Annotated in this window: 39 protein-coding genes, 3 tRNA genes and 1 pseudogene; 27 read left to right on the top strand and 16 right to left on the bottom strand. The window is 65.2% G+C overall.

Translation table 11 applies throughout. From position 1 onward, the window contains the following. Positions 1–1,179, bottom strand: a 1,179-nt coding sequence (locus tag FJ222_02180) for an alpha-L-fucosidase (GenBank protein MBM4163241.1), incomplete at its 3' end; no start/stop codon positions are given. A 152-nt stretch (positions 1,180–1,331) separates the two neighbouring features. On the opposite strand from FJ222_02180, the gene FJ222_02185 reads away from it, so the two are divergent. Genes FJ222_02185 through FJ222_02195 form a run of 3 tightly spaced genes read left to right on the top strand, consistent with a single transcriptional unit; the run spans position 1,332 to position 5,033 of the window. Continuing rightward, on the top strand, positions 1,332–2,243 hold the full coding sequence (locus tag FJ222_02185; GenBank protein ID MBM4163242.1) for a type II secretion system F family protein: 912 nt from the start codon (positions 1,332–1,334) through the stop codon (positions 2,241–2,243). A gap of 24 nt (positions 2,244–2,267) precedes the next feature. Further along, complete coding sequence (locus tag FJ222_02190; GenBank protein ID MBM4163243.1) at positions 2,268–3,593, top strand: FHA domain-containing protein; 1,326 nt, start codon at positions 2,268–2,270, stop codon at positions 3,591–3,593. 18 nt (positions 3,594–3,611) lie between these two features. Then, positions 3,612–5,033, top strand: coding sequence for a PEGA domain-containing protein (locus tag FJ222_02195; protein MBM4163244.1), 1,422 nt, complete (start codon positions 3,612–3,614; stop codon positions 5,031–5,033). A gap of 116 nt (positions 5,034–5,149) precedes the next feature. On the opposite strand, the gene FJ222_02200 is transcribed toward FJ222_02195, so the two are convergent. After that, entirely contained in the window at positions 5,150–6,013 is an 864-nt protein-coding gene (locus tag FJ222_02200; protein ID MBM4163245.1) for a bifunctional methionine sulfoxide reductase B/A protein, read from the bottom strand. Between the two features lie 266 nt (positions 6,014–6,279). On the opposite strand from FJ222_02200, the gene FJ222_02205 reads away from it, so the two are divergent. The 4 genes from FJ222_02205 to lpxB all read left to right on the top strand — a co-directional run bounded on the left by FJ222_02205 (position 6,280) and on the right by lpxB (position 8,504). Then, positions 6,280–6,353 (top strand) — tRNA-Gly (locus FJ222_02205). 19 nt (positions 6,354–6,372) lie between these two features. Next, positions 6,373–6,460, top strand: a tRNA-Ser gene (locus FJ222_02210). Positions 6,461–6,477: 17 nt separating this feature from the next. After that, positions 6,478–7,332, top strand: coding sequence for an LpxI family protein (locus FJ222_02215; GenBank protein MBM4163246.1), 855 nt, complete (start codon positions 6,478–6,480; stop codon positions 7,330–7,332). Beyond that, positions 7,329–8,504 (top strand): lipid-A-disaccharide synthase, encoded by a 1,176-nt coding sequence (gene lpxB / locus FJ222_02220; protein MBM4163247.1) that lies wholly within the window; start codon positions 7,329–7,331, stop codon positions 8,502–8,504. Before FJ222_02215 ends, lpxB begins: the two co-directional genes overlap by 4 nt. A 276-nt stretch (positions 8,505–8,780) precedes the next feature. Here the strand turns inward: lpxB and FJ222_02225 are convergent, their stop codons facing one another. Beyond that, positions 8,781–10,358, bottom strand: a complete 1,578-nt coding sequence (locus FJ222_02225) for an ACT domain-containing protein (GenBank protein ID MBM4163248.1) — start codon at positions 10,356–10,358, stop codon at positions 8,781–8,783. 144 nt (positions 10,359–10,502) lie between these two features. Between FJ222_02225 and FJ222_02230 the strand changes: the two genes are divergently transcribed. From FJ222_02230 to FJ222_02265, 8 genes are all read left to right on the top strand, one after another. Next, positions 10,503–11,516: a hypothetical protein gene (locus FJ222_02230; protein ID MBM4163249.1), complete on the top strand. Its 1,014-nt coding sequence runs from the start codon at positions 10,503–10,505 to the stop codon at positions 11,514–11,516. Continuing rightward, positions 11,513–12,022: a hypothetical protein gene (locus FJ222_02235; GenBank protein MBM4163250.1), complete on the top strand. Its 510-nt coding sequence runs from the start codon at positions 11,513–11,515 to the stop codon at positions 12,020–12,022. Before FJ222_02230 ends, FJ222_02235 begins: the two co-directional genes overlap by 4 nt. A gap of 96 nt (positions 12,023–12,118) precedes the next feature. Further along, complete coding sequence (argJ, locus tag FJ222_02240; GenBank protein MBM4163251.1) at positions 12,119–13,333, top strand: bifunctional glutamate N-acetyltransferase/amino-acid acetyltransferase ArgJ; 1,215 nt, start codon at positions 12,119–12,121, stop codon at positions 13,331–13,333. A 34-nt stretch (positions 13,334–13,367) separates the two neighbouring features. Continuing rightward, positions 13,368–14,246, top strand: a complete 879-nt coding sequence (argB, locus tag FJ222_02245; protein MBM4163252.1) for an acetylglutamate kinase — start codon at positions 13,368–13,370, stop codon at positions 14,244–14,246. Then, complete coding sequence (locus tag FJ222_02250; GenBank protein MBM4163253.1) at positions 14,239–15,435, top strand: aspartate aminotransferase family protein; 1,197 nt, start codon at positions 14,239–14,241, stop codon at positions 15,433–15,435. Before argB ends, FJ222_02250 begins: the two co-directional genes overlap by 8 nt. Before the next feature lie 15 nt (positions 15,436–15,450). Then, positions 15,451–16,692: an argininosuccinate synthase gene (argG, locus tag FJ222_02255; protein ID MBM4163254.1), complete on the top strand. Its 1,242-nt coding sequence runs from the start codon at positions 15,451–15,453 to the stop codon at positions 16,690–16,692. A 24-nt stretch (positions 16,693–16,716) separates the two neighbouring features. After that, on the top strand, positions 16,717–17,358 hold the full coding sequence (locus FJ222_02260) for a sigma-70 family RNA polymerase sigma factor (protein MBM4163255.1): 642 nt from the start codon (positions 16,717–16,719) through the stop codon (positions 17,356–17,358). After that, on the top strand, positions 17,340–18,563 hold the full coding sequence (locus FJ222_02265; GenBank protein ID MBM4163256.1) for a hypothetical protein: 1,224 nt from the start codon (positions 17,340–17,342) through the stop codon (positions 18,561–18,563). Before FJ222_02260 ends, FJ222_02265 begins: the two co-directional genes overlap by 19 nt. 2 nt (positions 18,564–18,565) lie before the next feature. Here the strand turns inward: FJ222_02265 and FJ222_02270 are convergent, their stop codons facing one another. Continuing rightward, positions 18,566–19,639, bottom strand: coding sequence for a radical SAM protein (locus FJ222_02270; GenBank protein MBM4163257.1), 1,074 nt, complete (start codon positions 19,637–19,639; stop codon positions 18,566–18,568). 295 nt (positions 19,640–19,934) lie between these two features. Between FJ222_02270 and mutS the strand changes: the two genes are divergently transcribed. Beyond that, on the top strand, positions 19,935–22,442 hold the full coding sequence (gene mutS, locus FJ222_02275; protein MBM4163258.1) for a DNA mismatch repair protein MutS: 2,508 nt from the start codon (positions 19,935–19,937) through the stop codon (positions 22,440–22,442). Here the strand turns inward: mutS and FJ222_02280 are convergent. The 4 genes from FJ222_02280 to FJ222_02295 all read right to left on the bottom strand — a co-directional run bounded on the left by FJ222_02280 (position 22,439) and on the right by FJ222_02295 (position 26,818). Further along, positions 22,439–23,419, bottom strand: a complete 981-nt coding sequence (locus FJ222_02280; protein ID MBM4163259.1) for a KpsF/GutQ family sugar-phosphate isomerase — start codon at positions 23,417–23,419, stop codon at positions 22,439–22,441. The two genes, mutS and FJ222_02280, sit on opposite strands and share 4 nt — an antisense overlap. Positions 23,420–23,500: 81 nt before the next feature. Then, complete coding sequence (locus tag FJ222_02285; protein ID MBM4163260.1) at positions 23,501–24,295, bottom strand: M24 family metallopeptidase; 795 nt, start codon at positions 24,293–24,295, stop codon at positions 23,501–23,503. Positions 24,296–24,638: 343 nt separating this feature from the next. After that, positions 24,639–25,340 (bottom strand): hypothetical protein, encoded by a 702-nt coding sequence (locus FJ222_02290; GenBank protein ID MBM4163261.1) that lies wholly within the window; start codon positions 25,338–25,340, stop codon positions 24,639–24,641. After that, positions 25,340–26,818 (bottom strand): amidophosphoribosyltransferase, encoded by a 1,479-nt coding sequence (locus FJ222_02295; GenBank protein MBM4163262.1) that lies wholly within the window; start codon positions 26,816–26,818, stop codon positions 25,340–25,342. The genes FJ222_02290 and FJ222_02295 overlap by 1 nt, the downstream gene beginning before the upstream one ends. A gap of 192 nt (positions 26,819–27,010) precedes the next feature. On the opposite strand from FJ222_02295, the pseudogene FJ222_02300 reads away from it, so the two are divergent. The 6 genes and pseudogenes from FJ222_02300 (at position 27,011) to tgt (ending at position 34,446) form a co-directional block, all read left to right on the top strand. Next, positions 27,011–28,165 (top strand): annotated as a pseudogene (locus tag FJ222_02300) (homoserine O-acetyltransferase). Positions 28,166–28,878: 713 nt separating this feature from the next. Then, on the top strand, positions 28,879–29,805 hold the full coding sequence (locus FJ222_02305) for a serine acetyltransferase (GenBank protein MBM4163263.1): 927 nt from the start codon (positions 28,879–28,881) through the stop codon (positions 29,803–29,805). 23 nt (positions 29,806–29,828) lie between these two features. Further along, positions 29,829–30,488, top strand: a complete 660-nt coding sequence (locus tag FJ222_02310; GenBank protein MBM4163264.1) for a hypothetical protein — start codon at positions 29,829–29,831, stop codon at positions 30,486–30,488. Then, positions 30,485–31,207: a hypothetical protein gene (locus FJ222_02315; GenBank protein ID MBM4163265.1), complete on the top strand. Its 723-nt coding sequence runs from the start codon at positions 30,485–30,487 to the stop codon at positions 31,205–31,207. The genes FJ222_02310 and FJ222_02315 overlap by 4 nt, the downstream gene beginning before the upstream one ends. Next, positions 31,191–32,390, top strand: a complete 1,200-nt coding sequence (nspC, locus tag FJ222_02320) for a carboxynorspermidine decarboxylase (protein ID MBM4163266.1) — start codon at positions 31,191–31,193, stop codon at positions 32,388–32,390. Before FJ222_02315 ends, nspC begins: the two co-directional genes overlap by 17 nt. Positions 32,391–32,418: 28 nt before the next feature. After that, the gene (gene tgt, locus FJ222_02325; protein ID MBM4163267.1) at positions 32,419–34,446 is read left to right on the top strand and encodes a tRNA guanosine(34) transglycosylase Tgt; all 2,028 of its coding nucleotides are present in this window, start codon (positions 32,419–32,421) and stop codon (positions 34,444–34,446) included. A 367-nt stretch (positions 34,447–34,813) separates the two neighbouring features. Here the strand turns inward: tgt and FJ222_02330 are convergent. Next, a tRNA-Pro gene (locus tag FJ222_02330) sits at positions 34,814–34,890 on the bottom strand. Between the two features lie 100 nt (positions 34,891–34,990). Between FJ222_02330 and FJ222_02335 the strand changes: the two genes are divergently transcribed. Genes FJ222_02335 through FJ222_02345 form a run of 3 tightly spaced genes read left to right on the top strand, consistent with a single transcriptional unit; the run spans position 34,991 to position 37,918 of the window. Next, positions 34,991–35,983 (top strand): class I mannose-6-phosphate isomerase, encoded by a 993-nt coding sequence (locus tag FJ222_02335; protein ID MBM4163268.1) that lies wholly within the window; start codon positions 34,991–34,993, stop codon positions 35,981–35,983. Further along, a complete protein-coding gene (locus FJ222_02340) occupies positions 35,980–36,768 on the top strand; it encodes a hypothetical protein (protein ID MBM4163269.1) in 789 nt (262 codons plus the stop codon). The genes FJ222_02335 and FJ222_02340 overlap by 4 nt, the downstream gene beginning before the upstream one ends. After that, positions 36,665–37,918: a glycosyltransferase family 4 protein gene (locus FJ222_02345; GenBank protein ID MBM4163270.1), complete on the top strand. Its 1,254-nt coding sequence runs from the start codon at positions 36,665–36,667 to the stop codon at positions 37,916–37,918. The genes FJ222_02340 and FJ222_02345 overlap by 104 nt, the downstream gene beginning before the upstream one ends. On the opposite strand, the gene FJ222_02350 is transcribed toward FJ222_02345, so the two are convergent. The 5 genes from FJ222_02350 to FJ222_02370 all read right to left on the bottom strand — a co-directional run bounded on the left by FJ222_02350 (position 37,915) and on the right by FJ222_02370 (position 47,088). Further along, positions 37,915–38,646, bottom strand: a complete 732-nt coding sequence (locus tag FJ222_02350) for an SDR family oxidoreductase (protein MBM4163271.1) — start codon at positions 38,644–38,646, stop codon at positions 37,915–37,917. The genes FJ222_02345 and FJ222_02350 overlap by 4 nt on opposite strands. A 28-nt stretch (positions 38,647–38,674) precedes the next feature. Further along, positions 38,675–39,160, bottom strand: a complete 486-nt coding sequence (locus tag FJ222_02355; protein MBM4163272.1) for a hypothetical protein — start codon at positions 39,158–39,160, stop codon at positions 38,675–38,677. Further along, positions 39,157–44,919, bottom strand: a complete 5,763-nt coding sequence (locus FJ222_02360; protein MBM4163273.1) for a hypothetical protein — start codon at positions 44,917–44,919, stop codon at positions 39,157–39,159. Before FJ222_02360 ends, FJ222_02355 begins: the two co-directional genes overlap by 4 nt. 127 nt (positions 44,920–45,046) lie before the next feature. Further along, a complete protein-coding gene (locus tag FJ222_02365; GenBank protein ID MBM4163274.1) occupies positions 45,047–46,696 on the bottom strand; it encodes an alpha/beta fold hydrolase in 1,650 nt (549 codons plus the stop codon). Then, positions 46,693–47,088 carry a Neelaredoxin gene (locus FJ222_02370; GenBank protein MBM4163275.1) on the bottom strand — a complete coding sequence of 132 codons (396 nt, stop codon included), beginning with the start codon at positions 47,086–47,088 and terminating at the stop codon, positions 46,693–46,695. The genes FJ222_02365 and FJ222_02370 overlap by 4 nt, the downstream gene beginning before the upstream one ends. Positions 47,089–47,284: 196 nt before the next feature. On the opposite strand from FJ222_02370, the gene speA reads away from it, so the two are divergent. Both speA and FJ222_02380 read left to right on the top strand, forming a co-directional pair. After that, a complete protein-coding gene (gene speA, locus FJ222_02375; GenBank protein ID MBM4163276.1) occupies positions 47,285–49,210 on the top strand; it encodes a biosynthetic arginine decarboxylase in 1,926 nt (641 codons plus the stop codon). Positions 49,211–49,320: 110 nt separating this feature from the next. Beyond that, positions 49,321–50,661, top strand: a complete 1,341-nt coding sequence (locus FJ222_02380; GenBank protein ID MBM4163277.1) for a CCA tRNA nucleotidyltransferase — start codon at positions 49,321–49,323, stop codon at positions 50,659–50,661. Positions 50,662–50,664: 3 nt separating this feature from the next. On the opposite strand, the gene FJ222_02385 is transcribed toward FJ222_02380, so the two are convergent. Beyond that, the gene (locus FJ222_02385; GenBank protein ID MBM4163278.1) at positions 50,665–51,657 is read right to left on the bottom strand and encodes a tetratricopeptide repeat protein; all 993 of its coding nucleotides are present in this window, start codon (positions 51,655–51,657) and stop codon (positions 50,665–50,667) included. A gap of 60 nt (positions 51,658–51,717) precedes the next feature. Further along, positions 51,718–52,386 (bottom strand): metalloregulator ArsR/SmtB family transcription factor, encoded by a 669-nt coding sequence (locus FJ222_02390; GenBank protein MBM4163279.1) that lies wholly within the window; start codon positions 52,384–52,386, stop codon positions 51,718–51,720. Positions 52,387–53,006 lie beyond the last annotated feature (620 nt).

A 53,006-nucleotide genomic window follows, 5' to 3' on the forward strand; every position in this document is an offset into this window, starting at 1 on the left:
GTCGCACTCGATGCGAATCACGGGGCACAGCCAGGTCCGGAGCGCGCGCGGCAGTCCCGTCAGCTCCACCACATCGTCCTCCTGCCTGACCTCCAGGGCCTGTCCGGTCGACACCACCACGGCCCGCCGGACCGGGGTCATAAATCCGTTGAGAATGAGCCGCTGATTGCGGTCCCAGAAGCGGATCGCCACATACACATTGCGCCCCCGTCGGGTCAGACGACCGTAGGGCAAATAGTCTCTCGTCACCACGGCACCGGCGCCATAGATTGCCTCTCCGTTGGTTTTGAGCCATTTGCCGACCACCGACATGCGCAGTAGGAACGAGAGGGGAAGCACGCCGCTGCTCCTGGGGTTCAGCGCGAGCAGGAGGTTGCCGCCCCCGCTCGCGGCGGTCACCAGATGGTCGACCAGGACATCGGATGCGCACCAGGGTTCGCCACAGGCGCAGGCTTGATGATGAGCGGTCGGCGTCTGGACGGAGGCCCAGAGGCTGGATACGGGGGGACGATCCCCGGGATCGATGACCGTGAAATCGCCCGTGAATGCGCCCGGTCCACACCGGTTATTGATGATGATCGCGGGTTGAAGCTGACGGGCGAGCGCAACAATCCCGGCGATTCCCCAGTCCTCCTGAGCATACGGTCCAGCGTCGTCGAGCCATAACAGGTCAATCGGCCCGTAGTTCGTCAGCAGCTCGCGAAGCTGGTCCCGTGCGCAAGCGCGGATAGCCTGCCATCCGGCCGGGTCGCCGGCCGGGCCGCGCCAGAACGCCGGCAACCGCCAGTCGGCCAAGCTGTAGGCCACGCCCACCCGCAGCCCGGCATCCCGGAACGCCTTCACGTAGTCGCCAAACAGATCGCGCTTGGGCGTCTGGGCGCCGGCCGCATAGTGGGTGGTCGCCGTCTGCCACAGGCAGTAGCCATCCGGATTGCGCGCCGTCAACACGCTGAAGCGCAACCCCGCCTCGCGCGCCGCCGCAGCCCAGGCCTCGGGGTCGTATTTTTTCGGATTCCACCGACACGCCGCCCGGGCATACGCCTGCTGGTCCATGTGCTCGCGCCGCAGCGCCTGCATGCCGCGGCCGTAAACAGACGCCGGCCCCCATTGAATGAACAATCCAAAGCGGGATTCGTCAAACCACCGCCACACGGGCGGCACAGGTGTCTTTTCGTTCATGCCCCCATGATACCCGAGATCGTCCGGGGTCGCAACAGCAAGAAAGCAAGAGCGGAACGCAAATCATCCGCTTTTGGTGTTTGACCCCTCAAGCGGTTCTGTTACAATGCTGGCGTCTTGTGACCGTTGTGACATCCGGGTATTTTTTACCTATGACCGCTCTTCTCCAGTTCGCCGCGATTCTCGGCTGGGCCGGCTGCGCTGCCGGCCTGGTCTGGTATACGCTGAACGCCGCCCGTCAAATCACGTACGCGACTCTGGCCGATGGTCGGCGGCAGCGCCGCGTCATCCCGCTGGTGTTCCGACTGCTCCTGCCGCTCGCCCCCAATGTGGAGCCCTTTTTCGCCAGGCCCGCCTTCGCTTCGGCTCGGGTCACGCTGGGGGGAAAGCTCACCGCCGCAGGGTATGAGGGGGTGATCACACCGACCGAGTTTCTGGCCCTCAAACTGCTGGTTCCGGTCGTCTTCGGTTCGGCGTGGTTCATGCTGCTGCGTCTGGCGATCGGCATCTTCCCCGAAATCGCAGCCAACGCCCCGCTCATGACTGTGGGCGGCTGCCTCCTGTTCTACCTCTATCCCCTGCTCTGGCTGAGAAGCGTCCTGGCCGCCCGCCACCGATCGATCCAACGGGCGCTGCCGTTCGTGCTGGACCTTCTGACCCTCGCCGTCGAGGCCGGACTCGACTTCATGACCGCCCTGCAGCGCAACTGCGAACGCCGTGCCCTGGACCCTCTGAACGAGGAGCTGATCTATGTCATTCGCGAAATTCAGCTCGGGGCGCCGCGCCGCGTCGCCCTGCGCAACCTCTCCGCCCGCGTGGGGCTCAGCGACCTACGTTCGGTCACGTATGCCCTCATTCAGGCCGACGAGTTGGGGGTCAGCATCGGCGCCATCCTCCGCATCCAGTCGGATCAGATGCGCCAGCGGCGGTTCGAGCGGGCCGAACGCCTCGCCAACGAGGCCCCCGTCAAGATGCTCGGCCCGCTGATGCTCTTTATCTTTCCCGCTGTCTTCATTATCCTGCTCGGCCCCACCCTCACGCAGGTTAGCGGGCAGCTTTTCTGACCCCCGTAACACCGCTGTGATGCCATGACACACCCCCACCCACAGACCTTCGCGCTGACCGTCGAAGCCGGGCCCTGCAAGGTCGGGGAAATGTTCATGCTGCCCGTCGGCCGCGCGCAAACGCTCGGCCGAGCGTCCGATAATCCCATCGCCATTCCCGATCCCCTCCTCTCCCGCAACCACTGCCGCTTCGAGCGGATCGGCGACGCATTGTGGGTGATCGATCTCGACAGCGCCAACCAGACGCTGGTCAATGGGCTGCCGGTTGCGCGCAAGCAACTTCTTCCGGGCGACGCCATCACCGTCGGCGACACCCGCCTCCGCATCACGGCGGAGGGGCCCGCCGTCGCGCCGGTCGCGCCGGTCACCACCGTTGCCGCGCCGATCATTGATCTCGGCCTGAACACCGATTCCTCCGGCGCCGCGGCGCGCCACAACCTCCGGCCGATCCTCTATATCGTCGCCGCCATCGTCGTCCTGCTCCTCGGTGCAACCCTGATCATGACATCCCCCGACACGGGCTCTCAGCCAGCCAACCTCCCGCCCCCCCCGCGAGACGAAACCCTGCAAATCATCTACGAGAAGATTGAGGCGACACCCGAATCCATTTTTCGCTACGAACTCACCCTGTCGCCGGATCGCGTCCTCGCTGTCCGCATCGACGATCTTTCGCAAAATCGCTCCATCCGGAAGGATAAAACGATCGCCCCCGATCTGATTCAGGACTGGGTGCGCACGATTGTATCGAGCGGATTCCTTTCCCTCGACCCCTCCTATCTCGCCGCCAGCATCAACCGGGGCGAGAGCGAGTCGCGGGATCTGACCGTCATCATCGGCCGCCGCGTCCACCGCGTGCGGGTGTCCAACCGCAAGGACCCCGAGGCGTTTGCGAGCCTGCGCGACAAGCTGGAGACGTTCGGCTTGAGCGAGTTGGGCTTCTGGGCGCTCCAATATTCCGCAGACAAGCTCACGGAACTGGGCCGCGATGCGCTGCTCGTCGCGCAGAAGCGGATGAACGAGCGCGATCTGAGCTACGGCAACATCGCCGCGGCCATCAACAGTTTCCGAGAGGCCGAGGTCTGTCTGGAGACCGTCGATCCGAAACCGGCCTTTTTTCCGGAGATCCTCAGCGGCAAAGAGGAGGCCATCGCCGAGCTGAACCGCCGCCACAAGGAGTACCGGTTTCTCGCCGACCGCGCCATCAATCTCGAGAACTGGGAGGCCGCCCGCGCCCAGCTTCGCGTCATCTGCGAACTCATTCCTGACCGGTCGGACGACCGCCACCGCGAGGCCTCCAGCAAGTTGCTCGACGTTGAGAAGCGCCTTCAGGCGCGTCGCAAGGACCGGTGAGGGGAGGCCTGACAAACTATGCGTTTGAAAAACCAGTCATCCGCTTCGGAAAGCGCCACGACGGGGCGATTGCCCCTGAACGATCCCGCGCATCGCAAGCCTTTCGGCCTGACCGTCCTCTGTGTCATGACCGCCCTGCTGGCCCTCGCCGGCAAGCGCGCCGAGCCGGTCGCCACGCCCGCCGCCGAATTGCAGATCATCTCCGTTCCCGATGGCGCCCGGGTGCTCATCAACCGCGTGGAGCGCGGTGCGACCCCGCTGACCGTCTCGGATCTCCCCCCGGGCGAGCATTTGGTGACCCTGATCAAGCGCGGCTATCGCGACCACTATGAAACGGTCGTGCTCGGCGCCAATGGCCGCCGCATGCTCGATGTCACCCTCGAACCGCGTGTCGCCATGCTCATCGCCCACAGCATCCCGCGTGGCGCAACCGTTTCCGCCGGCGGGGTCGACTTGGGTGTGACCCCGATCCTGATCAACTCCCTGGTCCCCGGCACGCACCGGATCCGTTTTAGCCTGCCGGGGTTTCAGCCGACTGAACGGGAGGTGATCGTGTCGGAACGCACGCCCGTGAAGGTCGCCGTCGAGCTGCGTTCCGACTCCGCCACACTCACCCTCGCGAGCGACCCGCCGGGCGCGGCGGTCGCGGTCAACGGCATCCCGCGTGGCACGACGCCCTGCGTCGTTGAGCGAATCCCCGAGGGCGAGGCCGTTGTCGACCTCAGCGCCGAGGGCTTCATCACGGTGAGCCAGACCGTCAAGCTCGCCGCAGGCGAGACTCAGACCTTGAACGTCACCCTGTCGCCGAAACCCGCCCGGCTGGTCGTAACCTCCCGGCCGCCGGGCGCCCGCGTGTACGTCAACAACGAGCGCCGCGGTGACACCCCCCTCACCCTCCCCGAACTCGCGCCCGGGACCTACCGCGTCCGCGTCGAACAGGATGGCTATGATCCCCTCGCCCGCACGCTCGAGCTCGTCCGCGCATCCGACACGATCGAGGAGTTCGGCCTCACCTCCAACACCGGTCTGATTCAACTGACCACAACGCCCGCCGACGTCGAAGTTTTCGTGGCCGGCAAGACCTTGGGCAAGACGAAAACGGGCCCGGACGAGACCACCAATCTGTCCAACCCCTTGCTCATCGGGGGACTCAGCGTCGGAACCCATGCGCTCAAGCTCGTCCGCAAAGGGTGGGCCGAAAAAACCATCGAGATCACCGTGAAACGCGGCGAAACGCTGACGCGCCACGTCGCGCTGGATCGGCTCTTTATCCCCGATTACGAGGTGATCACCGTCTCGGGAACCGTCTATCGCGGCGTCTTCGACGCCATCACCGAGCTGGGTGTGTGTATGGAAACCGCGCCCGGCGTGATGACCGTCATTCCGATCAAGGACATTCGCAAGCGCGGCAGCCTTCGGGATGACGCGCCCAAAGAGTGACGTTCACCTCTGAGGCTCTTGCAAAACCCCGTGTGGCATGGGCGTCCCGCCCATGAATCACGGGAAAGAGGTCCGTACCACTTTGGATGACAGGGGGGGTGCATGAGCCTCCTCTATCAAAACCGCCGGACCGGACGGTGGCAGTAAGGCGTCGTCCCCTTCTGAAAATAGTAGTCCTGATGGTAGGCCTCCGCAGGCCAGAACCGCGCGGCGGGCCGAATTTCGGTGACGACAGCAAAACGGTTTTCCCGCAACCGTGCGACCAGCGCCTCGGCGGTTTTCTTCTGCGCCTCGTTCCGATAAAACACCGCCGAGCGGTACTGCTCGCCGATGTCAGGCCCCTGCCGGTCGCGCTGCGTCGGGTCGTGGATTTCGAAGAAGAGCCGTGCAAGCGCCTCGTAATCGGTCTGGCGCGGATCATAGCAGACCTCAACCGCTTCGATGTGGCCCGTCCCTCCCGCGCAGACCTGCTGGTAGGTGGGATTCTCGACGGACCCACCCGTGTAGCCGCTCACCACACGAATCACGCCGGTGGCCTGTTGAAGATAATACTCAACGCCCCAGAAGCAGCCGCCCGCAAAAACCGCCCGCGCAAAACCGGCGGTCTCGATCGCCGCATCGCCCACAAAGGCCAGCGAGAGCGAATTGACGCAGTGGCGCGTGTTGCGCGGCGTCAGCCGCTCGCCGACGAAGACGTGGCCGAGATGGCCGTCGCACGTGGCGCAGACGATCTCGGTGCGTCGGCCATCCGCATCGGGCACCCGCCTCACCGCGCCCGGAACCTCGGCGTCAAACGCGGGCCAGCCGCACCCCGAGTCAAATTTGTCCGAGGAGCGGTAAAGCGCCGCGCCGCACCGGCGGCACGCATAGACGCCCGCCGCGTCATGGGTGTCAAACGCGCCGGAGAACGGCGGTTCCGTTCCCTTGCCGACGATCACGCGCGTCTCCTCGGCCGTCAACGTCCTCCACTCCGCTTCCATGAGGTCCGCTCCTTTCACCACGCCCGCCGCCGCGAGCCATACCGCCACGCCGCACAGGACACTCCGCGTGAATGGGTTGCGCATGGATCAATCCTCCGTCCCGCCCTGCTCTGAACCGATGACCGAGGCCTCGTCGCCAACAACAAACAAAACCTGTTGTCAATAGGATAAACGAGAAGCGGGGGGATTGCAACCGTATCCCATACTGCAGACTTGACGGTTCGGCGGCGATTCCGTATAACTAACACGCTTTCACCTCATTCGAAGCGGGTGTAGTTCAATGGTAGAACTCCAGCCTTCCAAGCTGGCCACGAGGGTTCGATTCCCTTCACCCGCTCCAACCCCGCGTCGACCGTTCCGGAGGGATGGCTGAGTGGTTTAAAGCATCGGTCTTGAAAACCGACGTGCCGCAAGGTACCGGGGGTTCGAATCCCTCTCCCTCCGCCAGATCCTGGAAGCTCGTTATGTCCGCCACCCTACCCGAACACCTCCTGATCATCGCGGGCCGGGGAACGTACCCCCTGCTGCTCGCCCGCAGCGCGCGGCAAGCCGGCGTCGCCCGCATCACGGTAGCCGCCGTGCGCGGCATGACCTGCCGGGAACTCCGCGCGTTTGCCGATGACTGCGCCGTGTTCGGCGTCGGCGAGGCCGGACGGATGCTCGACTGGGCCGAACGCGCCGGCATCCGCCACGCCGTGATGGCGGGCCAGATCACCCCGGCCGCCCTCTTCTGCACCCGCTTCGACGCCTTCTCCCGCGCCATCCTACGCTCGCTCACCGTCAAAAACGCGCACACGATCTTCGGCGCGCTCGCCGAACAGCTCACCGCCCGCACCATCACCGTCCTGCCCGCCTCGCAATTCATGGACGCCCACCTGCCGCAACCGGGCACGCTCACCCGGCGCGAACCCGACCCGCGCGAATGGAACGACATTCGCTTCGGCCTCGACGTCGGCATGCGGGTGTGCGACCTCGACATCGGCCAGACCGTGGTGGTGAAGGACGGGATGATCCTCGCCGTTGAGGCCTTTGAGGGGACCAACCGGACGATCCGCCGCGCCGGCACGCTCGGTGGTGCGGGTGCCGTCGTCGTCAAAGTCGCCAAGACCGGCCATGACATGCGCTTCGACATTCCCGTCATCGGCGCCGACACCCTCCCCATTCTCCGCAGGGCTCGCGTCTCCGCCCTCGCCCTCCAGGCCGGCCGCACGCTCTTGCTCGACCGCGAGGCCGTCATCCGCGCCGCTGATCGCCTCAACATCGCCATCGTCGCCGTGGACTCGGGACTGCCGGCGCTGCGCACGGGGGACGCCCCATGAACACGCCCCGCCGCATTCTGATCCTCGCCGGCGAGCCTTCGGGCGACCAGCACGCCGCCGCCCTGATGGCGGCGTTGCGAAACCGGATCGGCGCTTCCACCGAATTCCGCGGCTGCGGCGGCGACGCCATGCGCGCGGCCGGCGCCGTCCTGCTCTATCACACCGATCAGACCGCCGTGATGGGGTTGGTGGAGGTGCTCAAGCAGATCCGGTTTTTCCGCGGCATGATGCGGCGGATGCTGGCCGAGTTGGACGCCTGGAGGCCCGATCTGGTGCTGACCGTGGACTACCCCGGCTTCAACACCCGTTTCGCCGCCGCCGCGCATGCCCGGGGCTATCCCACCGTCCACATGATCTGCCCGCAGGTCTGGGCGTGGCACCAGTCGCGCATCCCGAAGCTCGCGCGGATTTTCGACCACCTGCTGGTCTTCCTCCCCTTCGAACCCGCCTGCTTCGCGGGGACGGCCCTTCCCGTCACCTTCGTCGGCCACCCGCTCGTGGATCGCGCGGCGGAGACCTTTGCCGAACCCGAAGCCCCGCTGCCGTGGGCCAACGCCGCGCACCGTCTCGCCCTCCTCCCCGGCAGCCGCCGCAACGAAATCGCGCGTATCTTTCCGACCATGCTCGCCGCCGCAGCCCGGCTGGACGCCGAATTGCCCGGCGGCTGCGCGTGCGTGGTGCCAACACCCAATCCCTCCATCCGCGCCTACGCCGAGCAGGTCGCCACGGCAGCCAAAGAGCGTCCGCCACGCCTGGCCTTTGTCGACGGCCAGGCCCGCCAGGTGCTTCGTCAGGCGCACGCCGCCATCGTCGCCTCGGGGACCGCCACTCTCGAGGCCTGCCTCATGCGCTGCCCGACCGTTCTGGCCTACCGCATGCACCCAGTCACCGCCTGGGTCTTCCGGCGGCTGGTCACCGGCACCCGGCATGCGGGGCTGGCCAACATCCTCGCCGAGCGATGCGGCCTCTCGCGGGAGGCCGTCATGCCGGAACTGCTGCAGGAGGCGTTCACGCCCGAACGGGCGATGGCGGCGGTCCGGCCGTATCTCACCGACCCGGCCGCCCGCACCCGCACCCTCGCCGCCTACGACGCGGTCAACCGCACCCTCGGCCCCGGCCGGGCCGCGGAGCGCGCCGCCGAGGTCATCTTCGGCATCCTGCAACACGCGTAGGCCCGGTCAGAGCGCAATGGCGCCGACTTCAGGCCATGTCGGCGTCAGCCTGGAGCCGGCCTGCCCTCAGGCCGGCAGGTGTATGGGATTGCCAACGGCCGGGGTGAGGGCACCCCGGCTCCAGGCCTGACGGCCTGCAACGAGCGCAGCCCCTGCACCGTTGGGTGTTGGGTTTTGGGCAACGGGTACGATTATTCTGACTCCTGAATTCTGACTACTGACTCCTGACTCCTCTCTTGCAAACACCCCAGAGGGGGTTTTGCAAGAGCCTCCCGGTCAGAGCGTGACGCATATCGCCGAATGGGCCTTGATTTCCCGACCGATCTCGGCGACCAGCTTCTCCTCAACGGGCTGGTAGAGCTTGAAGATGGCCAGCGAGCGGTTGGTCCGCGTGTCGTGCGGGTTGCGGATATCCTCGATGTTGAACCCGGCGTCGGCGAGCGTGCGGCTGATCGTCGCGATCACACCCGGGCGGTCGTCATAGAGGAAGAACAGCGTGGACCCGTGGGGGACGAAGTAAAGATGGTCGAACTCGTTGATCCGCGAGACCATCAGCACGCCCTCGGCAACCGTGCCTCGGACGCTGGTCCGCTTGAGCTGGTTGTCGGTCTGTTCGACGATCAGGTCAATGGTGATGGAATTGGCGAAGCCTTTTTGCGGTTCGATCGCGCGGTTGACGTAATCAATCCCCATCTCCTTGATGAACGCGGCGGCGGCCTTGTAGTCGTTGTAGCGGTCGAAGTCGGCCCAGATCCCGGAGAGGATCGGCACGAGCAGCCAGTTGGCATAGGGTTCGAGCTGCCCGTAGAAGCTCGTTTCGATCATGGTGATGGGCAGCGAGCGGCCGGAAAGCTCGCGGGTCACGCGCGAGAGGATGTAGGCCAGTTCGCAATAGGTCTTGTCGAGCCCCTCGGGAATGTCACGGTTGACGATGAAGGTCGCCACCCCTTTTTCGTCCAGATCAATCAGTTCCCGCGCGGCGCGCTCCGCAGCGACATAGTTTGCTTCGTGCGTGCTGGCGCCGAGGTGCGGCAGCATGATGTCGGCGATGTCGGCGATCGGCTTGGGGCCGGCCTCATCCTTGGGATAGACGTCGTTGAGCAGACGGAGCTTCTTCGCGGCCTTGATCTCGCGAAGGGCGGCCTCGTCAATGATCCCCGCGCGGGCGCAGTTGACCAGCGTCGCGCCGGTCTTCATGAGGGCGAGCAGGTTGCGGCCGATCAGATTTTTGGTCCCTTCGCCGCCCGGGATGTGAAGCGTAATGATGTCGGATTCGCGGAACAGCTCGTCGAGCGTCACCGGCTCGATCCCATAATCACGGACCCGGTCCCCCGGAACCAGAGGATCGAAACCCAGCAAGCGGCACTCGAAGCCCTTCAGGCGCTTGGCGACGAGCCGGCCGATGTTGCCCAGGCCGACAATACCGACCGTCTTACCGGTGAGCTCGCGTCCCATAAACGCCTTCTTCTCCCATTCGCCACGCCGGGTCGACGCATCGGCGGGGATGATGAACCGGGCGTCGGCGAGGATCATGGCGATCACCTCTTCGGCCACGGCGTTGGCATTCGCGCCGGGAGTGTTCATCACGTCCACGCCCCGCTTGCGGGCGTGTTTGGTGTCGATGGTGTCAAAACCGGCTCCCGCCCGCACGATCACCCGCAGATTGGGGAGCGTGTCAATTAATCCGGCCGTCACCTTCTCGCTGCGGACGATGAGTGCATAGGCGTCGGGATGGGCCTTGGCGAGGTCCTCGATGGGCGTCTTGGCGTCCTGCACCACCGCATAGCCGCCGTTGTTCTTGAGGATGTCGGTGGCCACCGAATCGAGCTTGGTCGGAATGAGTACCTTTTTCATGCTTCTATAGTCCCCTGGGTTTCTGCTATCCTAACCTGGTTTCGGATCGCGACCCCCCAGTGTCACGGGGAATGCCGCATCCAAGCGAGGGCTTAAATGTACCACTCTGCACAACCGATATCAAGTTATCGCGTGTCCGCGCGTGTGACGCGAACGCTGCTGGGCATTCTGGCGTTCGCGGCGGCCCAGCCTGCGGCGGCCCAGCGCAACCTGCCCGATGATCCGTTGCCGACGGCCACGGCCGAGGGTCCGGCCATCGACCGCAAGGAGCCGTCTTTTTTTGGCCGGCCGGTCGAGCGCACCCCGGCAGCCCAGTGGCAGCGTGTCGAGCGTCTGGAGGCGGCCAAGCAGCTCAAAGCCGCAAGCCGGGCGGCAAACGCGCTGGTCCGCACGTGGCACCATTCCCCCGAGGCGGCCCAGGCGCAGTTGGCCGTGGCCCGCCTCCACGAGGCCCGCAACAATCCCGCTGCCGCATTTGACGAATACCAATACCTGATCGACCATTTTTCCGGGCTGTTTCCCTTCCAACACGTCTTGGATCGGCAGTATCAGATTGCCAATCATCTGCTCAAGCCCCAAAAAACCTTCCTCGGACTGGCGATGAACACCATGGAAGACGTCCGCATCCGCTTCGAACAGATCGTGCGCAATGCGCCCAACTGGGAACGCGCGCCCGACGCCTTGCTCAAGTCCGCCTTGTGCCACGAGTTGGATGACGACCCCCTCGCGGCGGCCGAGGCCTACGCGCAGCTTCAGACGCGCTACCCAGCCGCGCCAGCCGCCCTCGCTGCGGCGGCCGAGGAGATCCGCATCCGGAGAGCCCTCGCCTGGAAGTATCCCATGGACGAGGCCATGACGCGCCGCGCGATCGCCGCCATCGACAGCGCGCTGCACGCCTACGGCGCGCGCCTCAACCGCGACGAACTCGCCTCTTGGCGGGCCGATTTGAGCGACGCGGCGATGAACCGCACCTACGCGCGGGCGGCGTTTTACGATGGCAAGCGCAAGCAGCCGCGCGCGGCGCTCACCGCCTACCGCGAATTTCTCCGCGTCTATCCCGACTCCCCCCACGCCGAGACCGTCCGCAGCCGCATCCGCGAGCTGGAGGGCGCGACGGCCGATGCATCCCTCTCAACCCCCACAGGAGTAACACCATGAAGAATGCCGTACTGCTCACGATTCTGGCCGGCTGCATCTCCGCCGGTTGCGCGTCCTACCGTTTCGGCAACCCCGTCCCGGAGAGCCGCCGTCGGCTCGCCGTGCCGGTCTTTGCCAATGCCGTCAACCAAGCCGAGGCCGAGGCCGTGGTGACTGAGGCGCTCCGCCGCGAAATCATCCGCGAAGGCTCGTTCACGCTGACCCCCGCTGATCGCGCGGCGCTTACCCTCACGGGAACGGTCACGGGCTACACCCTCAAGCCGATCCGCTATGAGCAGAATACCAGCAGCACGCCGGTCGAATACCGCGCCACGCTCACGGCTCAGGTGACCCTTGTCGACGCCACCACCGGCGCCGTTGTCGTGACCGCTTTCACGCAGACGTCCGAGACGACCGTTGCGGCTGGGGCTGACCTACAGACCGCCAAAGCTTCGGCCCTGCACCGCGCCGCGCAAAGCCTGGCCCGTTCTATCCTCCTGGAGGCCGTCACCCGCTGCAGCGAGTAATGCGTGCGTTTTTCATCGACTTTCGTGCCGCGCATTTGACACACTACCGGCTCATTTCTGGCCCAGGCATCGGGCATCGGCGTTGAAGGCTGACTTATGGAACCACTAGCACCTATAACAGGCGGGGTCACTGCGGCGCGGGGTTTCCGCGCGGCGGGGGTCGAAGCCGCGATCAAATATCCGAATCGGAAGGATTTCGCCTTGCTGGTCTCGGACACGCCGGCCGCGGTTGCGGCCGTGTTCACGACCAACCGGGTGGCCGCAGCCCCGGTGCAACTGGATCGCGAGCGCGTCGCGGCGGGCCAGGCCCGGGCTGTGGCGATCAACAGCGGCTGCGCCAACGCCTGCACCGGCGAACAGGGGATGGCCGACGCGCGCGAAATGGCCGCGGCTGTGGCTGGGGCGCTGGGCATCGACGAGCGGCTGGTGCTGGTCTGCTCGACGGGCGTGATCGGCGTCACGCTGCCGATGGCCCGCATCCGCGCCGGCGCGGTTCGAGCCGCCGCGGCGTTGAGTCCGACGGGCGGGGATGATGCCGCGCACGCGATCCTCACCACCGACACGGTCGACAAGCAGGTGGCCGTTCGAATCGAGATTGACGGCCACGACGTGACTGTGGGAGGCATGTGCAAGGGCTCTGGAATGATCGAGCCCCTGATGGCCACCCTCCTCGGCTTTGTCACCACCGATGCGGCGATCGGCGCGCGCGCCCTCGACACGGCGTTGCGCCAGGCCGTGGATGTGAGCTTCAACCGGGTGGTAGTCGACGGCGACCGCAGCACCAACGACACCCTGATCGCGCTCGCCAACGGCGCGGCCGGCAACCGCCCCCTCGACCCGGCCCATCCGCGCTGGGGCGCGTTTGTCGCCGCGCTGACGCACGTGTGCACCGAACTGGCGAAAAAGCTCGTGCTCGACGGCGAAGGCGCGACCAAATTTGTGACCGTCCGCGTAACCGGGGCCCGGAGCGACGGCGACGCGCAGAAGGCGGCCCGATCCATCTCTAAGTCGGCGCTGGTGAAAACCGCCTGGTTCGGCAATGACCCCAACTGGGGACGGGTCATTGCCGCCGTCGGCTATTCCGGGGCCGATGTTGACGACCAGCAGGCGCAAATCTACTACGGCGAAGTCTGCGCGTATGACCGCGGCCGGGTGGCCGATGCCGCGCGACTCAAGGAATTGCAGGCGGTCATGCGCCATCCGGCGTTTGACGTGACGGTGAATCTCAACCTCGGCACGGGGACCGACACGATCTATACCTGCGACTTCTCCTATGACTATGTGAAAATCAACGCGGATTACACGACGTGATCCGAGACCCACGCTCAGGCCGGATGCCGAAACCATGCAGAAGTATATTGAAAAAGCGAACGTGCTGATTGAGGCCATGCCCTACATCCAGGATTTCAAGGGGTGGGTGGTGCTCGTCAAGGTCGGCGGCAGCGTGATGGAGTCTGCCGAAAACATTGAACGGCTGCTCACCGACATTGCCTTCATGAACACCGTCGGCATCCGGCCGGTGCTGGTCCATGGCGGAGGCAAGGCGATCTCGCGGGGCATGGAACGGGCGGGGATCGCCCCGCAGTTTGTCCAGGGGCTGCGCGTGACCTGCGCGGCGACCATCGGGGTGGTCGAGCAGGTCCTCAAGCAGGAGGTCAACGCCCAGGTGGTGCGCCTCCTCCAAAAACACGGCGTCAACGCCAGGCCGCTGCACGGCGACTGGATCTTCCGCGCCGAGAAGAAGACCGGCCGTGACCCGACGACGGGCGAATCGCTCGACTGGGGCTATGTGGGCAGCCCGGTCGCCGTGGACGCCCGCCCGGTTCGCGAGATGCTCGATGCGGGGCTCCTCCCCGTCATCACACCGCTTGGCACGGGACCCGACGGTCAGTTGTACAACATCAATGCGGACACGGCCGCCGCGGCTCTGGCCATGGCGCTGAAGGTTCGCAAGTTGGCGTTTATTTCGGATGTGCCGGGCTTGCTGCGGGACGTGACGGATGCGGAATCGCTCATCACGACGTTGCGGGTCGGCGAGGTGGCCGCGCTCAAACAGGCGGGTGTCGTGGGCGGCGGAATGCTGCCGAAGTTGGACAGTTGTGTGGAGGCGATCCGGGCCGGGGTGGGTAAAGTCCACCTGATCGACGGCCGGATGGCGCATTCGCTGCTGCTCGAAGTGTTCACAAAAACAGGTGTAGGAACGGAGATCATTGCCGATGAGTAAGAGCGCTGATATTGCCGCATTGTTCAACCAGTATGTCATGCACACGTATAGCCCCTCGGTCACCCTGACCAGCGGGCACGGCTGCAAGGTGCGTGACGCCGACGGAAAGGCCTATCTCGATTTCACGGCCGGCATCGCCGTGCTCAACGTGGGCCACACCCACGCCAAGGTGGTGAAGGCCGTGCAGGATCAGGCGGGTGCGCTGATTCATAGCTCGAACCTGTTTTACACGCCGAATCAGGCGCTGCTGGCGCAACGGCTCTCCAAGTTGTCGCTGGGCGGCAAATGCTTCTTCTGTAACTCGGGCACCGAAGCCAACGAAGCGATGGTCAAGCTGGCGCGCCTGTGGGGTCACGAGACGGGCAAATATGAAGTGATCACCATGCGCAATTCGTTCCACGGCCGGACGCTGGCGATGTGCGCGGCAACGGGCCAGAGCAAGGTGCAGAAGGGCTTTGACCCCCTCCCGCTCGGCTTTGCCCATGCGGCGTTCAACGATCTCGAATCGGTGCGCGGACTGGTCAACGCGCGCACCGTCGCGGTGATGGTCGAAGCCGTGCAGGGCGAAGGCGGCGTGATACCCGCGACCCAGGAATTCATGACGGGCGTGCGCAAGCTGTGCGATGAGAAGGGGCTGCTCATGCTGTGCGACGACATTCAGTGCGGCATGGGCCGGACCGGCCACTGGTTCGGCTGGCAGAAATACGGCATCAAGCCTGACGCTTTCACGCTCGCCAAGAGTCTCGCAGGCGGCGTCCCGATGGGCGCGCTGATCGCCGCGCCGAACCTCTCCGATGTGTTCCATCCGGGCAACCACGCATCAACCTTTGGCGGTAACCCGCTGGCCTGCGCAACGGCCCTGGCCGTGATTGACGTGATCGATGAGGAGGGGCTGGTCAAGCGCGCGGGTGAGGCGGGCGTCCTTTTCCGCGAGGGTCTGCAGGCCCTGGTCGACAAGTATGAGAAGGTGATCGAGGTCCGCGGCGAAGGCCTGATGATCGGCCTGGTCGTAGAGGGTCCAGCCAAGGATATCGTCACCGCCTGCCGCGAAATGGGTCTGCTCTGCTGTGTCGCGGGCGAGAACGTGGTCCGATTCCTCCCCCCGCTCAATGTCAAGGACGACGAGCTGGAAGAGGCGCTGGAAATGGTCGGCGACGCCCTGGAACAGGTTTATAACCCGGAATCGTAAGCGAAAGGCACAATCATGGCGCTCACCCTGCAAGACCTGAAACACGAGAAAGTGGGAGCCTGCGTGTCGGGCGGACTCGACAGCCGCACGATCGCCAAGGTGCTCACCGAAAACGGCGTGGACGTTGTCGCGTTCACTGCCGATCTGGGACAGCCCGACGAGGTGGACATCGCCGACATCCGCAAACGGATGAAACCGTGCGGCGTCGACACGATCCTGGTGGATCTCAAGCGGGAGATGGGCGAAGCCTGCTTTGAAGTGATCGAGGCTCAGGCCATGTACGACGGCGGCTACTGGAACTCGACCGGCATCGGCCGGGCCGTGACGGCCCGGGGCCTCATCGGCGCCATGCGCAAGAAGGGATGCACGGTGCTGTCGCACGGAGCGACCGGCCGCGGCAACGACCAGATGCGCTTCGAACGCTACACCAATGTCCTTGCGCCGAAGATGAAGGTCTACGCCCCCTGGCGCGACCCCGAGCTGCTGGAGCGGTTTCCGGGACGAACGCAAATGGCCGCCTACCTCGCGAGCTTCGGCATCTCCGCGCCGGCAGGCAAGAAGGACAAGAAGTATTCGACCGACGGCAATCTGGCGGGCCTGTCGCACGAGGCGGAGGACCTCGAGAGTATCGAGACGCCGATGATGATCGTCACGCCGACCATGGGCGTGTGGCCGATGCAGGCGCCGGACAAGCCCGAAAAGGTCGCCATCCGCTTTGAGAAGGGGCGCGCCGTGGCGATCAACGGCAAGGCCGTCGATCCCGTGCGCGCCATGATGCTGGCCAACACCCTCGGCGGCCGCAACGGCATCGGCATGAAGCACGCTCTCGAAAACAGGATCATCGGCACCAAGAGCCGCGGCGTCTACGAGGCGCCCGGCATGGAGCTGCTCGGCGCCGCCCTGCGCTTTCTCTATCAGGCGGTCCTCGACCGCCGCGCGACCGCGCTGTTCCAGCAGCTCTCCAAGCTCGTGGCCGACCAGATCTACGACGGCCGCTACTACGACCCGATGACCCAGGCCGCGCGCGCCGCGATTCGGGTCTTTGCCCGTCCCGCCAGCGGCACGGTGACCGTTTCGCTCTACAAGGGAAACATCTTCTTTCACGCGCTCAGCGACTGCCCCGCCTCGCTCTACAACGAGGCCGATTCCTCGATGGAGGCCAGCAACGGCCTCAATCCGGTCAGCTCCCAGGGCTTTGCCGAAATTCAGAGCGTCGAAGCCCGCATGATGGCAGTGGCCCGGCAGATTCGGCTGTAACCGGGAACATTTCGGGACGCCGACATGTCTAACCCCCGTGAGCAGAGTCAGGAACGCGCAACCGAGGAGGCCCGCGTGAATGACCTCGTGCACAAGGCTCAGGAGGGGAGCATGGAAGCCGTCGACGAACTGGTGCGCACGTACCAAACGCCCATTTTCAACCTGGCTTACCGCATGGTGAACCAGCGCGAAGAGGCGTGCGACCTGACCCAGGAGATCTTTATCAAGGTCTGTCGTGCCATCCGGTCGTTCAAAGGCCGGTCGCGGTTCTCCACCTGGCTCCAGGCGCTCGCCATCAACACCTGCCGGAGCCGGCGGCAGCGCCTGAGGCGCATCGGCTTCTTTGAGGCAACCTCGCTGGATGCCGTGCCTGAGGGGGCGGATGCCCCTTCCCCTCGCCATGAACCGGTGGACGCCGGCGACCGACCTGAAACCGAGCTTGTTCGTCACGAGACCCAGGAGATCGTGGGCCGCGCCATCGCGACACTTCCAGAGGATTTCCGAGAGGTAATCGTCATGCGCGATATCCAGGGTCTGAGCTATGAGGAAATCGCCGAGGCGACGGGCTGCCAGACCGGCACCGTCAAGTCACGCCTCTCGCGCGCCCGCGCCAAGGTCAGGGATGAGCTGTTACGGGAGGGTCTGCTATGCCGTGTGAACGGATAAAAGCGTGGATGAGCGACCATCTCGATGGCCGTCTGGATGCCGCGCGCGTCCGGGATCTGAACGCGCATCTGGCCGGTTGCGAAGCCTGCCGCCGCGAGTGGAACGATCTGCGGCAGACGGTGGCGCTCATCCGCAGCTTGACGCCGCTCGCCCCGCCCGTCGACCTTGTAGACTCGGTCCGCCAAGGCCTCGCCGCTTCCCGGCCGACACGTCTGGCGGTGTTTTGGCGTGTGCTCAATCGACCGCAGATACGCGTTGCCCTGGCGGCATCGGTGGTCATCCTGGTGGGGTTCTATGGCTGGCGGAACCTGACTATCAGCCCGGTCACCCCTGAAGAATGCGTGTCTGCTGCCTGCAGACAGGTCGATGCACCGGCCGTCGACACGCTGGCTGACGCGATGAAGGTGCCCCCCCCCACTGTTGTCGGCAAAGATCAGGACCTGGCACCACGCCCTGCAGATGCCCCGGTGACGGTGATTGCCCCAGTCGGCGGTAATCGCCTCGAAAAAATGCCCGCCGCTCAAGCGGAGGAACGCCATTCCCTGCAAAGACGCGATGGGATCTGGGAGAAGCGCGAATCCAGCGACCCGTCGGCCGACGAAAAGCGACAGCCTCCCGGGCTGAGCATCGGGGACGCATCGCTTGAACGCGAGGAGCCGTCCGTCGTTACCTTCGCAGCGCGGGCACAACGGATGCCTGAAGCCGTCACCGAACCAGTCGCGGCGGCGGAGGAACGAGCCGTGGCATTTGAGGCAGGAGCCGACGCTTCCGATGACGGCGTGACTCTGGATGCGGCCGCAGCGCCGTCTGTCGCCAAGCGCGTGGCGAAGGCACCCCTCGCGTCCCGCATGGCAACCGACGTGCATCCGCTCCAGCGGGAGATCGTCCTGACCGGCGGCGATCCCGCAGCCGCCCGCCAGATTCTGGCACGCTACGTCGTGCGTGCGAAGACCCGGGAAATGAAGGAAGGCTATACGGCTGCCGCCAGCCGGGTGACCTCGTCGGATAAAGCCAAAGCCGACACCGCCGGCCTTTCGGGCTGGATCAACGCAGCCGATTACGACCGGCTGCTGGCCGATCTCAAGGTCGCCGGAACCGTCACCTTCCGTCCGGTCGAGCCGTCCGAAAAGGACGCCCAGGCGACACCGGCCTCCGAGTCCGGCCGGGTCTGGGTCTCCATTATCCTTCCGCCACCCGAGACGTGACGTCATTCATGGGGCATGTCGGCGGCGAGCATGCCGCAGGCGGCGTAGATGTCCTTGCCGCCGCTGTAGCGCCGGATGACGGGGGCGGCGAGATGAAGGCGCAGGGCGTCGCGAAACGCATTGCGCTCGGCGTCATCCGGCGGACGAAAAGCGCCGGTGTCATCGTTCACATCGATCAAATCGATTTGCACCGGGAGGTCGCCCACCCAGTCGGCGAGCGCTCGCGCGTCATCGGCGGCGGTGTTGAAGCCGGAGATGAGGATCCAGGCGAGCGTGATGCGTCGGCCGGTCGCGGCGTGGTACTCGGCAAGCGCGGCGCGCAGGTCGCCGGACGGGTGGACCGCCTCGACCGGCATGAGGGTGCGCCGCTTGGCGGCATCGGCCGAGGTGAGGGAAACGACCAGTTTGAAGGCGTGCGGCTCGCGCGCGAGCCGGCGGATGCCCGGGACGATGCCGACGGTGGAGAGGGTGATGGCCTTGGCGGCGATGGCGAGGCCCGAGGGTTCTGAAAAAACGCGCGCCGCCTGCAGGACAGCATCGATGTTCAGGAGCGGCTCCCCCATGCCCATGAAGACGACGCCCCGCACGGGCAGGGACGTGTCGCGCCGGATCTGGGCAACCTGGGCGACGATCTCCCATGGTTCCAGATTGCGCGCGAAGCCGATCCGGCCCGTCGCGCAAAAGGCGCAGCCCATCGCGCAGCCCGACTGCGAACTGACGCAGACGACGGCCTTGGCGGCGCCGGGCCGGTGAGCGAGAGGAATGAGCACCGCCTCGAAACGCGCGCCGTCGGCGGCGGCAAAGAGGTACTTGCAAAAACCATCGACGGCCGACACCCGGCGGTCGACAAGCGTCAGACGGGGGATGCAGAGGTGGCGTCGGATCTCGCCAAGCCAGCGCTGTGAAATCGTGGAGTCATCCTCGGGCCATGCACCCTGCCGCAAGGCAGACGATTGGAGCTTGCGCGCCAAGCGCGGCGTCATGCCGAGCGTACCGAACCGGTCAACCAGCTCCCGCGCCGTCAGGGCCGTGACGGGATATTCCGTGCTTTGCGCATCGGCCGTCATGGGAATCATTTCCTGTTATCCCTGACGAGGGTTCAGGCGCGTGGGTTACCGCGTCGCCTGAACCCTCTGGCGCGGCTTTTGTGTGATGTTCGGGGCTGCGCCCCATCGTCTGTTGCGCGGCACTATACCGCGCCCGACATAAACGGCGCAATAGTCGCATATTCTGAAACGTTTGTCACCCTTTCCTGATAATATGGACATTGCTAAGAGAGAAGTAACCTGAATTGCTGTCTTGTCACAGAAGCGGCTCGCATTGTAAACTGCGGCCTGCACACGGCTCGTGCGGACGGGGAGGCGCAAAGGAATGGCTGCGGGGCAGGACGATCTGACGCCGATGATGCGGCAATACCGGCGGATCAAGGGCGAGTTGCCGGAAGGGGTTGTGCTCCTCTTCCGGCTCGGCGATTTTTACGAGATGTTCTTTGAGGACGCGCGCCGCGCCGCGCCGATCCTGGGCGTGGCGCTGACGCAGCGGGGCGGCACGCCGATGTGCGGGGTGCCTTATCATGCGCTTGACGGCTACCTGGCCAAGCTGATCCGGGCTGGCGTGAAGGCCGCAGTCTGCGACCAGATGGAGGACCCCGCCGCCGCGAAGGGGATCGTGCGGCGCGAGGTGACGCGCGTCGTCACCCCCGGCACGGTGACCGAGGACGCGATTCTCGACGCCACGCGCAACAACTACCTCGCCGCCGTCTCCGTCGGACCCAGCGGTTTCGGCATGGCGCTCTTTGACCTTTCCACCGGCGTCTTCACCGTCGAGGCGGTTCCCGGCACCGAGGCCCTGCGCGAAAACCTGCGGCGGCATGCGCCCAGTGAATTGCTCGTGGGCGCCGAAGCCCGGCGTGGCGCGGCGTTGGCCGGGGCGCTCGCCGACTGCGGCGCGGCGGCGGTAACCGAGGGGGACGACTGGACGTTTGAATATGACGCGGCGTATGATCGGCTGGTCCGCCATTTCGCCGTGCATTCGCTCGATGGATTCGGCTGCGAAGGCGCCCCCCTACTCGTGGGCGCGGCTGGCGCGTTGCTGCATTACGTGGTCGACGAATTGCACCACCGTGTGGGGCATGTCCGTCGGCTCCAGGTGCGCCACGGCGAGGACTTCCTCCTTCTTGACGAGGCCACCTGTTCCAACCTCGACATCCTCCCCTGCCGGGGCCGATCGGCCCAGGCGACGCTGCTCGGTGTGCTCGACAACACCCGCACGCCGATGGGCGCTCGTCTCCTGAGGGCCTGGCTGACCCGCCCCTTGCGGCGGATCGCGTCCATCAACGCCCGGCTCGACGCGGTGGAGCGCCTGATGAAAGACCGCCCCCTGTTGAACGGGTTGCGCGGACGGCTGGCGGCGGTGCGCGATCTGGAACGGCTGATCGCCCGTATCGGCGCGGGGCGCGGCAACGCGCGCGACCTGCAGGCGCTGGGCGCGTCGCTGCTGCCCGTGCCCGGCCTGCGTGAATGTGCGGCAGGCGCTGGCGACGGGCTCCTCGCGGCGGCGGCGGCGGAGCTCCATCCGCTGCCCGACCTGGTTGATCTAATCGGACGCGCCATCGCCGAGACACCGCCGATCAGCCTCCGGGATGGCGGACTCATCCGCGAGGGATACTGCCCCGATCTCGACGAGCTCCGCCGGATGGCCAGCGACGGGCACGCCTGGCTCGCCCGGTATCAGGCTCAGGAGCAGGAACGCACCGGAATCAAGACCCTCAAAGTGCGTCATAACAAAGTCTTCGGGTACTACATCGAAGTCTCGAAAGGGCAGGCCGGCGCCGTTCCGCCCGAATACGAGCGGCGGCAGACGCTCGTCGGCGCCGAGCGGTTCATCACCCCCGATTTGAAGGTTTACGAGCAGAAGATCTTCGGGGCGCAAGACCGGGCGCAGGCGATGGAGTACGAAATCTTCTGCACCCTGCGCGACCGGACGGTGGAGCAGACGGCCGCCATCCAACAGACCGCCGACGCCATCGCGCAGCTCGACGCGCTGGCCTCGCTGGCCGATCGTGCGCTGGCGCTGGACTACGCGCGCCCGCAGGTGCATGCGGGCGACGAGTTGGTGATCCGCGAGGGGCGCCACCCCGTGATCGAGCAACTGCCCGGCTCCGAACGGTTTGTCCCCAACGACACCCGGTTGGACGGGCGCCGCAACCAGGTGGCCGTGATCACCGGGCCCAACATGGCGGGCAAGTCCACCTACATCCGGCAGGTCGCGCTGATCGCGGTGATGGCCCATGCCGGATCGTTCGTTCCCGCGCGCGAGGCGCGCATCAGCCTGCTGGACCGCATCTTCACACGCGTCGGGGCGGGCGACGACCTCGCCCGGGGCCGAAGCACCTTCATGGTGGAGATGCAGGAGGCGGCCAACATCCTCAACAACGCCACGTCTCACAGCTTGATCGTGCTCGACGAGATCGGCCGCGGCACCAGCACCTTCGACGGCATCAGCATCGCCTGGGCGGTGGCCGAATATCTCCACAACACGCCTCAGGTCAAGGCCAAGACGCTGTTCGCGACCCACTACCACGAGCTGACCGATCTCGCGCTCACCCTCACAGGCGTCAAGAACTACACCGTCCAGGTGCGCGAGCATGGCGACGGCATCGTCTTTTTGCGGAAGATTGTGCCGGGGGCGGCCGACAAAAGCTACGGCATCCACGTGGCGCGGCTCGCCGGCATGCCCGGCGACGTCGTCGAGCGGGCGCGGGAGATACTGGCCAACCTCGAGGAGGGCGAGATCGAGGCGGGGCTGCCCAAGCTGGCCAAGACCGCGCGCCGCAAGGAGAACGAACTGCCGGGACAGATGACGCTGTTCGAGCTTTAAATCAGCTTCACCCGCGGCAGATCCTGAATATCCACGCAGCCGACGAGCCGACAGGCATCATCCACCACGGGCAGATCGTCGATCTTATACTTTTCGAAGATGCGCAGGACATCCACGGCGAGCTGGTCCGCGCGGACGTGGATGGGGTTGGCGGTCATCACCGTGCGCAATTCCTGGGCAAGGACGCCGGGGTTGGACGCCAGCAGCCGACGCAGATCGCCGTCGGTGAAGATGCCGGCCAGAAGCCCGTCCGGCGTGGCGATGCAGGCCGAGCCGCATTTGGCGCCGGTCATCGCCATGATCGCGTCCTGAACGGTCTTGTCGGGGGCGAGGACGGCGATCCGCTCGCCCGTGCGCATGATGTCGCGCACGCGATAGAGCAGGGCGCGGCCGATGGCGCCCGCAGGATGGAGCAGGGCGTAATCCTTCTTCTCAAAACCGCGGGCGTCAATCAGCACCATGGCGATGGCGTCGCCCACGGCGAGCGTGGCGGTGGTGGAGGTGGTGGGCGCGAGGTTGAAGGGACACGCCTCCCGCTCGATGCAGACCAGCAGGACGATATCGGCGCACTTGGCGAGCGAGCTGCCGGGGTTGCCCGTCAGCGCGATGATCGGGATGCCCAGCCGGCGGACTGCGGGAATCAGCGCGAGCAGCTCGTCCGATTCGCCGGAGTAACTCAGGGCAAGCAGGATGTCGTTGGGCGCGATGAGGCCCAGGTCCCCGTGCAGCGCCTGCGTGGGGTTGAGCATCACACTGGTCGACCCCGTGCTGGCCAGCGTGGCGGATATCTTTTCCGCGATATGCAGGTTTTTTCCGACCCCGGTCACGACAATCTTGCCGCCTTCGGCGAGCGTGCGCAGCAGCCGGTCAATCGTTGCGCAGAAACTGTCGCCGAGGGCTGCGGCCGCCTGTTGCAGCCCGCTGGCCTCGGTTGTGAGCACCTGCTGCGCGCGTGTGATGTAGTGTGTCTTGGTCATACCCAAATCATCCTTCTGGAGTCCGTATAATGGGTGCCTGCATGCAACGCCGGCGTGGCGCCCGCCTCCGTTACCGGGGCACTAAGAATAAGGCGCTTCGCGCGCGTCGTCAATACGGCTGTTCGGAAATCCCGAGAGGACCTCGCAACCGGTCGGGGTGATGAGCACCACATCTTCGATGCGGACCCCCAGCTCGCCGGGCAGATAGACCCCGGGTTCGACCGTCACCACCATCCCCGGGCGGATCACCGTCTTGCAAGACGCGGCACAGGCGGGAGCCTCATGCACCTCCAACCCGAGCCCATGTCCGAGGCTGTGCCCGAAGGCTCCTCCGTGGCCGGCGCGGTCAATCACGTCGCGGGCCAGGGCATCAACCTCCGCGCCGGTCATCCCCGGCCTCAGCTTGCGGATGACGGTGCGGTTCGCACGGAAGACCAGCGCGTGGATCTCGCGAAACCGCGCGGAGGGGCGTCCGCAACACACGGTTCGCGTCAGGTCGCTGCAGTATCCGCCGAGCTTGAGTCCCGCATCGAGCAGCAGCGGCTGGCCCGGCAACCACGGATCATCTCCCGGCACGTGGTGGCATTCGGCGCCGTTGGCGCCAACGCAGACCACGGCGTCAAAGGCCTCACCGTCGCCCAGCGTGTCGGCCTCACGCCGGACCGCCTTGCGAATATCCTGTTCAGACTGCCCCGGCCGCGCGCCGCGCAACACCCGTTCAAACAGGCGGTCATTCGCGCGGATCACCCGCCGCAGCGCCGCCTGTTCGGCCGGCGATTTGATGGCGCGCTGCCCGGCGATGAGGCTGTCCACATCGGTCCATCCGGCAATCTGGGGCAGCGCCTGCTGCTGGGCGGTGTGGACCGCCACCGCCAACGAGCCTTCGTAGCCGGCCCGGCGCCAGGATCGGGTCAACCGGCGTAAGATCCGCCTGGCCTCGTCGCCGCGGCCGCAGTCGCCGCACGGCATCCAGGCGAGTGCGCGGCGGGCGGCGATCAGATAGCGGAAATCGGTGAGCAGGGCCGGGCCGCTGCGGACATCCACGGCGAGGATGCCGTTGGAAGAGGCGAATCCGGAGTAATAGAGCCGCGCGATCGGCGACCGGACGAGCGCGCCGTCCAGCCCCGTGCGGCGCAACGCATGCATCAGCCGCTCGCACCGGCTGCGGCATTCCGCCGCCGAAAACGCTCCAGCCATCATTCTGTCGTCCTCCGAAGGGCTAGTTCAACTCGCCATATTTCTCAAGCAACTCGCGTTCCTGCTGCTTAAGCGCGCGCTGACTCAGCGAGAACCGGTAACCCCTGATCCGCCACCATTTACGGTTGCGCAACTGCCAGAGGAGCACCCATTCGCGCGCCTCGCCCATCGTGCCGGGAACCAGCCGCATCCAATGCTTGTAAATGCCCGACAAATCGATCCACTCCATCCGCTTGCGGATCTGACCGGGCATCCACCGGATGTTGATGGCGGAGGGAAAATCAAGCAGCATCGGCGCGCCGGCCGCGTCCATGAGAATATTCCCGGCGTTGCGCAGGTCCAGATGGGCAATGCCGCGGGCATGCATGGCCTGCACCAGCGCCTCCAGACGGTGAAAGAACGTCACCGGCACATCCCCGGCGGAGAGGTTCCGCAGCGGAGACCCCTCCACAAACCGCTCGCCCAGCGCGAACCGATCCATCCGGAACGCTCCCGCGGGTATCCCCGGCAGCCCGTGCAGTTTGCGCAACACGCGCAACTCGCGCCAAACCATCCAGACGCCCCCGGTCCACCGCCACAGCGCCACGCACGCGCGGAAGTCTTTCACCACCCAGGGGACGCCGTTCACCTCCACGCGCCACACGTCGGCATTGCACCAGTGTCCGTGATGCAGACGTGTGCGGGCGACACTCTCGAATAGGTTGCGTGTGAACACCTGCGCCATCAGCCTTCCGCCGTGATCGGCTTTTGCCGAGCACACGAGGCCGCCCCGCACTGCCGGCAACCGCTGCCGCACGAGACATCCTCGCCCGTCCAGCAGAACGTGCAAATGTTTTTGCGCGGGAGGCCGATCGCATCGGCCAAGTCCTGCACACGCTGATACTTGAGCGACGTCAGGCCGAGCCGTTTCTGGATACGCCCGACCATCTCCTGATGCCGCCCGCCATCGGGATCGACATAATCCCGGGGGTCAGCCGCGTCGCCCTCCAGTTCCTTGATGGTGCGGCGCGCGGCGAGGTCCTGCTCGCTCGTGGAGCGGGAGAAGTTGAGAAACTTGCAGCCGAAGAGCAACGGCGGGCAGGCGATCCGCATGTGGATCTCGCGCGCGCCGTCGTCGTAGAGCCTGTGCACCTGGTCGCGGAGCTGAGTGCCGCGAACGATCGAGTCGTCGCAGAAGATCAGGCTTTTTCCGCGAATCAGGTCGGCAATCGGAATCAGCTTCATCCGGGCAATCAACTCGCGATGCTCCTGAACCGAGGGCATGAAGCTCCGCGGCCAGGTGGGTGTGTATTTGACGAACGGCCGCGCAAAAGGTATGCCCGCTGCGCGGGAATACCCCAGCCCATGCCCCATGCCGGAATCGGGGATTCCGGCCACAAAATCGGCGCGCAACCCGCCGTCGTGCTTCGCCAGCGCCTCGCCGCACCGGTAACGGACACTCTCCACGTTTTGCCCCTCGTAGGACGACGCGGGGTACCCGAAATAGACCCATAGAAAGGCGCAGATCGCGAGCTCGGCGCCCGGCTCGCGGCATGTCTCGACGCCATCCTGCGTCAGCCGGACAATCTCGCCCGGGCCCAGGTCACGCACCGGCAGATAGCCCAGATTGGGCAGGCTGCACGACTCCAGCGCGAAAGCGCGCGCATCGCCCTTTTCCCCCAGCGTCACGGGCGTCCGTCCGTAGCGGTCGCGGGCCGCGAACAGGGTTCCGTCATCCTTCAACACCAGCACCGAGCAGGACCCGCAAATCCGCTCCTGGGCATAGCGGATGCCAGCCTCGAACGAATCCTGCGTATTGATCAACGACGCAACCAACTCGGTCGGATTGACCCCGGCGCGGCTCATTTCAGAAAACTGCACGCGGTGCTTGGCGTAAAGCTCGGCCACCAGCTCCGGCAGGTTGGTCACCACGCCGACCGTGACAATCGCAAACGTGCCCAGATGCGAGGCGATGATCAGGGGCTGGTCCTCAAAATCGCTGATCACTCCCACGCCCGCACGGCCCTTGAAGAGGTTGAAGTCGCCCTCAAACTTCGAGCGAAACTGAGACGTGCGGATGTCGTGAATCACCCGCGTGAAGCCATCCTCGCCCAAAACCGCCATGCCCCCCCGCATCGTGCCGAGATGCGAATGGTAGTCGGTACCGTAGAACAGATCGGTCACGCAATCGTGCTTGGCCACCACGCCGAAAAAACCGCCCATACTCAAACACTCCCGTTGAGAGCCAACAACCCACATCTGACCCGAATCAGCAGAATACCCTACTTCGGCGGGCCGCTCAACCTAAAACCTAAAATTAGAATTGCTGCAGCCAGCAATGAGTCCTTACCAGACGCGCCGTTTTATGATACAGTGACGCCCGAACAAAACGCGACTTGGGAGCACACATTCAGCATGTCCAAGGCCACAACCAGTTCTGATTCGGTCGGTGTCGTCGAGCCGCAGACGCTGCGACTGAATCTGCCGCCGGGCGGTCTCCGCCTCGAGCGGGGCGGTCTTCTGCCGGAGGTGGACATCACCTACGAGCGTTGCGGGACACTCAACCCGGCCGCCGACAATGTGATTTTTGTCTGCCACGCCCTGACCGGCGACGCCCACGTCACCGGCATTCGCCCCGGCGAAACCCGACCGTCGGGCTGGTGGCAGGATATGATCGGGCCGGGACTCGGGATCGACACCCGCCACTATCACATCGTCTGCGCCAACATCCTGGGCGGATGCAAAGGCACCACGGGACCCGCATCCATCAATCCCGCAACCGGGACACCGTATGGCTCGCAGTTCCCGGAGATCACCGTCGGCGACATCGTGACCGTGCAGCGCCTGCTGCTCGACCAACTCGGCATCCCGTATCTGGCGGCGGTGATCGGCGGCAGCTTCGGCGGCATGCAGGCGCTGGAATGGGCGATCCGCTATCCGGATTTTGTCGGCCGCAGCATCGTGATCGCCGCAGCCGCCAGCCTCAACACTCAGGCGCTGGCCTTCGACATCATCGGCCGCCAGGCGATCGTGCAGGACCCCGCGTGGCGCCACGGCGATTACTACGACCGCGCCGACGGACTCGGACCGCCCAGGCAGGGACTGGGCAGCGCCCGCAAGCTCGCGCACGTCACCTACCTCTCGCAACAACTGATGGAGACAAAATTCGGGCGCGAGAAACGGCCCGAATGGCTGAACGCCGACGATGCGTTTCACGCCGAGTCGCGCCGCACCTTCCGATCCTATTTCCAGATCGAGAGCTATCTCGAACACCAGGGCGCCAAGTTTGTGGAGCGGTTCGACGCCAACTCGTACCTCCACATCACCCGGGCCATGGACGATTACGATCTGGAAGATGCATTCGGCTCGCTCGACAAGGCTTTTGCCGGGGTCAAGGCGCAGATGCTGATCGTCGCCCTCAGCGGCGACTGGCTCTTCAAACCTGAACAGTCGGCCGAACTGGTCACCGCGCTGATCCGCAACCGCAAGCGGGTCTCGTACTGCCATCTCGACGCCCCGGCCGGCCACGACGCCTTCCTGACCCATATCGCCGACTTGAAGCGGGTGATCCGCGCCTTCCTGCCGTGGGTGGGGACGCCGGAGACCGGCGGCAACACCGTCAGTGGCAACCGGTTTGACGAGCTGGAGGACGCGATCATCGTCGGCCTCGTCCAGCCCGGCAGCCGCGTCTTGGACCTCGGCTGCGGCGACGGCGCCCTCATCTCCAGGCTCGAACGCGAACGACAGGTGGCCGGCACGGGCGTGGACATTGACCTCGGCCATATCGTCCGCACGATCGACGCCGGACACAACGCCCTCCTCGAAGACATCAACGACGGGCTCCAGATGATCCCCGATGACTCGTATGACGTGGCCGTTCTGGGCGAAACCCTTCAGGTCGTGCTCCGCCCGCGCGATGTGCTCCACCAGATTCTGCGGGTCGCCCGCGAAGCCGTGGTCGCCTTTCCCAACTTCGGCTATCTCCCCGTCCGCGGAGGCCTCCTTCTCGCAGGCCGCATGCCCAAGGCCAAAGCCCTTCCGTATGAATGGTACGACACGCCCAACATCCACCTCTTCACCCTCGCCGACTTCCTCCGCCTGTGCGCACAGGACGGCATCACGGTGAAGCGAATCCACGGCCTCTCCCGCAGTTGGATCGGCCGCCTGCTATGCCGCCTCGGCTTCCACAATCTGGGCGCCGACCGCGTCATCGCCCACGTCACCCGCCCCTCAAACACGGACCGTCCAAACCCGGTCACGGATGATCCCTAAAGGAGTTGTTCATGGAAAAGTGGCTCGACCAACATCTGCCCAAACTGGTGCGTGATCTGTCGCCCTGCAACGACTGCCCCTTGTCCAACACCGAAAAGGAGGTCAATCTCCCCGGCCAGCGGGCGGTGGTGGAGGTTTTGGAGCAGTTGATCGGCATTCTGTTTCCCGGTTGCCACGGCCATGCGCCGGTCACGCAGGACACCTGCGAACAGGGCTTGCGCAAGATTCTCGCCGAGACCGCCGTCAGCCTGCGCGACCAGATTCAGCGGGTTTTCGAATATCAGTGCGCGTTCGAAAAATGCAGAAGCTGCGGCGATTGCAGGGAACGGGCTGGTGCGGTGGTGGCCAAACTGCTCGACGCGCTGCCGGGCATCCGCGCCGCTTTGCGCGAGGACATCCAGGCCGCCTACGAGGGCGACCCCGCAGCCCGATCAACCATGGAGATCGTGCTGAGCTATCCCGGTGTCTATGCGGTGAGCGTTCACCGCCTGGCCCACGCCCTCTACGCGGCGGGCGTCCCCCTCCTGCCTCGGGTCTGGAGCGAGCACGCCCACTCCCGCACCGGCATCGACATCCATCCGGGTGCAACCATCGGCTCGGGGTTCTTTATTGACCACGGCACGGGCGTGGTCATCGGCGAGACCTCCATGATCGGCTCGCACGTCAAGCTCTACCAGGGTGTCACGCTCGGCGCCTTGAGCTTTGCCAACGACGAGCAGGGCAACCCGATCAAGGGGATCAAACGCCACCCGGACGTGGGCGACCACGTCGTGATCTACGCCGGCGCCACGATCCTGGGGGGCGAAACCGTCATTGGCCACCACTCGACCATCGGCGGCAATGTCTGGCTCATCCATTCCGTGCCGCCCCATTCCAAGGTTTACAACCAGCAGCCCAAGCCGCTCATCCGGGAATCCGGCCAGACACCGGCCCCGTAACCACCGTTGGGAACGTGATCGCCATGTCCTTTCAAGGCCACCTCAAATATGGAACGTCGCTCCTGCATGTCGGCGAGGAGCGCCTCAAGCAGGCGCTTCTGCCCCGCGTGCCGCTCTGGATCGAGACCTACCACCTCACGCTCACGACCGTCCTCTGGTCGGCGCTAATCCCGCTTTTCTGCCTCTTCGCGCGCACCTCCGCCCAGTGGTTGTGGGCCGTCAATGCCTGCATCATCGGCCAGTACATCACCGACCTGCTCGACGGCGCCGTCGGCCGCGCGCGCAATACCGGCCTCAAGAAGTGGGGCTATTATGTCGACCACTTTCTCGATTTTATTTTCTTGAGCGCGATTTTCTTCGGCTACGCGGTCCTGCTTCCCGCCTCGTTCCATAAGATGATCCTGTTCACGCTGGTCATGTTCACCGGCTTCATGATCCACTCTTTTCTGGAGTTTGCCTGCACCAACCGCTTCGCGATCTCCTATTTGGGCGTCGGGCCGACGGAGATCCGCCTGCTCTTTATCGCGATCAACGTGCTGCTGGTGATTTTTGGCAAAACGTATCTGGCCGCCGCGCTCCCGTATGCGGTCGCCGCCTCGCTCTTCGGCTTATTCGTCACCGTCTACCGCACCGCGCGCCACCTGTGGCACATTGACATGATTGAAAAAAACAAACCCTCATGAATGCTCCCTTTCGCAAACGCTTTCTGACCGCACTGGCCTTGATGACCATCGCCGGCGGCTTGATCTGGTGGGGCGCGAAGCCCGTCATCCGGATGTGCGGTCTGGCCGCGCTCGCCGCTTCGGCCCTGAGTCTCGCCCTCTCGGCCCGCGACCTGCGCCATCATCGCCGTCACGCCAAGACCTATGTCCGCCACTTCGCGGTGGCCTATGCGCCCCATTTCGTGCTTGCCATCCTCTTGGCTCACCTCCTCCGCGCTTGGGTCCTCTTTGCCCCCCCCACCCTCTCGCCGCTGCTGGCGGTCGGCGGCGTGCCGCTGCGCGAACAACTCGACGCCGACACGGCCCGCCTGCTCGCCCTCAGCGGCAACCCCGATGCCGACATCCCCGTCTGCCACACGATCACCACGCGCTACCAGACCTTCTACCAGATCGATCCCGTCGCCGACCCCCGCAGCCATGCCGACGCCTTTCTGCTCGCCTTCGCCGCCCTGCTGCGCGAGAACGCGCTCCGCACGACCCCGCACGACGCCATCACCGATGACCGCGCGGCGACCCGCCTGGCCGCCAGCGCCGCCTATCTCCCGCTCGTCCGAAACAACAGCCCCGACAACCCCCTCCTGCCGCTGATCGACGCCGATCTGAAGACCCTGCCTGCGCGGCTCCTGCGCCCCCTGCGCTTCCCCCTGCACGCGCTGCGCCGGTATGCGATCGAGGAGTAAGTCCATGAATCCCCAGACGATCCCCACCCCCGCCTTTGTCGTCGACGCCGCCGCCCTGGACCGCAATGTCGCGATCCTGGCTCAGGTCAAGGCGCGCACAGGCTGCACCATCCTCCTCGCGCTCAAGGCATTCTCCATGGTTGCGGCGTTCGACCGGATCCGTACCCGGCTGGACGGCGTCTGCGCCAGCTCGCTCCACGAAGCCCGCCTGGGCCGCGAAGGCTTCGGCGGCGAGGTGCATGCCTTCGCTGCGGCCTTTTCCGAAACCGACTTCCGGGAGATGCTGCCGCTGATCGATCATGTCACGTTCAATTCCTTTCGCCAGTGGCGTCAGTTCCGTCCCCTGCTCGAGGCCGCCGGCCATCCCATCGCCGCCGGCTTGCGCATCAACCCGGAACACAGCGAGGGACACACCGCGCTCTACGACCCCTGCGCCCCCCGCTCGCGCCTCGGCATCCGGCGCGACGCCTTTCAGGGCGAGTCGCTCGACGGGCTCACCGGCCTGCACTTCCACTGCCTCTGCGAACAGAATGCGGATGTGCTGGAGCGGACGCTGGCGGCGGTCGAAGCCCGCTTCGGGGATCTGATCCCCCGCTTCGCGTGGATGAATTTCGGCGGCGGCCATCACATCACCCGCAGCGATTACGACGTGGATCGGCTGTGCCGTATCCTCACTGATTTCCGCGCGCGCCACGCCGACATGACGGTCATCCTCGAACCGGGAGAGGCCGTCGCCCTCAACGCCGGCGTTCTGGTCGCCACGGTTCTCGACGTGGTGGTCAACGAAATCCCCATCGCCATCCTCGACGTCTCGTGCACCTGCCACATGCCCGACGTGCTGGAAATGCCTTACCGTCCGCGGGTCTACCGGGGCGAGGCGTGGGACGGCCGCGCCGACGCGCCCGCAGGCGCCGAGTTCGGCGGCGCGCCCGGCGAGAAATCCTGCACCGTCCGCCTCGCCGGCCCCTCGTGTCTGGCGGGAGACTGCATCGGCGACTATTCGTTCGCACGCCCCCTCCGCCCCGGCGACCGGCTGGTCTTCGAAGACATGGCCCACTACACCATGGTCAAGACAAACACCTTCAACGGCATCAACCTGCCCGCCATCGTGCTGCGCCAACCCGACGGCACGCTGACCGGGGTCCGCCGCTTCGGCTATGCCGACTTCGCCGCGCGGTTGTAACCCGGCCAACCCGGACTTCTGAAACAGTATGTCACGCTTGCCCTTCAGCATCGCCGCAACCGCATCCCACTCGGGCGCTCGCGCGGCGGAATTTGAGACCCGGCATGGCCGGGTTCAGACGCCGGTGTTCATGCCGGTGGGCACGCAGGCCACGGTCAAATGCCAGACCGTGGATTCGCTGCGTGAGGCCGGGTCCAGCGTGCTGCTGGCCAACACCTACCACCTCATGTTGCGCCCCGGCGCAGCCGTATTTGAGCAATTCGGGGGCATTCACCGCTTCATGCAGTGGGATCGCCCGGTGCTGACCGACTCCGGCGGCTACCAGATTTATTCCATGCCGCAGGATTGCCGGCTCACCGAGGCAGGCGCGCAGTTTCAGAGTTATATTGACGGGCGCTGGGTCCTGCTCTCCCCGGAGACCAGCATCGCCATGCAGCGGGTGATCGACAGCGACATCATGATGCCGCTGGATCACTGCATTTCGTCCACGTCACCCCGCGCCGAAGCCGAATCCGCGATGGCGCGAACGCACCGCTGGGCGCTGCGAAGCCTGGAGGCGCGCGGCGATTCGCCGCAGGCGCTGTTCGGCATTGTGCAGGGCGCGGCATTTCCCGACCTGCGCGAGGCCAGCTCCGCCTATTTGACCAGCCTGCCGTTCGATGGCTTTGCGGTCGGCGGCCTCGCCGTGGGCGAGACGCGGGAGCAGCGCGAGGATCTGACCGCCGCCGCCACCGCCGGTCTGCCGCATGACCGGCCCCGCTACCTGATGGGCGTCGGCACGCCGGTGGATGTGCTCGAGGCGGTGCATCGCGGCGTGGACATGTTTGACTGCATCATCCCGATCGCGCTCGCTCAGCGCGGCACGGCCTATACCTCGGAAGGCCGCCTGCACATGCGGCGCGGGTGGTACCGGCTGCAGGATCAGCCTCTGGATCCGGGCTGCGCGTGCTCGACCTGTCGCCACTATTCACGGGCGTATCTCCACCACCTCTTCAAATCGGATGAAGCGCTGGGGTGGCATCTGCTGGGACTGCACAACCTCCATTTCTACCATCACCTGACCCGGGAGATCCGGGCGCGCATTGTGGCGGGTGATTTTCTCGCGTACTACCGGGCGCAGCGGGAAGCCTTGGCGCGCGTCGATGGCGACTCGCCGGGCGCGCGCCGTCCGCAGCCGCGGCCCGTGCCACGCCTGCGGCTGGGTGACTACGAAGTGCAGCGGGCGGAAGCGGGGTTTTCCAGCATTCGCCACTGCAGCTCCGGCGAGGTCATGCATTCCGTCAGCAATCCGGTCGAGGAGTCGCGCCGGCTGTATGTGGAGCAGTCCGGGCTGACCGGGCGTCTGCGCCTTCCGGAGGCGCCGGAACTGGTGGTGTGGGATGTCGGCCTGGGCGCTGCAACCAACGCGATGGGAGCGGTGCGCTGCTGGGAAGCCGCACAGGCAGACGGCCGGCCGATCCGCCCGATGCGGATCATCAGCTTTGAGCGCGACCTCGATTCGCTGCGCCTGGCCGTTCGCCACGCGGCCCATTTTCCGCATCTGCACCATGCGGCGCCCAGCGCCATTCTCCAACACGCCTGCTGGGCGCATGCCACACGCGGGCTGCACTGGACCCTGCTGGCGGGTGATTTTAGCGAGCACCTGACGTCGGCACCCCGGCCGGATCTGATTTACTTCGACCCCTTCTCCTACAAGACCGACGGCGCGCTCTGGACGGCCGCGATGATGGCTCGGATCTTTCAGGCCTCGGCTCCGGGCGAAACCGCGCTCTTCACCTATACCGCCTCCACCGCCATTCGCGCGGCGTTGCTGGCGGCCGGTTTCTATGTCGCGCGCGGCGTGCCCACCGGACCCAAGGCCGAAACGACGGTGGCGTGTACGCATCCGTCCTGCTTGTCCGTTGCCGGGGTTGCGGCGCCGCCGCTGCTGGATCATCAGTGGCTGGAGCGCTGGGATCGCAGCGGCGCCCGTTATCCATCCGATATCGCGTCCGACGCACAGACCGAATTTGCCCGGCAGATCTTCGCCCATCCGCAGTTTGCTGGCCAGACGTAAGAATGGAGGGCTTCGCGGTCACGTGCCCGCTCGCCCCGAGAATCCCACACCTGGTATCCGGTTCTCATGACTTCTTCCCCGAAGTAGTGGTGGCGGGAGCGATCATAGCACGCCCCTACCCTGTTGAAACGAAAACGGACATGCATCGCGTTGCGGATCCGTTTTTTGCATGTCGCATGATTGATTTACACCGAAAAACCTAATAAAAACAGCTTTTCAGGGGTAAAAGTGTGTTTGTAATTGTGTGGGGTTTTTGCGCCCGTTTTTCATCCTGTTTCAGAGGGTTAAGCCCACACAGAGAAAATCGGTCTGAGAAACAAAAAAGCCCGGTTTTATTGGTGGTTGCCAACAAAACCGGGCTTTAAAGTGGTCGGGGAGGGGGGATTTGAACCCCCGACTTTTTGGTCCCGAACCAAACGCGCTACCAGGCTGCGCTACTCCCCGATGACCTGTGAGGTCAAGTGGGTTCGTACAATAGCTGAATCTGGCGGTTACGTCAAAAAGAATCTTTAACTCGTTGACCCGTTCGCCTTCTCCCCTTACAATGATCGGCGCTATGGACTTCCCCGTTTATCCGCTGGTTTTTAAACCGGCCTACAAGGACTATGTCTGGGGCGGATCCCGCATCGGGTCGGCGTTTGGACGTCAGGGCGTGCCGCCGATCTGCGCCGAATCGTGGGAGCTGTCGGCCCATCCCGACGGCCTGAGCCGGGTTGCCACCGGCGCGCTCGCCGGCCTCTCCCTCGCGGATCTGACCCTGTGCCACGGCGCCGCGCTGGTCGGTGCCCGCGCCCCCGATCCCACCCGCTTTCCTTTGCTCTTCAAGCTGATCGATGCCCGTGATCGGCTCAGCGTGCAGGTCCACCCCAATGCCGCGACTGCGGCACAGCATGGCGGCGAGCCCAAGACCGAGATGTGGGTGGTTCTGGATAGCGAACCCGGGGCGTTTATTCATGTCGGGCTGAAGCCCGGCGTCGGACCGGACGATCTGCGCCGGGCGCTCGAAACGAAACAGGCGGGCGACTGTCTGAACACACTGGCCGTCCAAGCCGGCGACGCCATCCTGATACCCGGTGGCTTGGTTCACGCGATCGGCGCCGGCTGCCTGATCTATGAGGTCCAGCAGAATTCCAACACCACCTACCGCCTCTATGACTGGGACCGCCTCGGCAGCGATGGCCGGCCCCGCCCCCTCCACGTCGCGGAGGCGCTGGCGGTCATTGACTGGACGCTCCCTGCGCCGAAGCTGCTCCGCGAGGATCCCGCCGGAACGGCGGTTAACGTCTGGCACGACGTCCTGTCCAGCCCGTTCTTCCGCATGCGCCGCATCCGCCTCGAACACTCCGAGACCGTGATCCGCGACAGCGGGAGCTTTCAGGCTCTTTTTGTCCATTCTGGCACCGCCTCCGCCACGATCAACGGCGTGACTGTGCCCCTCCCCTGTGGCACGAGCTGCCTGATTCCGGCGGCAGCTTCCCGCTGCACGATCAGGGCCGATGAACCCGCAAACCTCTTGCTGACCACGTTACCCGTATGATCCAATCCTCCTATGAAATCGCCCGGCCGTTCGGCATTCCGATCCGGCTGGATATGTCGCTGATCATTTTGCTGTTCTTTTTCGTCAGCGACACGGGTTCCCCGCTCTACGGTCTGGCAGCGGGCCTCGCGCTGCTGCTGTCAATCACGTTGCATGAATTGGGACACAGTCTGGTGGCCATGGCCTTCGGGTGCCGGGTGCGCGACATCACGCTGATGATGATGGGCGGCTGCGCCACGCTCCTGAACATGCCGCGCAAAGCCTGGCAGGAGTTTCTGGTCGCCGCCGCCGGGCCAGCGGTCAGCCTGTCGCTGGGCCTCTCGGGATTCTGGATGGTCCACCACGTACCCCTTTCTGCCCCTGTGGCTGGCTTCATCTACCACCAGATCGGATGGCTCAATATCGTGCTCTGCATCTTTAACCTGCTGCCGGCCTTCCCGATGGACGGCGGACGAATCTTTCGCGCGATTCTGCAGCAATTTTTCATGTCGCGCGTCAAGGCCACGTGGATCGCCGCGCGCGTCGGCCAGTTTGTGGCGTTGCTGATGGCGGTCTCGGTAGGCTACTCCTTTCTGAGCGGGAACGCGCGTGGTTTCATGCTGATCCGCCTGCTCATCGCCTACACCATCTACCGCGCGGCTGAACGGGAGTATCAATCGGTTCTGGCCGAATCGCGCCAGGATGGGCCGTTCGACGGCTTCAAGGGGCCGCCCGGCGACGAGGTGCTCATTTCGCCGCCGCCCTACCGCTCCGGCCGCGAATGGACGGATATCAAACGACTGTGATGACATGCCGCACCCCCGATTTGCCTATGACGCGATGACGCTGCGCAAAGCCTACTCGGGCGTGGAAAACACGATTCACGGGTTTATCCGAGCGTGGGCGGCGCACGGACCGGAGCCGTTGCGTGTCTATGCGCCCGTCCGCACGCCGCTGCCCGTTCCAGACTCGCCGCAGGTTGACGTGTGCGCGGTCCACCTTCCGGCCTCCTCGCGGCTAGCCCGGATCGTCTGGGAGCACACGCGACTGCCGCGCCGCCTGCGGCAGGACCAGGCCGCGCTGCTGCACGCGCCCGCCTATGTCGCGCCGCTGGCCGCGCCGTGTCCGGTGGTGCTGACGGTGCATGATCTGCACGTCTTCACCCATCCGGCGTGCTGCACCTTCGAGAACCGGCTTTACTACCGTCTCTTCCTCCCCCGCTCGATCCGCCGGGCGGGAGCGATCATCGTCTACTCGGAACACGTCCGCCGGATCGTCGCGGCGCGCTATCCGGATCAGGCGGATCGCATCGCGCTGATCCCGCCCGGCGTCGATCCCGATCTGGCTCCGGTCAGCGACCCGGAACGACTGGATGCCGTGCGTGCGGCCTGGCGTCTGCCCGGCCGGTTCATCCTGTTTGTCGGCGATCTCGCCCCGCGCAAAAACCTGCCGCGTCTGCTGGAGGCCTTCACGCGCCTGATCGCCGAACGGCCTGACCGGCGCGATGTGCACCTGGTGCTCGCCGGGGCGGGGGGGCTCAACCGCGTGCCGATTGACGCCCTGTGCGCGCGGCTCGGCGTGGCCGGTCGCGTACAGACGCTGGGTTATGTGCCGCGCGCCGATCTCGTGGCGCTGTACAGCCTGGCGGCGGTGCTGGCGTTTCCCTCGCTCGATGAAGGGTTCGGACTCCCCGCGCTCGAAGCGCTGGCCTGCGGCTGTCCCGTGGTCTGCACGCCGGGCGGCGCCTCCGAGATTTGCGGTCCGGCGGCAGCGTGCTGCGATCCGCTCGACATCGCCTCGATCACCCGGGCGCTGGCCGGGCCGCTCGATCATCCCCTGTCCCGTCCGGCCCGCGCCGAAGCCGGCTTCGCCCGCCTCGCTCGTTACTCGTGGCCCGCCAGCGTGCCCGCCACGGCCGCGCTGTATCGGGAGGTGTGCGCGCGCACCGGTTACTAGATACAGAGGCCGCCATCCACGGAGAGCACCTGGCCGGTTATGTAGGCGGCGTGCGGCGACAGGAAGAAGCGGATGACGGCGGCGATCTCGGCGGGTTCGCCGAAGCGGTTCAGGGGGATGGCGGTGAGCTGCTTGGCGCGGCGGGTTTCGGGCATGTCGGCGGTCATGTCGGTGGCGATGACCCCGGGTGCCACGGCGTTGACGGTGATCCCGGACGGGGCCAACTCGCGAGCGACGGACTTGGTCAGGCCCAGGAGGCCAGCCTTCGAGGCGCTGTAGGCCGCGCGCATGAGGTCGCCAAGGAGGGCGGCATCGGACGAGACATAGACGATGCGTCCGCTCCGCTGGCGCATCATGCTGCGGATCACCGCTTTGGTGCAATAGAAAGCGCCGTCGAGATTAGTGGCGAGGACGGCGCGCCAGTCCTCCACCGCAGTCATGGCGGTGAACTGCGTGCGGATCACGCCAGCGTTGCAGACCAGCCCGGTGATCGGGCCAAGCGCGGTCTCGACGGCCTTGACCATCGCGGCGGCCTGGACAGCGTCTGAGACATCGGCGCAGAAGGTCTGGGCGCGGCCGCCGAGGGCGCGAATTCCGGCCGCGACCGCCTCGGCCTCTTCGGCGCGCGACCGGTAATGAACCGCCACGGTCCAGCCATCGGCGGCCAGGGCCAAGGCTGTGGCGCGGCCGATGCCGCGGGATGAACCGGTAATCAGGCAGAGGGGCATAACGTGTCCAAGGTTCGGCGGTGCGGGGTTAGGTGTTGAGATAGGGCGTCAGGGCGGCTTCGTCCACCACCTCGACGCCGGTCTCGGCCTGGACGCGGGCAAGGTCGATGCCGTGCTGCTGCGCCAGACGGCGGGCCTTGGGGGTTGCCCGCACACGCGTCGCAGCCAGCGGCTGGGCGGCGGCGGCGGCAGCAGCGGCGGGTGCCGATCCGGTGGCGGACCGGTACGCGGCCAGGAGGGCGGCGTTCGCCGCCTCGGCGCCCGGGTCGGAAGCGCCCGGGTCGCCGATGATTCCGATGACATAGCCCGACGGGACCACGCTTGGAGGGGCCGCCAAAATGGCGAGCAGGGTTCCGGAGGCCGGTGCCTCCATGTCAAAGGCGGCCTTGTCGGTGGTCAGTTCGGCAATCGTCTCGCCCGCAACGACGCTGTCACCGAGTCGCTTGCGCCAGGCGGTAACGGTCACGTCAATGGTATTGGCGTCGAGCTGCGGAATCTGGATACGCGTGGTCATGGTCTGTTTCCCTCTTTTTCTTCAGCGGGCAGCTTGTCAGAAAGCGGCACAGGCGGCACGGGAATCATGTAGACCGGCGAGCGGTTTCCGGCGCGGTCGCTGACGCGGACATCGAGCCACACGGCATCGATCGGCCGGCTGACGCGGGAGGGGCGGATGGCGAGCTGTGCCGCGCGGCCACCCGTCCAACTCAGACCCTCGATGCCCGACATATCATACGCGGCGAAGCGGACAATGTGCGTGTCGCCATAGGGCGCGAGGACCGCCGCGCTCCGGATCTGGAACGCGCGTGCTCGCTTCTCCGGGAACGCAAGAACAATCTCGCGGAGATCGGGAACCGCATCGATGCCAGCCTCCGCGCGCAGAATGTCATGAATGTTGATCATGACATTTTGCCACTCGCCAGCCTGCCACGTGCGCGTGCCGAAGACGAACGGATGAGGCGCTCCAGGCGCTGGAAGTTGCAGGATGTAAGCGCCGTGGGTTTTCGGCTTAGCCGCCTTTTCGGGCACGGCCCTCGGCACGAGGCGGATTTCGACCACAGGCGGCGGATTGGTGTCCCCTGCCAGTGTGCGGATGCTGAACCCGAACCATCCCCGTTTGCCCGTCTCCAAACCGGGGTTGTATCCGTAGGCGCGACGCAACTGGGTAGCTCCAATATCCAGCGTCTTGAATTCAAACACGACCGATCCATCTTCGACCGTCTGGGTCTGGCCTTCGCCGACTTGATTGAAGAACTGGGCCAGGTTAACGTTGCTCGGCTGCCAGGCCTCGATGTTTTCCGGCGGGACGAGAGGGAGGACGGTGGGCGGCGTCTTGTCGTTGCCCGTGTCCAGCGTGATCGGGATCTCATAACGGGGCAGGGTGTTGCCCGCGACATCGCTCACGCCGTTGATCGAGATCGTGAGGGTATCGCCCGGCCTGGTGGTCTGAAGTTGGCGGCGCAGGAGCCAGGGCCAGTCAATCTCAAGCTGAACGCGCGAGGCGGAGAACGACACACGTCCGTTGTCCTGGGCGAGCGCAAGCTCCGAACCGTTGCTCGCGAGCTTCATGTTGCGCAGGAAAGGCATGGCGGATCCGCCCTCGATGGTGACGTTCAGACAGGTCTTGTTATATCGGTCGGTTGCGGCGACGGCATGGGTGATCACGGGCGGCGTGCGATCCAGCAAAAACGGGAGGTCGGCGACAGGCGAGACGTGTCCCGCCGCATCGCGGCCCCGAACCACCAGGTGGTGGATTCCCTCGGGCAGCGCGTCGGTGGCGGGGGTTGTCACTGCGGCGTTTGAGGCATCGAGCCAGCGGACGGCCTCCTGTCCGGAGGCATCGCGCAACGCCCACGGTTGCGGGCCTTGCGCGAAGGCGTACTGGACGGCGGCAAAATCACCGTCGGCATCGTCGTACACCGCGCGGAAGGCGAGGACTCGCCCGGGGCCGACGGCCGGCCCCAAGGCGAGGTCGTCGATCAGCAGCGACGTGTACAGTCCGGTCTGATCCCGGACTTGGCGCGACCCGACACGCAAATCGCCGGGGCGGAAGTCCAGTCCGGTTGTCAGGGGCGCCTCGTTGGATACGGCCAGCGGCGAACCGAGCCACGTCTGCCAGGTGTCTTGTGTTGCGGCCAGACCGCCGAGGGTAGCGGGCAGCCCCCCGTTTTCGGTCAAACGCATCTGGAGCCGTCCAGCCACGAGCGAGACGCGGGACATCGCTTCGGCGCGGTAAGCGAATTGGATCAGCGGTGTAAGAAACGGGTCATAGGCAGGGGCGAGGCAGGCATCGAGCCGCGTCTGCTGGCCGCGGTTGGCGATCTTGAGAACCGTGCCGTAGCCGGCGCCGCCGCGCATCAGGCTCACGACTGCACTGCCGGCAAAGGGACCGACATCGAAGGGCCGGTCGTCAAAGGTGGTCAGCCGCCCCTCGGGGAGTTCCAGAGCGAGGAGCACGGGAGGGGTGCCCGGCTCCGGCGGTGACGCGAGCGCTTGGCGGAAGGTGCGGCCGTCGGCAAGCTCGACACGCACGACCGGCTTGCGGTTCTTCAGCTTGCGCGGCAGGAAAATGCGGGTGACGGCATTCCCAAACGTGAAGGTCGCCGTCTGGTCGTCGATCCAGACCGCGCGGGGCGGCAGGAGGGGACTGTTCCACGGAGTGGATGATGCAAGCGTGGCGGTATCGGGATTATCGGGGTCGCGCTCCGCAATGAGATCAAAAGAGGCATCGGACGGAACCGCCCATTCGATGCGCACCCCTTCCGGAAAAGCCTCCGGCGGCAGCGCCAGAATGTGGAGCTGGCCCGGGGGGAGATCGGCGATGGCGGCGTTCACCTGATCCATGGCTTCATTCGCGACGTTTCCGCTCACGTCCGGCCGGCCGCGAAAAACGGGGCGGAAATTGCGAACGGCATACCAGGTTCCCGGGGCGTTGCCCAGCAACCCCTGTTGCACATCGCTGGGCTGGAGATTGCCGAACCCGTCGAGGCGGACGCTGAGGCCGGAACTCAGGACCTCGCTGGGAAGCCACGCATAGACGGGTGTCCAGACGGGCGCATCGGCCGAAGGTGACGGCGGGACCGCGCCGGCCCGCCCCGCGATCCGCCGCGAGCCCCGGGTCTCGTCCGATCCGGTGATGACGAACGACCAGGCTTGGGTGGTCACAAAACCGTTAAGCGCGCCCGTTCCTGAGCTGAATTCAAGGTTGAAGGCCGCGTCGGCCGAACGGGCCAGATCGAAGCGCCACCCCAGGAGCCGGCTCGCCGCGACGGGCGGCAGCGTATTGGAGACCAGGAAGGTTCCGCCGCCGTGGTGGGCTGTCACGCACATTTCGGACCCTTCCTCGCCCCGGCGGAAACGGACCACGGGACGTGAGACCGGATCGTCGGCGATCCAGCAGGCGTCGGTGAGCGCATCGGGAGAAAGACCGCATACGGCGGTCCGCAGCAGCGGCAGCGAAGCGTCATCAGCCCCATGGGTCACGACATCACTCGCGGCGGAGCGCGGATCGATCTCGCGGCAGGCGAACGGCCGCGGCCGGATCGTCTCGGCCGCGATGCGGACACGGGCGACCATCATCGAATTGCGAAAGGTCCAGATGCCGAACGAACCGCTGGCGAGGGGGTCGGGATCGGTGAACTCCAGGGCGGGAAGGTTGTCAAAGATCACCTGCAACCGGTCGGCGACGCGGCGGAGGCGCACGCCGTACCACGCGCCATGGACATCGCGTTGGTTTCCGCGATCACTCCTCAACAACGGCTCGTAGCCGCCCAGCCGGAAATTGCCCTCGCGGATTCGAGGCACCAGATAGCTCGTGCTGTTGGTGACCATCACGCCGTTGCGGAAGAGACGCGTGTTGTTTTGCGAATGATCGGGGTCCCACCCCGTGAGCGTCACGGTGTAGCCATCGCTGGTGGCGCCCCGCTTGGAGAGGACGGTCATGTTGATGTCGCCGCACCGGTCATACCAGGTGTGCCGCATGCCGGCATAGATCTCGGCGCAGAAGTCGCCCGAAAAATCGTATTTTGCCCACAATGCGGCGAGCGAATCGCCATTCTCGCCGTTCATGTGGGACCAGGTGGGCTCGCACTGGAAGCGGTTGACCACCTCCCAGACGCCTCCATTGATCGTCCAGTTCTGGAGCGATTCGTTAAAGAGGGTGTCGAAGACGTTTTCACGGCGGACCAGCGATTGATGGAGCGCGGCCTCGTCAAAGCCCTCGACGCGGACGCGGCGCCCGGCGGCGGGCTGCGGGAGATGGGCGGTCGCCAGCAGGCGGGAGTCGTCGCCGAGCCAGAACACATGGTCTTCAAGCCCCACGGTGTAGAGACGGTTTGAGCCGTTGACATCGGCCTCATGAATCGGGACATTCGTGACCGCGACACGGAACTGGGGTTCGTCGCCCAACGCGGGGATGATGCCCAGAATCTGACCCTCGCGAATTTCGAGCCGGCAGACGGCATTGGATCCCGCCTCGTCGGTGGCCAGATGGATCGCGGATGGCTCGGCGGTGACGGGCATGCGGAGGCGGATGCGGCGAATCATGTCGCCGCGCAACCACGTGGCCTGTTCACGGGAGGTATGCCATTGCCCCTCGGGGGAGGCCCAATGCCGCATGAAGGGGTCCTTGACATACTGCATGTTTTTCTCAAACCGGTCCGCAAAGGCAGTCGATCGGGTCGTGTATTCCGGGAGGGTGGTCGAAACCCCGCGACCACCCGACACGGTGATCGCGCCCAGGCCTCCGAGCGGCAGGTCGGTGCGGTGGAAGAGGACCTGCCGATCGTCGGCAAAGGCTCGCAATTCGCCCGGCTGCAGGGCATCGAGCGTGAGCCGGATGTCGCGCCCGGGATTCAGGGGCCGCGTCATGCGATCCACGACGACGGCGCGGGTCCCCTCTTGACGCAGCAGGGTGAACACCCGGTTGGTGGCCGTCAACAGACAGGTGAAGTGCCAGGCGGGTGCAGCGGGCGTCCCGTTGCCGACCATCAGGCCCAGAATGACAGGCGCCTCGCTCCTCTCACACAAGAAGCGGGCGGAGAGGCGGTGCGGGGCATCGGTATCGGATCCAAAGCGCCACATCCTGTCGCCCTGGCCCCTAAAGGCTAGGCTTGCAGCGCGCGGCAGGCGGACTTCGGTGTCCGTCCCGCGCCAGGCGACATCGCCGACGATCTGTCGGGTGACGGCCGCGAAGGCCTCGGCGCCGTCAAAGGGATACTCCTCGTGCGAGGCGGCTGAAAAATCATCAAACCGCGTGCCCTCCTCCGTACACGCAATGAGGCCGTAGCGTCCCCCCGGCGGCAGATCGGGACACGGGCGGTTCACGAGCTCGATCCCGTCGACGACGATCTGCAGACGGTCGTCAAAGATCACCGCCTCGAGCTGAAGCCACTGACCCGGCGTAAGGTCCGTCTGGAACGCATGGAGCACCCTCCGCGTCAACCCGCGGGAGATCGATCCGCGCCACAATTCAATCACCAGATGCTCGCTCACGGGATCGGTGCGCGCGGTGAGCCCGTGGCAATCGCCCGCCTCGGTCGCGAGAAAGACGATGCCATTGACCCCGGAATTGTGTTGCACGGCGGCCCGCACCGAATACGAATCGCGGAACGTCTCGCCGGCGAGGATCACGGCGGAGGTGCCGGTGCCGAGGAGGCTATAGAAGTTCGGGCTGCGGACGGGCGTAGGCATGCGGCCGCCGCGAAGTTTGCCGATCTGCGAAGCGAGCCTGTTGGTCACGGCGTGCAGCGACCACGATCCCTGGATCGGATCCCACATCCCCGAAAGCTTCTCCCCCTCCGGAACCATGAAGGCGTCGTCAAAGCGGAACGAGCCCAGCCGCTGGGTGTAGCTGTCGCGCTCCTCCTCGCCGGGCAACACCGAGGCCTCGACGGCGAGGGACACGCTGTTGGTTCCGAGTTCCCTGAAACGGGCGACCGGCGCATCCGCGACATAGAGCGTCCAGGCGCGCGGCTGACGCTTGAAGACCAGCCAAACCCGGTTTGTGGTGATCGGAGGCGGTGATTGGAGAAACACGCCATCGGCCGGTCCGTCCGAGCGGGTTGCGCCGGGCGTGATCCGTATGACGTTGGTCACTCCGTCATGCGCCAGCTGCACCGCCAGACCCGCGGCCGTCCAGCGGCACAAAACGGCACCCAGCTCCTTGCGACCGGCCAGCGTGAATTGGGGCTCAAATGCGACGGCATGCGCCGATGCACCGCACAGAAAGGCGGCAAGCGCGAAGAGACACCGCGTGCTTGAAAAAAAGGGCCGCATGAAAAGCCTTCTTCTAAAAGTTGTACCCGCACTAAGGCTAGCAGAAATCATGCCACCGGTGAAATGGCCGTGCAAAGGCCCCGGCTGTGGTGCGCCGATGGTGTTGCATGCCGGGGCGCATTCAGGTTCACTCCGTCTCGTCACAATCGAGCCGCACAGGCTTCGGTTTGATCGCAGGGGTTGTGGGGGGCTCGGACCATGCGATGGCGCCATCCGCGCCGACAAAGCCTGCGGCGACCGCCAGATTGGCGCCATAAAAGTCCGCTTCGGGGGTATAGACCATCACATCGGGGATCCGGTCATAGCGATGGTTGTCGGGGAGGGCCGCGCCCCACGGAATGCCGCACTGTACCACCGCCGTGCGGTTGGTGTTGAACGGGCTTGCGGCGGTAAACCAGAGACCCTGGCCCGCGCGGGGAAAGACGCGCCCGCCGATGCGGAAGGTTTCGGCTGTGCAGGAAACACCGTTCCGCTCGAAGATGCGGCGGATCAACGGACTCGACTCGGGCTCGCCCAAGACAAAGAGATTCAGCGCGTCTGCCTCCCGGGCGATCAGGAGCGGTTCCAAGACGGCGCGGGGTTTGCCATGGGCGAAACGCAGCCATTCATCGGCGCATGCATCCAGGCGGCGCTGCGCCTCAACATCGCTCAGGCTATCGGTTCCGCCGACCAGGACAAAGGGTTGCTGCAATGCGTTCTGCAAACGGCTGCCCGTTTCGCCCGTGCGCACGCCAGACACCGAGCCGCAGGCGTTGGTGACCGTGAGGTTGCCCTCCAGCCAGGCGGTGCCGACGGCGTTTGTCAGCATCTCCAGCGGCGCGCCATGGTCACCCACTGGATCGGCAATAAAGCGGGCATTGGGGTTGTGCGGCGCGACCGTGTCAAAGATCGCCCGGCCCTGGACCCAGCTGACCAAGCTGTCATTCTGGCCATGAACCGCGAGAATGGGCGTTGTTTTCAACCGATGCACCCATGCGGAGGCGAACTGGGCATCGACCAGCCGGCGCTGCCAGGGCGGCAGATCGTCGGGCTGCAGGTTGTGCCAGACGTAGAAATCACCGCGACCGGCGAGCACCATCACCGCATTGAACCGTTCGGGATGGCGGGCGGCGATGCACCACGCGCCCAATCCGCCCATCGAATAGCCGACCAGGACGACGCGACGGGGATCGGTGCCATAACGCGCCTGCATCTCGTCCATCACCCGGAGCACATCCTGCTCGCCGATCCCCTGAAAATCGGTGTTTCCCCGCCCGAAGGGGGCCACGATGCAGGCGCCGGTCCGATCCGCGACAGGGGTCAGGTCTTCGGGGAAAAAGGGAAGGTTGAAACGGTCATAATCCGGGGAATAGCCGTGCAGATAGACCAGCAGCGGCGCGGCCTTCCCCGACGTCCAGCCCGGGGGCAGGTAGCGAACGAACGGCTGGGCCGAATCGTCAACCGGACTGACATAGGCATCGATCCGGACACCCGGGAGCGGCGCGGGAGCGGCGTTCCCGGCCAGATTGCGGAGCGCGTCGCTGATGGCGGCATTTTCCCGGGCGCTCGCGTCCGACAAGTCGCGGTAGAGGTAGGGGTAGGCGTTGCGGTCGATGCGCTCCAGCAGCTCGATCCGGGCAACATGGAGGCGGACTCGCGCCACCTCCCATGCGCGCCAGTCTGAATCGGCTCGGAGCGGCAAGGCCCCCAGCAACAGCACGCCCAGGCGCGCCGCCGCGAGGGCGGCGCGGAAACGGTTCTCGCCTGAGCGGGCCGCAGTCCTGAGGCTGCCGGTCATTGGACGACGATGGCCTTGTCCGACTCCCACAGCCCGTGGATATTGCAGTAGGCGGTGGTGCAGAGCGTGCCGGACACGGTGATCTTGACCCGCGCGACGACGCTGCCGTCGGTATGGATCGGTCCCAGATTGGGGCCGGCAGCCGACTGCCCATGCGCGCTGAATTCAAACCGCCCGATCTCATACGACACCTTGGCGCCGTCGGGGATGAAATGGAGCGCGATCCACGCGATATGATGCTCCGTCGTGTTGGGGTGCGCGATTTCCTTACCCACCACCACGGAGACATTGAACAGTTCGCCCGCTTTCACCGTTGCGGGGGCGTCAATCACCGGAACGTGCTTCTCGCTCTTCCAATCGGCCGTCTTGACCAGTTCGCCCAGCTTGTTCATGTGGATTTCTCCCTTTTTTCCGGTTGCCCCGCGCCACAAAACCAACTCGCAACGCTGACGACAACCGACGCGTGAAGTATAACACGACGGAATCGCGCGTGAAAGGGTGAAAGTCCGTTATATTTTGTGATTGTTTTTTTGCCCATATGATGGCATGTTTCTCACCCGCGAATCCCAGAGGAGACTTAACCATACTATGTCAACGAATGTAGCCGACGCGCTTGAGGGGTGGAACAGTGTCCGGAGCGCCGAATTGTATTCGGTGGCAGCCTGGGGCAATGGCTATTTCAGTGTCACGCCCGACGGCTTTGCCGCCGTTCGTCTACGGAACTCCTCCGGCGAGGTATCGGTCAAGCTCTATGACGTCGTGCAAGGGCTCACGGAGCGCGGCCTCACCTGCCCCTTGCTGCTCCGCTTTTCCGACCTGCTGGGAGACCGCATCCGCATCCTGAACGAGTCGTTTGCCAAAGCCATCGCCGACTACGGCTACAAGGGCTGTTACCGCGGCGTCTATCCGATCAAGGTCAACCAGCAGCAGCAGGCCGTCTCGGACGTGACAACCTTCGGACGCCCTTGGCATCACGGCCTCGAGGCGGGATCGAAGGCCGAGTTGTGCGCCGCGCTGGCCTTCATGCGCGACCCCGAGGCCTATATCATCTGCAACGGGTACAAGGACACCGAATTCATTGACCTGGCCCTTTCCTCGCTCAAGATGGGGCTCCAGACGATCCTTGTCCTCGAAACCCCCGGCGAGTTGGACCTGATCCGCGAACGAGCCGCCGCACTCGAAGTCCGCCCCCGCATCGGCGTACGCGTCAAGCTTTCGGCCCGCGTCGGCGGCAAGTGGGCCGAGTCGGGTGGCGACCGCTCGGTCTTCGGCCTGAGTCCCTCCCAGGTGATCGAGGTGGTCGACGCCCTCCGCAGCCACGACATGCTCGACTGCCTCGAAATGCTCCATTACCATCTCGGCTCACAGGTGCCCAACATCCGCGACATCCGAGCCTCCATCGCCGAGGCTGCCCGGTTCTACGTCGGACTGGTTGCCGAGGGTGCCCGGATGGGCATCCTCGACATCGGCGGCGGCCTGGCGATCGACTACGACGGCTCGCACACCAACTTCCCCTCATCGGCCAATTACGACATCCAGGAATATTGCGCCGATGTGGTCGAGGGGGCGATGCACGCCTGCAACGAGGCCAGCATCCCCCACCCCACCCTGATCTCCGAATCGGGGCGCGCGCTGGTCGGCTATTACTCCGTCCTGTTGATCAATGTGATCGACACCGCCCGATTCGAAGTTCCCGAACTGCCCCAGACCCTTCCCGAGGTGATACCCGAACCCTTGGCCAACCTCCTCGAGGTCGCCCGCTCGCTTCGCGCCAAGAACCTGCAGGAGTACTTCCACGACGCCGTCTTCTATCGTGACGAGATTCACTCGGCCTTCCAGCACGGCGACATCTCCCTGCGCACCCGCGCCCTCGCCGACCAGATCTTCTGGCACATCCTCACGCGCATCGCGGCGGAAGTGCGGAAGATGAAGTCTGTGCCGCAGGAATTGCGCGGTCTCGAGGCGGCGCTGGCCGACATCTATTACTGCAACTTTTCCGTGTTCCAGTCGGTGCCCGACGCCTGGGCCGTGGATCAACTCTTCCCCATCATGCCGATCCATCGCCTGCGCGAGAAACCCACACGCCTCGGATTCATCTCCGACATCACCTGCGACTGCGACGGCAAAATCGACGCCTTTATCGACCCGCACGACGTCAAATCCGCCCTCCCCCTCCACGCCGTCGCCCGCGGCGAGGAGTACCTTCTGGGCATCTTCCTCGTCGGGGCGTATCAAGAGACCCTCGGCGACCTCCACAACCTCTTTGGCGACACCAACGTCGTCTCCATCCGCGTCGACGAGGACGGCGAGATCGAATACACCCAGGAGCTTCGCGGCGATTCCGTCGGTGATGTCCTCTCCTACGTCGAATACAACCCCGGCACGCTGATGGAGCAATTCCGCGCCCTGGCCGAGGATGCGGTCAAGCAGAAGAAAATCTCGCCCGCCGACCGCCGCACCATCCTCACCGCCTACGAAAACTCGCTCCGCGGCTACACCTACTTCGAAAGCTGATGGCGGGGACTGCGTTTTTAAACCTGCTGGTGAAGGCGAAGGGAAGCGTTCTGGCGAGTCACGCACAGGTTGTGATGCGCAACCATCACCTGCACGATTAAGGGTGCACCATGTTTGACCTCTCTTCCCCGCTCTACCGCGCCGCCGCCGCCGTCGCCGCGCGCCTCCGCGAGGCGGGCTGGCAGACCGTGTTCGCAGGCGGCTGCGTGCGCGACGCGCTGCTCGGCCGGCCGATCAAGGATATCGACATCGCCACGCGCGCGCCGCCCGAGGCGGTCGAGTCACTCTTCCCCAAAACGGTGGCCGTGGGCAAATCGTTCGGCGTGATCGTCGTGATCACCGACGAAGCCCCCTTCGAGGTCGCCACCTTCCGCGCCGACGGCGCCTATGCCGACGGCCGCCGCCCCGACGCGGTCCGCTTCACCTCCGCCGCCGAAGACGCCTCGCGCCGCGATTTCACGATCAACGGCCTCTTCTACGATCCCGCCGACGGGACGGTCTCGGACTTCGTCAACGGCCGCGCCGACCTTGCCGCGCGCGTGATCCGCGCCATCGGCGATCCGGCCGCGCGCTTCCGCGAGGACCACCTCCGGCTGCTGCGCGCCGTCCGCTTCGCCGCCGTCCTCGACTTTGCCATCGAACCGGCCACCGCCGCCGCCATCCGCGCCTGCGCCCCGCTGCTCGCGTCGGTCAGCGGCGAACGGACGGGGACCGAACTCACCCGCATCCTGTGCGAGGCCCCCCGGCCGTCACGGGCGCTCGATCTGCTGCGAGAGACCGGACTCCTCGACGTCGTGCTCCCCGAGGTCGCCGCCACGCACGGCTGCCCGCAACCGCCGCAATTCCATCCCGAGGGAGACGTCTGGACGCACACCTGCCTGATGATCGACGCCCTCCCCGCGCCGCGGGATGCCGATCTGGCCTGGGCGGTTCTGCTCCACGATGTGGGCAAGCCGCCCACCCGCGAGAGCCGCCCCGATCCGGCGACGGACGGCGCCCTGCGCCACCGCTTCCCCTGCCACGCGCCGCACGGCGCCGGCGTGGCCGCCGAGATCCTCGCGCGGCTGCGCCAGCCGGCCTCGCGCGTCGCGGCCGTCTCCGGCGCGGTCCGCCGCCACATGGCCTTCGTGGATTTCGACGCCATGCGCCCCGCCACCCGGCGGCGCCTGATCGGTTCGCCCGGCTTTGACCTGCTGCTCGAACTGCACCGCCTCGATCTGACCTGCAGCACCGGCGATCTGACGACCTATGAGCACGCCCGCGCCTGCCGCGACGCCTTCGTCAACGAACCGGTCCTCCCCGAGCCGTGGATTCGCGGTCGCGACTTGATCGCCCGCGGCCACCGCCCCGGGCCGGAACTCGGCAGGCTGCTCGAACGCCTCTACGACGCCCAACTCGAGGGCGCCTATCCCGACCGCGAATCACTTCTGGCATCGGCGCCCGCCCCCTGAGGGTCATGGAGACTGGTTCTTCCGGAACATCGCGGTTAGGCGGCGGAGCCATGAACGGCCTTCCAGATCGCGCAAGACCTGTTCCTTGCCGAACTCAACACGCTTGAATCTTGCGATGTCCAGCGGCGCGCCCTCTTGCATCCGTTCCACGGCCACTCGGTTTTGCCTGGCCGGTTCGTACTGCGAATCGATCTCGAGCGCGCGGTCCAGTTCTGTCAGCGCATCGGCCCGGCGACCCAGCTTGGCCAGGCATAGCCCCAGGTTGCCATGCGTCGGCGCGTTTCGGTCATTCATGGCGGCCGACGTGCGGAAACCAGCCAGCGCCTGGTCCCACTTGCCCTGTTCCATCAGCGCATACGCGCGGTCGAAAGCCTCCTGCGATTCCAGATAGGTGTCCAGATCGGTTCTGTTCTGCTTGAAGATGGCGGCAGCGACATCCGCCAGAAACCGCTTCGCCTGAGCCACCTCCGGCTCCTTTGGATCGCTCACCTCCACAACCTTGCGATAACCCCGGATCGCGCCGGCTATATCCAACTCCTTCTGGCAGGCGACGGCCTTGTTAAAATGGGCCTCGGTAAAATACGGAAAGATAGCCGTGGCCCTATCGAACCACGTGATGGACTCCTGGTGCTCGCCCCGGATGGCATGCAGAATCCCCATGCCGAAATGAACGGTATGGTTCGCGGGATGCTCGCGGAGCAGCCGTTCCATCGCCGCCCGCGCCTGGTCGTGCTTTCCCCGCTGGGCCAGTTGAGCCGCATCGTTGACGGCGCGCTCGACCTCAGGGTTAATCTCGGCGATGAAATGGCCGTCCGGCAGGGTTGCGCGCGCATGGCGTGCGGCATCGTACCGCTGAGCCGTGATGCGATGCGCGCAGTCGCCGCATGCTTCGTCACGTTGTCCGGCGCAACAGAGCGGGCAGATCTCCGCCATGTCCCGCCGGTTGCATGGGCGCTTGGCTTTGCGGATTCCACAAATCGGACAGATGGATTTCATCTACAGAACTCCTTTTCCGAGCCTCCCCAGTAGCACTTTTTGTGTTCTGACTTCTCTCTGTTACATTGACCGCGCTGCGGGAAACCATCGGGTAGTCCGATTCGCAATCTTTACCAGGTGCAGCATGACGGGGACTTCGACAAGCACACCGACGATCGTGGCCAGCACGACCGGCGACGAAGCGCCGAAGAGCGAGATCGCCACCGCCACCGAGAGCTCAAAAAAATTGGACGCGCCGATCATGCCGCCCGGCGCCGCGACATCATGCGGCAGGCAGAGCTTCTGTCCCGCCCGCCAGCCAGTAGCCAGTGCAACACTGGCTACTGGCTGGCGGGACCGTTTCCTTTGGCGCTCGCTCAGACTTTTCGGGGGACACATCAAAGCCGCCTCAAGATCTCTGGCATCCTTAACAACCGAATCGTCGCCCTTAAGCGCCTCCCTGAGCCATTTCAACACCGGTTTCACAGCCTTGAGCGCCGCGCCCTGCGGCAACCGGAAGTACGCCCACCGTCCGTCCTTGCGTGAGTCCACAAGCCCCGCCGCGCTCAGGATGGACAAATGCTTGGAAACTGTGGACGGCGCCAGCCCCAGCACCGCGATGATCTGGCAGACGCACAGTTCGCCGGTCCGCAGCATCATCAGGATGCGCACGCGCTGAATATCGGACAGCGCCTTCGTGATTCGCAACGTCGACCGCATAGATTCATGGCGCATGACACCCCTACTCATTTCGTCACATAACGAACTATATCAGATTATCGCCGCAGCCGTCAAGCGCGCCGAGGCCCTTCAAAATCGGCCCTTAAAATTTCAGCTTTCCGTTTTCAGCTTTCAGGGGCGCATGGCAGTTCTGATGAGGTCGTTAATTCCTAATCGTAATCGTAATCGTAATCTTAATCTTAATCCCCCGCCCTTTGCCGATCCGGCTCGTAGACGGCTCCCGGCTCATGCACACGATCAGGGGATGTGCTACGGATCAATCCGACCAGCATGGAGACAATTCGAACGAGGATCTCTTTTCCCGGTTCAGCCTGCGCAAGCAGCTTCTTGACTGACCGACTCCTGATAAACAGTCGAGGCTCTTGCAAAACCCCTTCGGGGTGTTTGAAAGAGAGAAGTCAGGAGTCAGAATACAGGAGTCAGAATAGGAGAACACTTTGCCCGTGAGAGGGTTCCAATTCTGAATACTGAATTCTGGCTTCTGAATACGGCGCTTGCAGAACCGACGAAGGAGGTTTTGCAAGCGCCTCAGTCAGCTTCTCATGATCAAAACCCGTATTCATGGGTGACATTTTATGATCACATGCAGGAGCAAAGCAAGATTACGATTATGATTACGATTACGATTA

The sequence above is a fragment of the Lentisphaerota bacterium genome (assembly GCA_016873675.1).
Classification (GTDB): domain Bacteria; phylum Verrucomicrobiota; class Kiritimatiellia; order RFP12; family JAAYNR01; genus VGWG01.

Coding starts and splice junctions, on each gene's coding strand:
- argJ (MBM4163251.1), top strand. CDS start 12,119: ATGGAACCACTAGCACCTATAACAGGCGGGGTCACTGCGGCGCGGGGT.
- FJ222_02360 (MBM4163273.1), bottom strand. CDS start 44,919: ATGCGGCCCTTTTTTTCAAGCACGCGGTGTCTCTTCGCGCTTGCCGCC.
- FJ222_02310 (MBM4163264.1), top strand. CDS start 29,829: ATGTCCTTTCAAGGCCACCTCAAATATGGAACGTCGCTCCTGCATGTC.
- FJ222_02345 (MBM4163270.1), top strand. CDS start 36,665: ATGGGCCGTTCGACGGCTTCAAGGGGCCGCCCGGCGACGAGGTGCTCA.
- nspC (MBM4163266.1), top strand. CDS start 31,191: ATGCGATCGAGGAGTAAGTCCATGAATCCCCAGACGATCCCCACCCCC.
- FJ222_02390 (MBM4163279.1), bottom strand. CDS start 52,386: ATGAGTAGGGGTGTCATGCGCCATGAATCTATGCGGTCGACGTTGCGA.
- FJ222_02350 (MBM4163271.1), bottom strand. CDS start 38,646: ATGCCCCTCTGCCTGATTACCGGTTCATCCCGCGGCATCGGCCGCGCC.
- FJ222_02200 (MBM4163245.1), bottom strand. CDS start 6,013: ATGGAAGCGGAGTGGAGGACGTTGACGGCCGAGGAGACGCGCGTGATC.
- FJ222_02225 (MBM4163248.1), bottom strand. CDS start 10,358: ATGAAAAAGGTACTCATTCCGACCAAGCTCGATTCGGTGGCCACCGAC.
- FJ222_02270 (MBM4163257.1), bottom strand. CDS start 19,639: ATGATTCCCATGACGGCCGATGCGCAAAGCACGGAATATCCCGTCACG.
- FJ222_02365 (MBM4163274.1), bottom strand. CDS start 46,696: ATGACCGGCAGCCTCAGGACTGCGGCCCGCTCAGGCGAGAACCGTTTC.
- lpxB (MBM4163247.1), top strand. CDS start 7,329: ATGAACACGCCCCGCCGCATTCTGATCCTCGCCGGCGAGCCTTCGGGC.
- FJ222_02355 (MBM4163272.1), bottom strand. CDS start 39,160: ATGACCACGCGTATCCAGATTCCGCAGCTCGACGCCAATACCATTGAC.
- FJ222_02280 (MBM4163259.1), bottom strand. CDS start 23,419: ATGACCAAGACACACTACATCACACGCGCGCAGCAGGTGCTCACAACC.
- FJ222_02215 (MBM4163246.1), top strand. CDS start 6,478: ATGTCCGCCACCCTACCCGAACACCTCCTGATCATCGCGGGCCGGGGA.
- FJ222_02305 (MBM4163263.1), top strand. CDS start 28,879: ATGGAAAAGTGGCTCGACCAACATCTGCCCAAACTGGTGCGTGATCTG.
- FJ222_02315 (MBM4163265.1), top strand. CDS start 30,485: ATGAATGCTCCCTTTCGCAAACGCTTTCTGACCGCACTGGCCTTGATG.
- FJ222_02370 (MBM4163275.1), bottom strand. CDS start 47,088: ATGAACAAGCTGGGCGAACTGGTCAAGACGGCCGATTGGAAGAGCGAG.
- FJ222_02260 (MBM4163255.1), top strand. CDS start 16,717: ATGTCTAACCCCCGTGAGCAGAGTCAGGAACGCGCAACCGAGGAGGCC.
- FJ222_02250 (MBM4163253.1), top strand. CDS start 14,239: ATGAGTAAGAGCGCTGATATTGCCGCATTGTTCAACCAGTATGTCATG.
- argB (MBM4163252.1), top strand. CDS start 13,368: ATGCAGAAGTATATTGAAAAAGCGAACGTGCTGATTGAGGCCATGCCC.
- speA (MBM4163276.1), top strand. CDS start 47,285: ATGTCAACGAATGTAGCCGACGCGCTTGAGGGGTGGAACAGTGTCCGG.
- tgt (MBM4163267.1), top strand. CDS start 32,419: ATGTCACGCTTGCCCTTCAGCATCGCCGCAACCGCATCCCACTCGGGC.
- argG (MBM4163254.1), top strand. CDS start 15,451: ATGGCGCTCACCCTGCAAGACCTGAAACACGAGAAAGTGGGAGCCTGC.
- FJ222_02235 (MBM4163250.1), top strand. CDS start 11,513: ATGAAGAATGCCGTACTGCTCACGATTCTGGCCGGCTGCATCTCCGCC.
- FJ222_02385 (MBM4163278.1), bottom strand. CDS start 51,657: ATGAAATCCATCTGTCCGATTTGTGGAATCCGCAAAGCCAAGCGCCCA.
- FJ222_02340 (MBM4163269.1), top strand. CDS start 35,980: ATGATCCAATCCTCCTATGAAATCGCCCGGCCGTTCGGCATTCCGATC.
- FJ222_02265 (MBM4163256.1), top strand. CDS start 17,340: ATGCCGTGTGAACGGATAAAAGCGTGGATGAGCGACCATCTCGATGGC.
- FJ222_02335 (MBM4163268.1), top strand. CDS start 34,991: ATGATCGGCGCTATGGACTTCCCCGTTTATCCGCTGGTTTTTAAACCG.
- FJ222_02290 (MBM4163261.1), bottom strand. CDS start 25,340: ATGGCGCAGGTGTTCACACGCAACCTATTCGAGAGTGTCGCCCGCACA.
- FJ222_02190 (MBM4163243.1), top strand. CDS start 2,268: ATGACACACCCCCACCCACAGACCTTCGCGCTGACCGTCGAAGCCGGG.
- FJ222_02185 (MBM4163242.1), top strand. CDS start 1,332: ATGACCGCTCTTCTCCAGTTCGCCGCGATTCTCGGCTGGGCCGGCTGC.
- FJ222_02195 (MBM4163244.1), top strand. CDS start 3,612: ATGCGTTTGAAAAACCAGTCATCCGCTTCGGAAAGCGCCACGACGGGG.
- FJ222_02295 (MBM4163262.1), bottom strand. CDS start 26,818: ATGGGCGGTTTTTTCGGCGTGGTGGCCAAGCACGATTGCGTGACCGAT.
- mutS (MBM4163258.1), top strand. CDS start 19,935: ATGGCTGCGGGGCAGGACGATCTGACGCCGATGATGCGGCAATACCGG.
- FJ222_02380 (MBM4163277.1), top strand. CDS start 49,321: ATGTTTGACCTCTCTTCCCCGCTCTACCGCGCCGCCGCCGCCGTCGCC.